Here is a 55,074-nt window from a genome sequence, read left to right as displayed (position 1 = left end):
AGCCGCCGCACCGCCACGCGGTCGTGGTGGGAGAAACTGGCGGCGATGCAGACCATGCGAGGGCGGCGCCAGTCGATGGTCTGGGCGGCCTCGGCCCCGAGCACCTTCCGGACGAGCGCCTCGACCTCGTGATGTGCGGACTCCAGCCAGGCCAGGTAGGAGACGGCCTGTGACAGGACTCCGTTGTCGGAGCCCTTCTTGTACTCGATCACGACCGGGCTGCCGTTCTCGTCCAGCCCAAGGGTGTCGATGCGTCCGCGGTGCCACGGTCCCGTCGGGTACTCCGAGGCCAGGAACCGAATGCCGAGCATCGCCTCCAGGCCGGCCTCGACCCGCCTCTGCAACTCCCGCTCCAGCGCCACCGTCGAACCGGGCACCTTGGCGTCCCGCCCGTCGGTGTCCCGCCGAAACAGCATCAGCTCGGCCATCGTCCCCCCCTCTTTCCGGCAAGTGAGCTAATCCTCGACGGGTCCGACGTATTCCGCGCCCGCCGGGCCGAAACAGCCGTTTCACCCGCCCCAAGCGCTGGCGCACCGTTCTGCTTCGCCTACGAGAGGCTGCGGGCGCCGCGAGCGCCAGAGCGGCGCCCGTTCTGTGAGCCCGGTGTGAGCCCGGAGGCGCCGCCTCCCCCGATCGGCCGAGCGCGCGGCGCGAGCCGCTCAGCGGGTGAAGGTGCGCCGGTAGGCGGTGGGAGTGGTGTTCAGGGTGCGCCGGAAGTGCAGACGCAGGTTCGCCGCCGTGCCGAGGCCGCAGTCCCGGGCCACCTGGTCCACCGAGTGGTCCGTCGTCTCCAGCAGTTCGCGTGCCCTGCCCAGGCGGGCGCTGAGCAGCCACTGAAGTGGCGTGGTCCCCGTCTCCGCGGCGAACCGGCGCATGAAGGTGCGTGGTGAGACGCCCCCGTGCCGGGCGAGCGCGCGGAGCGTGAGCGGCTCGTCGAGGTGGCGCAGGGCCCAGCCCCGGGTCTCGGAGAGCGAGGTGTCGCCGGCCACGGTGAGGGGAGCCGGGATGTACTGGGCCTGCCCGCCGTCGCGGTGCGGCGCCGCCACCAGTCCGCGGGCGATCCGGTTGGCCACGACCGCCCCCAGGTCGCGGCGTACGAGGTGCAGGCACAGATCGATGCCGCAGCACACTCCGGCCGACGTGAGGACATCGCCCTGGTCGACGTAGAGCACGTCGCGGTCGACCGTGACGGACGGGAAGTTCCGCTCGAGTTCGCCGGTGTGCATCCAGTGGGTCGTGGCATGCAGCCCGTCCAGGACGCCCGCCTCGGCCAGCGCGAAGGCGCCCGTGCAGATCGACACCACCCGCCGGCCCCGGTCCCGCGCCTGGGCCAGCGCGTCGAGCACCTCCTCCGGCGGCCTGGCCGGCGTTGCGCTCCCCGGCTCGTATCCCGGCACGATCACGGTGTCGGCGGCGCGTACGTGGTCCAGGCCCCCTTCGGTCTCGAGGGAGAAGCCCGCGGTGGTCGCCACCTTGGAGCCGAGCCCGCACACGGTCACCTCGTAGGGGGTCTCCGGGCGGGCGGTGAAGATCTGCGCCGGGATCGCCAGGTCGAGCGGGGTGACCCCGTCCAACGCCAGGACAGCGACTCGGTGGGTGGTCGTGGCAGCCATGGCAATATTCTATTGACAGCAGGCAATATTGCCACTCACCTGGTCAGGGGCGCGCCTGCCAGCCTGGTGGACATGACCGGATCGATTCGCAGCCAGGTGGCCCCCGAGGCGGCCGCCGACCTGATCGCGCTGCCCGACACACCGCTCGCCGGCGCTGTCCTGCGGCTGATCAAGCCGGTGGAATCGCCCTCGGTGTTCAACCACAGCGTGCGCACCTACCTGTTCGCCCGGCTCGTTGCCGCGCGTCTCGAACTGACCGCCGGCCAGGACTACGACGACGACCTGCTGTTCGCGGCGTCCACGATGCACGACCTCGGCGTGGCGCCGGACGGCCCGCACACCCAGCGGTTCGAGGTCGAGGGGGCCGACCGGGCCGCCGCGTTCCTCCTCGACCACGGGCGGTCCGAGGCGGACGCCGACGAGGTCTGGCAGGCCATCGCCCTGCACACCTCGTCGGGCATCGCGGACCGCCGCGGCACGCTGTGCCTGCTCGTACGCGAAGGCGTCGCGCTCGACTTCGGCGGCCCGATGGGCGACACCTACGCCGACGTCCTCAGCGACGAGCAGGCCGACCTCGTCCACACCGCCTACCCGCGACTGGAGATGATCCGCTCACTCACCGACGCGATCGTCGCGCAGGCCGCCAAGAACCCGAAGAACGGCCCGCGTTACGCGATACCCGGTGAGTTCCTGCGCGAACGCGAGACCTTCGGCCGGACCCGGATGGAGCGCGCCTGCGACTCCTCCCGATGGGGCAACTGACCCGCCCTGCCCGGCCGGGCGCAAAGCAAGACCGACCCGGAAGTCGGCCCGGACACCAGAGAAACGGACACACCGCAATGCCCATCCACCCCGTAGAGGTTCCCGACAACTCGCCGGTCTTCGGAGGGACCACCAGCGCCTTCGCGCGCTTCGGCCACGCCCCCGCGGTCCGTTCGCACGGGCACCTGTTCATCTCCGGCCAGATCGGCCGCCGCCCCGACGGCGTCCCCGGGGAGAGCGCCGAGGAGCAGACCGAGCTCGCCATCCGGCGCCTTGAGGAGATTCTCCGGCTGGAGAACCTCGACCTCGGCGACCTGGTGGACGTGACCAGCTACCACGTCGACATCCGCGAGAACATGTCCGGCTTCCTCGCGGCCAAGCAGCGCCTTGTCAAGGCTCCCTACCCCGCCTGGACGATCATCGGGGTCAGCGGCCTCGCCAGCCCGGAACTCCTCGTCGAGATCCAGGCGACCGCCGCCTATCCGGACGGCGCGGCCCGGTAGAGCGCGGCTCAGGGCCCCGGAGCCCCGGCTCCGGGGCCGGCGCCCCCGCCTCGCGAAAGCGCGGGCTGGACGAAGCGGCCGCCGGCCACCCGGGTGGCAGCCTGCTTGAGCCTGCTGAGCAGCGGCACCGCCTCGACGTGGATCACCCCGGGGAGACCGCCCAGCTGCTCGGTGACATAGCTGAAGAGCTCGACGCTGTCGCGGCAGGTCACCGCGGCCACGACGTTCGCGGAGCCGGTGACCGCGGCGACCCAACTGGTCTGCCGATGCGCGGAGAGCGCCTCGCAGACCGGGACGATGCGGTCCGGCGAGACGCGGAGGAGCAGTGTGGCGGAAACCCGGTAGCCGAACGCTTCCAGCATCACGTCCACGTCCACGGTGACCGCACCGCTGTCCAGGAGCGCCTGGAGGCGACCTCTGACCCGGGACAGCGGCCAGTCGAGGGCACGGGACAGTGCGGACGCGGTGGCTCTGCCGTCCCGGCGCAGTTCCTCCAGAAGCGGGCGGTCTTCGGGGAGCACCGGACCGTATGTCTCCTCCCGTCGGTGCGGATCGCGCCCGTCCAGGAGATGCCGTTCCGCGTCCTGGCCCAGCGGCTCCTCGAAACCGGACCACTCGGCAGGGCCGCCGGAGTACGAGTGCAGCACCAGGTGAGTGGTGAACGAGAGCACTTCCGCGGTGTGCGAGATCCGGGGCAGCACTCCCGTGCCGCAGGCCGCGTCGGCGGGCAGGGTCGTGGTGCACATCAGCTCCGCGCCGCCGGAGTACAGCGCGACCCAGGAGACATCCTCGCGCGCGGCAAGCACATCGCCCAGGTGGGCAGCGGCAGCCGGACGGCACTGCAGCCGCAGCAGCCAGAGCCCACGCCTGGCGGAGGCGGCTGCCTCACTGACCAGGACGCGGAGCACACCTGCCTCGCGCATGGCGCGGTAGCGGCGGGTCGCCGTCTGCTCTGAGACCCCCACCACCTCCGCGATCCGCCGCATCGGGGCCCGCCCGTCGAGCATCAGGCACTGGAGGATCTGTTGATCCACGACGTCCATGAGCGCAGTTTAGTTCGACCAAGCGGATTTTATGGAAGTAGCTGTCAAGTAACGGCCGACTCCTGGAGCTTCCGGGGACGCGCGACGAACACTCGACTCATGAGCGTTTTGAACCACCAGATCGTCTGGTCCCGCGATGCCGGGACCTCGGCCCGCTTCCTGGCCGACATGCTGGGCTTCGAGCCCCCGGTGAAACTGGGCCACTTCGTGATGGTGCAGGTCAGCCCTGACATCACCTTCGACTTCATGACCACCGACCGCGACATCACGGCCCAGCACTACGCCTTCCTGGTCAGCGAGGAGGAGTTCGACGTGATCATCGGCCGGGTACGGGGGCGCGCCCTGGAGCACTGGGCGGACCCCGCGCATCGGGACGCGGGCACCATCAACCGCCTCGATGACGGCCGCGGCGTCTACTTCAACGACCCCAGCGGTCATGAGCTGGAGATCATCACCCGCCCCTACGGCAGTGGCGGGCTCGATGCCGAGCACGTCAACCCGCTGCTCGCCGAGGAACTCGCGGCGAGCGGGAGGCTTCCGGACCTCCCCTGACCGAGCCGTTGACCGGCAGCCCCGGACCGCCCCCTCTCCGAAAGGGAACCACCATGCCGGAATTCACCGAGCTGGACCTCCACACCACGCTCGCCGACCAGCTTGACGAAGGGGGCGGACCGGTCATCCTCGTCAACCTCCTGCGCGTCGCCCCCGAGGACGTCGACCAGTTGCTGCTGGCTTGGTCGACCGACGCGGCTGCCCTGAGGAGACAACCGGGCTTCATCTCCACCCAGCTGTACCGCGGTATCGCCGGCAGCAGTGCGTTCCTCAACCACGCCGTCTGGGAGTCGACGGACCACTACCGGGCGGCCCGACTCGACGACAGCGCTCGCGCAGCCGCTCGCGGGCTCTATCCGGCCAGCCTCGTCGCCACCCCGCATCTGTTCCGCAAGCAGGCGGTGCCGGGAATCTGCGTGGCATGACGCGTGGTGGCGGGGCAAGGCGCCTGGCCTGTCAGGCGACTTGGAAGGACCGCTTGGACAGGCCGAACCGGTAGCCCTCGACCGTCATCCGGACGGGGGTCTCGGGGTCGGTCGCGGCTCCGAGGGTGACGAACATCGGCGTGTAGTGCTCGACGGTGGGGTGCGCGAAGTGCACCGCCGGGGCCAGGCCGCGGTAGCCGGCCAGGGTGTCCACGTCGCCGCGGGCGAGGGCGTCGGCCGCCCAGGCGTCGAAGTCGGCGGACCAGGACGGCACGACGTTGTGCACGAACTGCTCCCGGGTGAGGAAGGGGACCCCGTGCGTCATGTAGCCCGACCCGACCACGAGCACGCCTTCCTCCCGTAGCCCCCGCATCCGGCGGCCGATGTCCATCAGCCGGGCGGGGTCGTGGGTGGGGAGGGACATCTGGAGGACCGGCACGTCGCCGTAGGGGTACATGGTCTTCAACGGGACCCACGCGCCGTGGTCCAGGCCGCGGCGGGCCTGCTGGTGGACCGGTTCGGTGTCCGGCAGCGAGGCCCTGACGCGGGCAGCCAGCGCGCCGGCGTCCGGTGTCGCGTAGGTCATCCGGAAGTAGCGCTGGGCGAAGCCTCCGAAGTCGTAGACCAGCGGCGTGTTCGGGCCCGTCGCCGACAGGCTGAGCGGCGCGGACTCCCAGTGCGCGCTGACGATCAGGATCGCGGTCGGCTTGGGCAGCGCCTGCGCCCAGCCGAACAGTTCGCTCATCCATGGCGCGTCCTCGAACAGCGCCGGAGAGCCATGGCTGAGGTAGAGCGCGGGCATCGGGCCGTCGGCCGGCGTCCAGGGGCGCTGACCGCGGCTGGCGGGAGCCTGCTCGGTCATGAAGCGGTCGTAGGCGGCCGCGGGGTCGGCAGCAGCATTCATACGTGCCCTCGCTGGGTACTTGGGGGAGACGGACGTGGGCGCCCGGCCGGCGGGTCGGCGTCGTTCACGGAGCCGTGGGGCGCAGGACGAAGTCGTAGGTGAGGGTGCGGTACGGCCGGTCGAGGCCGCGTGCGCGGTAATCGTCGTGGCGGGTGGTCGCCTTGACCGCGTCGGCGGGGACGTCGCCTTCGATGGTCCCGGCGACCAGGGGGTCGCCGTCGAAGTAGATCTGGGTGGTCAGCGGCAGGCATCCGTCGGCGGAGACGATGGCGTGGATGTGCAGCGGTCGCAGGCCCTGGAGCCGCAACGCCCGGGTCAGCGCGGCGAGCGGGCTGTCCGTGGCCAGGCCGAAGGTCTCGGTGCCGGGCATCACCGTGCGGAACTCGTAGCGGCCCTCCGCGTCGGCGATGATCCGGGCGCGGAGGTTGTCGACGGGGACGCCGGTGGCGTCGTTGGGGATGTTCAGCGGCGCGAAGTCGCTGCTGTCCATGCCGGAGTAGACGTTGTCGGCGTCGATCTGCCAGATCTCGAGGGCCGCTGCGGGCAGCGGGGCGCCGGTGGTGGTGCGTACGGTCCCGGAGACGACGAGGGGTTCGCCGGGTTCGTCGGGGCGCATGGGCAGTACGGCCGGGCTGTGCAGGACGGGAGCGCCGGGGCGGTGGGCGGGGCCTTCCATCTCCCAGTGGCTCGCGCCGTCCTTCTCGGGGTGGGCGTAGGTCGCGCCCACGGTTCCTTTGAGGACGGTCTTGTAGAAGAAGATGCTCGCGGACGGCAGTTCGCCGGCGTCGGCGACCTGCTGGAGCCACTCGATGGTGGCGAGCAACTCCTCGAGGGTGACCTGGTGTTTGAGGATGACGTCGTCGACGGCGCGGCGCAGGTCGGCGAACACGACCTGTAGCCGGCTTTGGGACTCGCTCACGTGCGGTGCTCCCTTCAGGATCGGTCAGCGACGGATACCGGCGATGAGCTCTTCCCAGTTCCGGTGGGCGATGCGCTCGCGGTCGGCCTGGGCGATCGGCGCGGTTTCCAGGAAGCGCCGCGCGGACCCGGCGCGCTCCCGGTTGAACGGGTAGTCGGAGGCGTACATGATCCGTTCGACGCCGACCGTCTCCAGGCTCCACCGCAGGTACCTGTGGCTGGAGATGCCGCCGGGGGTGATGAAGATGTTCGAGCGGAAGTACTCGGCGATCGGGCGCCGCAGCTCGGTGAGCTTGTCCATGGCCGCGATGCGGTCGAGGTAGAACAGCACGACCTCGCCCCAGTGCCCGAGGACGAGTTGCAGCCCGGGGAACCGGTCGAAGACGCCGGCGATGATCATCCGGAGGACGGTCAGCCCGGCGTCGTAGTGCCACCCGAACGCGCCGGTGGCCAGCATGTCGTCCACCGGTGCGCCGAAACCGCGGTAGTAGGCCCCGGTGACCGCCGGGAACGGGACGCTGGGGTGCAGATAGACGGGTACGCGCAGATCCTCGGCGGCCTCGTAGATGTCCCAGAACTCGGGCGCGTCCAGCGCCCGGCCCCGGGAGTTCGCGTTGACCAGCGTGCCGTTGAGCCCCAACTCGGTGACCGCGCGCCGCAGTTCGGTGGCTGCGGCGCGCGGGGCGGAGGTGGCGAGCGCCGCGAACCCCTGGAAGCGCCCGGGGTGGCGGCGTACGGCGGCGGCGATCGCGTCGTTCGTGGGCGCCTGGAGGGCGACCGCCTCGGCCGGGTCGAGGTCCTGCAGCCCCGGCGTCGTGAGGGACAGCACCGACACGTCGATCCCGGCGTCGTCCATCGCGGCGACGCGCTCGCTGCCGAGGTCCAGCAGCGCCGGCGTGATGTCGCTGGCGACCGCCCACTTCATCATCGGTGCGGCGAGCCGGGGGTCGTGCCGCTGCCACGCCTCGACCACGTCGGCGGTGACGAAGTGCTCCTCAAGACCGTAGAGCCGCACCGGGGTTCAGCTCCGCACGGACGTGAGTGCGCGGGCCCAGGACTCGAGCTGGTCGAACAGGACGGCGGCGGCGTCGTCGTGTACCGGGGAGGGCTTGAACGCCGAGAAGTTCTCGAAGTCGGTGAACAGCGAGAACGACAACTGCTGGCGCACGTGGGCCAGTTGGAGTTCGCTCGCGATCGCCCGCAGGTGCTCGATCGCCCGCGTTCCGCCGAGCGAGCCGTAGGAGACGAAGGCAGCGGCCTTGTTGTTCCATTCGGCGTAGAGGTAGTCGATGGCGTTCTTCAGCACCCCCGAGGTGGAGTGGTTGTACTCCGGGGTGACGAAGATGTAGCCGTCGAACTCCCTGATCTTGGCGGACCAGGCCTTCGTGTGGTCGCTGGTGTACGCGCCCCGGCTCGCGGGCACGGCCTCGTCCAGGTGCGGCAGCGGGTAGTCGAGCAGGTCGATCAGTTCGTAGTCGGCGTCGGCGCGCTCCTTGGCCTTGGTCAGCACCCAGTTCGCCACCGCTTCGCCGTTGCGGCCGGGGCGGGTGCTGCCGAGGATGACGGCGATCTTGAGGTTGGTCATGGGATGTCCCTACGAAGGTGAGGCGGGCCGGGCGGTCCGAGCGCGGCACGCTTGAATGTTCAAGTCACACGCTAGTCCGGTTCACGTGAAGATTCAAGTCAGCCTCTCCGGTGGCGCCAGTAGACTGCGCGCATGTCTGTCCCAGGGGCGTCCGAGGCGTCCGAGCCGCGCTGGCTCACCGGCGACCAGCTGGCGGCGTGGCGCGGGTTCGTGAAGCTCCTCCAGCGGCTGCCGGCGGCGCTGGAGTCGCAGCTCCAGCAGGACGCCAGGCTCAGCTTCATCGAGTACCACGTGCTGGCGCACCTGTCCGACCAGCCCGAGCGCCGTATGAGGATGAGCGAGCTCGCGGTCATGGCCAACACGGAACTGTCCCGCCTGTCCCACATGGTCGGCCGGCTCGAGAACCGCGGGTTCGTGCGCCGCGAGCCCGATCCGCGCAACGGGCGCTACACCCAGGCGATCCTGACCGACGCCGGCCACGCCTACCTGGCGGAGGCGGCGCCCGGACACGTGGCCCGCGTGCTGGACCTGTTCGTCGACGTCCTGGACCCGGACGAACTGTCGACGCTGCACCGGATCTCCGACAAGGTGCTCGCCCGCATCGAGAGCGCGGGCTGAAACGACGGCGTACGGACGTACGCGCGCCGGCCCCCGTACCGAATCGTGATCGCGCGTCCGCGCCGCCGGCCCTTGACAGATGATTGGCCTAGACCAAATATGGGCGCAGTCGCGCGCGATCGGGTCGACTCCCCTCGCTCCGTTGGCCGTTGAGGCCCGACGAAACCGCCTGGACGTCCCTCGGCGTCCGGGCCCCGTGCTGTTCCGCTGGTGTGTCCTGGCTCTACTTCCTGTGGTGGGAGCGTTGATGAGACGAACTGGACCTGTTCGCGCGTTGCTGGCCGCCGCGGCGGCTGCCGCCGTGTCCGCCGGACTGGTGGTGACGGGAGGAGGCACCGCCCAGGCCGCCGCCCCGGCCCCCCGAACGACCCTGCCGGCCCACGTGGTCGCGCCGTACTACGAGACGTACTCCGGTGGCAGCCCGGCTGCCCTCGCGGCCGCGTCCCACAACGCGTACCTGACGCTGGCGTTCCTCCAGACGCCCGAGGCCGGTTCCTGCACGGCGACCTGGAACGGCGACCCCACGACACCGGTGTCCAGGTCCGTCTACGGCAAGGACATCTCGGCCCTCCAGGCGCGCGGCGGCGACGCCATCCCGTCGTTCGGCGGTTACGCGGCGGACAGCACCGGCACCGACATCGCCGACAGCTGCACCGACGTCAAGTCGATCGCGGCGGTCTACGAGAGCCTGGTCACCACGTACGGCGTGAGCCGGATCGACCTCGACGTCGAAGTCGACGCCCTGTCCGACACCGCGGGCATCGACCGCCGCAACAAGGCGATCGCCCTGGTCGACAGCTGGGCCCGACGCACCCACCGCAGCGTCCAGTTCTCCTACACGCTGCCGACGACGACGACCGGCCTCGGCGCCACCGGTCTGGCCGTGCTCCAGAACGCCGTCAAGAACCACGCCCGGGTGGACGTCGTCAACATCATGGCGTTCGACTACTACGACGGCGCGGCGCACGAGATGGCGACCGACGCCGAGACCGCGGCGGCCGGCCTGCACGACCAACTCGCCGCGCTCTACCCGGCGGAGCCGTCGTCCCGGCTGTGGAGCCGGATCGGCGTCACCCTGATGCCCGGGATCGACGACTTCGGCGCCGCGGAGACGTTCACCACGGCGGACGCGGCCACGGTCGAGCACTGGGCCGCCGCCAAGCGGATCAACACCCTCTCCTTCTGGGCCCTCCAGAGGGACAACGGCACCTGCCCCGGCACGGCGGGCGCGGGCGCGTGCTCCGGAGTGGCGCAGACCGACTGGTACTTCAGCCACACCTTCGAGCGGTTCGCCCCCGCCGACCACGGCTGGACGCAAGGCCGTTCCTCCTTCGCGGGCCTCCCCGCCACCCCGCGCACACCGCAGCACGCCACCCGTATGTGACCGGGTCCGGGCTCCGGCCGCGCGCCGACCGCCGCCGCCGGAGCCCGGCCACCCCTGCGACCGGTTCAGGCGGCCGGGCGGCAGCGGGCGATGACGGAGCCGACGTGGCGGAAGTCCTGGCTGCTGTCGATGTCGGGTGCGGCGCCGTCCTGGAAGAGGACGACGATGTCGGAGCCGCCGAACTGGAAGTAGCCGAACTCCTCGCCTTTGGTGACGCGGGTGCCCTCGACGGTGGTGAGGTTCACGGAGGCGACATGGGCCATGCCCACCGCGACGACGGCGACGAGGCCCAGGTTCCCGTGCTCCGACTCCGCGGTGTCGAGGACGAGCACGCCCCTGGTCTGGGAGAACTCGTAGCCGCTCTTCGCGCTGTCCTTGGAGGCGAGCTGCCCGTCCTCCAGGTCGACCTGCATGAAGACCTTGCCGCTGACCACGAAGGACTCCTTGACCAGGCCGGAGACGGGCACGTGGTAGCGGTGGTAGGCCGAGGGCGGCAGCATGTAGTGGGTGAAGGAGCCGCCCGCGAACGCGTCGGCGTACCGGCTGCCTTCGATCAGCTGCCGGATGTTCCCGTAGTGGTGCGTGCCCTTGACCGTGGTGCGGGGGATGTTCGACGCCTCGTCGATGCCGTAGGAGTGCTGGAACTGGCAGTCGGCCGGTGAGGTCACGACGAGGTTGTCCGCGGGGTCGCGGATGGGCCGCAGCCCGGGGTTGAGCTCGCGGGCGAAGAACTGGTTGAACGTCAGCCATCCGCTGGGCATGTTCGGCCTGCCGCCGGCCAACGACTCCTCGACGTGGTACTCCGGGGCGTCCCGGAGGAACGACTCCAGGACCTCCTGGCTGAAGGACTCAGGGGTGTCCAGGAAGCCGCCCCACTGGCGGGCGAAGGCGGTGAGCCAGTCGCGGAAGGGCTCGCTGTTCTCGGCGATGGCGGCGCCGCCCCCGTCCGCTTCCTGGTTCTTTTCCTGGTCCGCCTTCTCGTCGACTTTCTGGTCGACCAGCCAGAAGAAGTGCGCCAGTCGGTCGCTGACCTCCTGGGCGTAGCGCTCGTGCGGAGCCGACTTCCGCCACGCCGCAGCGTCGGACTGGCGGGGCACCCAGCGGATGAAGCCCCGGAGGTAGTCGTAGTACTCCGGCAGGGACCGCGGCCAGTCCAGCGCGTCGCGCAGGTCGGGGTCCAGGTCCGCCTGGGCGCGTTCCCCTGCCCGGCGCAGCGATTTCACGAGCAGGTCGCCGAGAGCGGGGTCGCGGTCGAGGGTGGCTTGCAGCTCCTGGACGATCTGGTCGGGCCCGTTCATACCGGTCCATACCTTTCTTCGTGGGACGTCCGTCGGCGTCCGAGGTCCCGCACGGGCCGGCCGTCCCCGTGTCCCGGAATGTCGGTGGACCGGGCGGCGGGGCCCGTGTCCCCGGTGGTCGGGTACCCGGTCGTTCTTACGCCAAAGCTGGCAAAGTCATGGAAGCGTCGCCGCCGGTCCGGGGTGGCGTCCCCGGCGCGAAGGGTCGAAATGCCATGTTTGCGTAGTCGTTCGTGTGCCCGGCACAGTGAAGGAGGCGCAGGATGGAAGACGGCGAGCCGGAGCGTACCGGGTCCACCCGCCAGGGGGCCGAGGGAGCCGGGGCCGGAGCGGGCGGGACGGCGGGCGGGCCGGCCCCCGAGAAGCCGTCGGACCTGCCCAGCGGCTCGTCGCGCGCGATCCTCCGGCGCACGCTGCGGGAGTACAAGGCCGACAACCTGGCCGACTGGGCGGCGGCGCTCACGTACTACGCGATCCTGGCGGTCTTTCCCGCGCTCCTGGCCCTCGTCTCGATCGTGGGGCTGCTGAGCAAGTCGGCCGCCAAGTCGCTGACCGACAACATCACCAGCGTGGCGCCCGGCGCTGTCCGCCCCACCCTGACCGGCATCGTCAGCCAGGTGCAGGCCAGCGGCAACAAGGCCCTGATCCCGCTGATCGCCGGCGTCGTGGTCGCCCTGTGGTCGGCGTCGGGATACGTGGCGGCCTTCATGCGGGCGGGGAACGCCGTCTACGACATCGGTGAGGGGCGCCCCGCGTGGAAGACCCTGCCCGTCCGGTTCGCGATCACCGTCTTCCTCGTCATCGTCCTGGCCGCGATCTCGGTGGGCATCGTGTTCACCGGCAGCCTGGCCCGTAAGACGGGCAGCATCCTGGGCCTGGGCGACACGGCGGTGACGGTGTGGAACTACGCCAAGTGGCCGGTCATGGTGATCCTCTTCGCGCTGGTGGTCGCGGTGCTGCACTGGGCCGCACCGAACGTCCGGCGCCCCTTCGCCTGGGTCACCCGCGGCAGCCTGCTCAGTATCGTCATCTGGATCGTCGCCTCGGTCCTGTTCGCGCTCTACGTCGCGAACTTCGGCAGCTACAACAAGACCTACGGCACCTTCGCCGGGATCATCGTCTTCCTCATCTGGCTGTGGATCTCCAACATCGCCCTGCTCCTGGGCCTGGAGTACAGCGCGGAGTCCGAACGCGCCCGGGCCCACGAAGCCGGCCACCCGCCCGGCGAGGAGCCCTACGTCGAGCCGCGCGACCGCCGCAAGCTCTGAGGCGCCGCCGCCGGGTGTGCGGGGTGCGGGCACCGTCTTACGGTGAGTGATTCCGGAGAGCGTATACGCGAACCAAGTTTCGTGTATGGTCTTGCAGGGATCTCTGTGATCGCCGTCTGATGCCGTATGCACAGGCCCATGGACGTTCGGGCGCCCCGCTCCGGGCGGCCGTGGGTGCTCTTCTTGACCAGCGAAGACCGTAGAGGACGCGGGCCCATGGCAGGAACAGGGCGCGATCTGCGTGAGGGCGCGCGGTTCGCCGAACCCGGTGGCGACTTCGGCGCCGCGCCGTATGAGACGGGGCAGCTTCAGCGGTGCGCCCTGCGGCTGTACGCCGAGGACGCGCTCGCCCGCCGTCTCGGCGTGCCGGTGGGGATGCCGGGGGGCTTGTCGGCGGGCGCCGAATGGCGGGCGGCAGCGTGGCCGCCCCAGGTCCCGACTCTTCCTATTGTGTGAGGTATTGACCATGACGCAGATAGAGACCAGTACGCCGCGCGAGGCCCTCGACCTGCTGATGGCCGGCAACCAGCGGTTCGTCGACGGCGCCCCGGAGCACCCCAACCAGGACGCCGCCCGGCGCGCGGAGACCGAGGCGTCGCAGCACCCCTTCGCCGTGCTCTTCGGCTGCTCCGACTCCCGGCTGGCCGCGGAGATCATCTTCGACCGGGGCGTTGGCGACCTGTTCGTGGTGCGCAACGCCGGCCACGTCGTCGGCCCCGAGGTGCTCGGCAGTATCGAGTACGGCGTGGACCTGCTGGGCTGCCCGCTGGTCGTGGTGCTCGGGCACGAGTCGTGCGGCGCGGTGGGCGCGGCCTGCTCCGTGCTCGACAACGGCGCGGCCCCGGGCGGCTACGTCCGCGACCTCGTCGAGCGGGTGGCCCCCAGCGTGCTGGCGGCCAGGGCCGCCGGGCGGGTGCGGCCCGACGAGATCCTTGCCGAGCACGTCCGCATGACCACGGACCTGCTGATCGACCGGTCCCGCGTGCTCGCGGAGAACGTCGCGGCCGGGCGCACGGCCGTGGTCGGCCTGCGCTACCGCCTCGCCGACGGCACGGCGCACCTCGTCGCGTCCCACGGCCTCGACGTCCAGGTCCCCGCCGCGTCCTGACGCGCCCCGGGCCGCGCGTCCCGCTGCATCCCTGGCTCCAGCCAGGCGACGCCTGCGGTGCGGGCGCCTCAGGGGATCTGTTCGTGGAGCGCGGTGACCTGGTCGGGGTCGCGGGTGTAGTTCCAGGTCTGGAGGTCGCTGACGGCGCCGGTGGCAGCGGCGGTCCAGGGCGGGGCGGGAACTGGACTGCTGTTCTGCCACGGTGGAATCCGCTCATTGCATGGCGCCGGGGCGATCATGGTTCAGGTGTCTCGGGCTTTTCGGTCTGAGCGACCAGCGTCCGGAGTGCGCGTGCTGCGGCGGTGGCGTGGGTTTCGGGCATGGCGAGGAAGATCTTCCACAGCAGGTCCGAGTCGGCGATCGGGATGTGGACGAGTTCGGACGCGGTACGGCCGGAGGACTCCGGGAGCAGTGCGACGCCGAGGCCGTTGCGTACGTAGGTGGCGCCGTCCTCGACGTCGGTGATCTCGATGGCTACCTGCCGGTCGAGTCCGACCGTCTTGAACGCCTCGTCGGCGACGGCGCGGTTGCCGTAGCCGGCGGGGAAGTCGACGAACGCCTCGCGGGCGAGGTCGCGGATCGAGACGCTTGTGCGCTGCGCGAGCCGATGACTCCGGGGTGCGGCGAGCAAGAGCCTTGTCGAGGCGACCAGTTCCAACCGCAGGCCCCGCGGCGGGGGGCCGATCAGGGAGACGAAGGCGGCATCGAGGTGCCCCTGATCGAGTGCCTGGACCAGACCGGGCGACCCGTCGGCGGACGTGGCCAGTCTGATTTCGACGCCGGGGTGGCGGCGGTGGAAGGTCCCGAGGAGCCGCGGTAGGTCCAGACCGGCCAGTGAACTCATCGTGCCCAGACGCAGAGTGCCGCCGATCGTGCCGGTGGCGGTGCCGACAGCGTCGCGGGCTGTCCGGGCCGCGACGAGTGCCGCGCGGGCCGGCTCGAGGAACGCGCGGCCGGCTTCGGTGAGCCGCACCCGGCGGGAGGTCCGCTCCAACAGCGTCGCGCCCAACTCACGCTCCAGTGAGGCGATGGTCGCCGAGACCGCGGACTGGACCACATGCACCCGCGCGGCGGCGCGGGTGAACGAACCCTCCTCGGCCACGGCGACGAAGCATTCCAGTTGCCTGAGTTCCATGCAGTCAGCATGACAGATCAATCTCGACGAGAGATCGATGCTAGCGGAATCATTCGTTCGCGCTGATGGAGGTCAGCTGTCACCGTAGAGGCATCCCTCCCTACAACCGCGGAGTCCCGTCGTGCCTTCACGCGCGCCCAGCAGCGCCACCCCCTCAGCCACCACCCCAGTCACCGCCCCGAACCGTTCCGCCGGTACCCGTATCGGATCGGCATCCCACGGAGCGAGCTTCTGGCTGGTGGCCGCGGCGTTCATGATCGCGATGGCGTTCAACGCCGTACCGTCTCCGCTGTACCCCCTGTACCAGCAACGCGACGGATTCGCGACGCTGATGGTCACCGTGGTCTTCGCGGTGTTCGCCTTCGGCGTGGCCACCAGCCTGATCATGGCCGGGCACGTCTCGGACTGGATCGGACGCAAGCGCATTCTGCTGCCGGCGCTGGGGCTCGAACTGGTCACCGACATACTGTTCCTGGCCAGCCCATCGCTTTCCGTGCTGATCGTGGCCCGGCTCCTCGGCGGCGTGGGCATCGGCATGATCACCGCGACCGCGACCGCCCATCTCCACGACCTCCACCGTGCGCACCGGCCACACGCCGGACCGGATCGGTTCGAGATCGTCTCCACCGGCGCCAACCTCGGCGGTCTCGCCGTCGGGCCCCTGGTCGCCGGTGCGTTGGCGCAGTACGTCGACCACCCGCTGCGGGTTCCCTACCTCGTCTTCGGCGTCCTTCTCCTGCTCGCGATCCTCGCGGTCGCGGTCGCCCCCGAGACCGTCGAGCTGCTGACCTCCCGGCCGGCCTACCGTCCTCAGCGGGTCAGCGCCGACCACGGCGACCGCCCCGCCTACATCGCGGCTGCCGCCGCCGGGTTCGCCGCATTCGCGATCAACGGCGTCTACACCGCGCTGTCGGCGGGGTTCCTCCTCGGCGTACTGCACAAGCCCGGTCACCTGCTCGCCGGTGCGGCCGCCTGCGTCCTGATGGCCGCCGCCGTGATCGCCCAGACCGCGGCCAACCCGCTCAGCGCGAGCGTGCGTCGAGGACTGGGCCTGGGGCTCGGCGTGGCCGGGCTGGTGCTGCTCGCGGTCGGCGTCCAGTCCGCCGACCTGACGATCTTCCTCGTCGCCGGAATCGTCGCCGGCGCAGGATCGGGCATCTTGACCAAGAGCGTCATCGGCGCCGTCGCGGCAATGGCCGAGCCCGGCAAACGCGGCGAAGCCATCTCGGGGCTCTTCCTGTTCTGCTACGCGGGCATGAGCCTGCCCGCCGTCGGCGTCGGCATCCTGAGCCATTACCTCGCGCTCACCACCGCGGTCTACATCTTCAGCGTCGTCCTGGTCGCGGTGCTCGCGGGTGCCGCGCTGCTGTCCTTCCGGTCCTCGCGCAGTTGACAGCGCCGTCGGCCCCGGAGCTCCATCAGAACGGCAAGGCCGTCAGGGGGCGGGGTGGAGTCTGGCGAGCCAGTGGAGGAGGAGGGCGGTCTCGGTGGGGTGGAGCGCGGCGGGGGGCTGCTGCTTGAGCTGGGCCGCCAGGGCGAGAGCGGCCCGGGACGGGTCGTCGGCGGCGGGGAAGGAGCGGGGCGCCGCGGACTCGTCGAGGCAGGAGGCGAAGACGGCGTCGCGGACCCGGGTGGACAGCAGCGGGTCGGCGAAGCGCTCGGGCTGGGAAAGGATGCTGAGGGCGACCCCGACGTTGGCCGACAGGATGGCCTGCGCGGCCTCCTCGGTGGGGATCTTCACCGCGCCCACCGCCGCGCACCGCTCGAGGGTCTGCTTGAGCAACTCGAAGATGCGGTTCGCGGGTTCGGGCACCTCGGGCAGGACCGGCGAGAACATCAGCCGGTACAGCGCCCGGTTGGTCAGCGCGAAGTCGGTGTGGTCGTTCCAGCCCGCGCGCAGGTCGGCGACCGGGTCGTCGGTCGCCTCGAGCGCCTGCTTGCGGCTGATGTAGCGCTCGAAGCCGTGCGTCACGAGGGCCATGAGCAGGCCGTTCTTGTCGCCGAAGAGGCGGTACAGGATGGGCTGGGTGACCCCGACCGCCTCGCAGACCGCGCGGGTGGAGACGTCGTTGCCGGGCGAGGCGTTCAGCAGTGCCTCGGCCGCCTCGAGCATCCGGGCCCGCAGGTCGCCGGTCTTCGGCTCGCCCGTCCGCGGGGGGCCGGCCTTCGCCGCCTTCGCGGTCCTCGCGGTGGTGTCGGGTGTCATGGCGGTTCTCCGTCTCCTTTCCGTCGCGGTCCGGGGTGGGGCCCGGGTGCGGGTGCGCGCCGCCCGGGGCGGAAGGGCCAGCGTAATGGCCCGACGGGTGCCCTTCCGCCCCGCGGTGGCGCTACTTGCGGTCGGCGGGAGCGCCGGCGCCGTCCCCGGCTTCGGCGCCGTCCCCGTCTTCGTTTCCGTTGATCATCGCCGAGGTCAGGACGGTGCCGCCGATGCCCCAGCCCCCGTCGGGGACCTCCTCCACCAGCACCATCGTGTTCTGGCGGGCGCGGTCGCCGTAGATCTCGCTGTACAGGTCGGTGACGCGGTCGACGATCAGCTGCTTCTGGGCCGGCTCGAGGGTGCCGGCGGGAACCTTGAAGTTGGCGAAGGGCATGGCGTACTCCGTGTTTTCGTTGATCTCAGGTTGGCGAGATCAACGATAACACAGCTTGTGATCGTTGATTCGGTTATCGCGTTATCGGTGAAAACTCTGGTGTTCGGATCAGTCGGTACGGCCGCCGGCGTCGCGGTCCGCCTCGGGTGTGTCGAGGGCCGCCGCGACGCGGTCGAGCAGCGGCAGCGCCCGGGCCAGCGTGCGCCGCTCCTCGCGGTCGAGGCTCCCGGCGAGGGCCTGCGCGAGCGCACCGACCCGCTGGTGCCGGTCGGCTTCGAGCGCGCGGGTGCCCGCGGCGGTGAGGGTGAGAACCTTCTTCCGGGCGTCGGCCGGGTGCGGGCCGCCGCTCACATAGCCCGCCTCGGCCAGTTCCTTGACGGTGGCGGCCATGGTCTGGTGGCGCACCCCGCGGCGGGTCGCGAGGTCGGCGGTGGTCATCGGCCCCTGCCGGTCGAGCAGGCCCAGGACGGTCGCCGGGATCGGCGCGAGCCGGTCGACCGCCCGAGTGGCGCGGACCAGCGCGCCGACGGTGCTCCGCAGGGTGGCCGCGAGCTGCTCCGCGGCGGGGTCGGGTGCCGGGTCGGGTGCCGGGTCGGGCGTGCGGTCGGCCGGTCGGTCCGCCGGGGAGCCGGCTGCGGGGCCTCGGGAATAGCGGGGCATGGAGCAACGCTAGCATCAATGTAGGCGACCCTGTACAGTTTCCCCTGTACGTATATGCGAGAGGACCCCCTGATGCAGCTGACCAAGCACACCCATGCCTGCGTGACCCTGGCCAAGGACGGGGCGCGGCTCGTCCTCGACCCCGGCGCGTTCAGCCCCGAGGCGGCGCAGGAGGTCGCGGCCGCCGACGCCGTCCTGATCACCCACGACCACTTCGACCACTTCGACGAGGAGCTGATCGGCAAGGCCCTGGAGTCCCGGCCCGAGCTGCGGGTCTACGGTCCCGCGTCGGTGGTGGACCGGTGGTCGGCCCGCGCCGGCCAGGTCACGGCCGTCGCGGCGGGCGACGTGCTCGAAGTCGCGGGTTTCGACGTCCGCGTCTTCGGCGAACTGCACGCCGTCGTCCACCGCGACATCCCGCGCGTTGCCAACGTCGGCTACCTGGTGGACGAGGACATCTACCACCCCGGCGACGCGTACCACGTCCCGGACGCCCCGGTCGGCACCCTGCTGCTGCCCACCAGCGGGCCGTGGACCAGCCTGGCCGAATCGGTGGACTACGTCAGGGAGGTCGCCCCGCGGCGCCTGATCCAGATCCACGAGATCATGCTCAGCGAGGTCGGCCAGCAGTCGACCGCCCGGTTCATCAACCCGGAGGGGCTCACCCAGGTCGCCCTGGAGATCGTGCCGGTGGGCGACTCGGTCACGATCTGACGCCCGGCGCCCCGCGCCTCAGCGGTTCCTGGCCGTCTCGGCGCTCCTGGCCGTCTCAGCGGTTCCTGGCGTAGAGCCGCAGCGTGAGCGGGGCGCAGACGAGCACCAGCACGGCGGTGGCGGCGAGCGACCAGGTGACCGGCCCGGCGGCGGAGCCGGTGCCGTTCATCAGGTCGCGGGCCGCGTCGGCCAGGTGGCTGAGCGGGTTGACCCGCACGAACGCGCGCAGCCAACCCGGCATGCCCGTGGGCCGGACGAAGATGTTGCTGGCGAACGACAGCGGCATCAGCGCCGCGTTGGCGATGCTGACCACCACCGCCGGGTCTCTGGCCAGCAGGGCGACCGCCGCCCACAGCAGCGACAGTGCGAGCCCGAAGGCGATGACGAGCACCACCGCGGCGAGCACCCCCGGCGCACCGCCGCCGGGTCGGTAGCCCATGGCCAGGCCCAGCCCGATGACGACGGCCGAGGCGAACACATAGCGGGCGGCGTCGCTGAACAGGCCGCCCAGGACGAACGCGCCGCGCCAGACCGGCAGTCCGCGGAACCGGTCGAAGGCACCGCTGCGTACGTCCTGCGCGAGCCGCGCGCCGCCGTACATCGTCACGATGGCGATGCTCATGCTGAGCACCCCGGGCAGCAGGACCTTGAGGTAGGTGCCGGTGGAGCCGCTGATCGCGCCGCCGAAGAGATAGGTGAAGAGCACCGTGAACAGCACCGGGATGGCCGCCGCGTCCACGAGCTGCTTCGGGTCGTGCGCCAACTTGAGCACCGCGCGCCGGCCGAAGGCGGCCGAGGCGGTCAGCGCGGACGCGCGCCGGTAGGTCCGCCCCGCCGCGAGCAGGGCGTCGATCGGATCGGTGGCCGAGGCGGTCGCGGTGGCGGGAGCCGGGAGCGACGGGTTCATACGGCCACCTCCTGCTGCCCCACGGTGTCCTGGCCCTCGGTGTCCTGCCCCACGGTGGGCTGGCCGGCGGCGCTCCGACCGGCACGGCGGCCGGTCAGCGCGAGGAACGCCTCGTCGAGGCTGGGCTGCCCGAACGCGAGGTCGGAGACGCCCACCCCGGCGTCGGCGAGGCGGATCATCGTGTGCCCGATCAGCCGACTGACCTCGGCGGCCGAGGGCGCGCCGCCGGCACCGTCCTGGTACTGGCCCTCCCGGAACCCCGCCGGGGCGGCCGGTGTCACGGACAAGGTGAGCGGATCGCCGCCGGACCGTACCGCCGCCCCGGCGAAGACGGCGGTCAGGATCGCCTGGGCCCGGGAGCGCTGCGCCCCGTCGAGCAGCCGCACGCGCAGCGTGCCCGCGCCGACCCGCGCCCTGAGCTGCGCGCTGGTGCCCTCCGCCACGATCCGGCCAGCGTCGATCACCGCGATCCGCTCGGCGAGCCGGTCGGCCTCTTCGAGGTACTGGGTGGTGAGCAGCACTGTGGTGCCCGCGGCGGCGATCCGGCGGACCAACTCCCAGACCTGGGTGCGGCTGCGCGGGTCGAGACCGGTGGTGGGCTCGTCGAGGAAGAGCAGTTCGGGGGTGACGAGCAGCCCGGCGGCGATGTCGAGCCGGCGGCGCATCCCGCCGGAGTAGCCGCCGACCGGCCGACCGGCCGCTTCGGTCAGTTCGAACGCGGCGAGCAGGTCGTCCGCCCGGCGCCGCCCGGCCGCGCGGGACAGGCCGTGCAGCCGGCCGAGCACCCGCAGGTTCTCGGCTCCGGTCAGGTCCTCGTCGAGCGAGGCGAACTGGCCGGTCACGGCCACCCGGGCGCGGATCGCGTCGGCGCCGGCCACCACGTCGTGGCCGAGCACGCGGGCGGTGCCGCCGGAGGGGCGGGCCAGGGTGGCGAGGATGCGGATCGTGGTGGTCTTGCCGGCTCCGTTGGGGCCGAGGAAACCGAATACCTGGCCGCGCCGGATCGTGAGGTCGATGCCGTCCAACGCCCGGTGGCCGCCGTAGGACTTGACCAGGCCGCGCGCTTCGACCGCTGGGCGGCCGCTGTCCCCGTTATTCTTTGACATGCCGTAAGAGTTCGACAACTCTTACGGTCTGTCAAGGTTTCGGTGGGGTGGAACCGGCCGTATATCGTCGTCGGCATGGCCGACCCGCACGCCCCGCACGACACCGCGACGCCGCCCCGCAGGCGCCGGTCCGACGCCCGGCGCAGCATCGACGCCATCCTGGACGCGACCCGGGTGGTGCTCGGCGAGCGGCCGGACGCGAGCATGGAGGACATCGCGGCCCGGGCCGGGGTCACCCGTCAGACCGTCTACGCGCACTTCCCGTCGCGGGACGTCCTGACCGCCGCGCTCGTCGAGGTCGCCGCCGCGGAGTACAACTCCCTGCTCGACGCGGCCGATCTGGACACCGCACCGCCCGTTACGGCGCTGACCCGCTTCTTGGACGCCGGGTGGCGGTTCCTGGAGCGCTACCCCCTGCTGACGCACGCCGCCGCGGCCCGGGTGCCGCGCCCCGCCCCGGACCCGCACGACTACGTGCCGCCGCGCCTGGCCAAGCTGATCCGGCGCGGCCAGTACGCCGGGGACTTCGACGCCGGGCTGCCCGCGGCCTGGCTGGCCGCCGCGATCCTCGGCCTCCAGCACACCGCGATGGAGGAGGCGGCGGCGGGCCGGCTCACCGGCGCCGAGGCGGAGGAGCTGTGCACGGCCACCGCGCTTCGGATGTGCGGCGCCTGACCCGGCCCGTCCGACCCGGCCCGTCCGACCCGGCCCGTCCGACCCGGCCCGTCCGACCGGGCCGCAGGGCGGAGGTCCGGTCCGGCGGGCGAAGGTCGGACCCGGCGGGTGAAGGTCCGCTCCGACGGGCGGACATGATGGGCCGTCAGGCGTAGAGTGCCGGGTATGGAAGCCGAAGGGGGAGTCGGCGGCCGGGGCTCCGAGGAGGCGCCGCCGTGGGCGGTGCGCGTCCGGAGGAGCGACGGGACGATCGCGGGGTCCGGGGTGCTGGTCGCCCCCGAGTGGGTGCTGACACATGCCGGAGCCGTCGTCGAAGGGGAGTACGTCACCGCGGAGTTCGCCGCGCCGCGCGTCGCGTCCCGGCGGGCGGTGGCCGAACACGTCTGTGCCGCCGGTGCGGGCGGGGTAGCACTGCTGCGGCTGCACCGACCGGGCCCGGCGGGCGCCGCGAGCGCGCCGCACCGGCTGTCCGTGCCGCGCCGCCGGGTGCGGATTTACGGCTTTCCGGCCGCGGACGGCGCCGGGCAGTGGCTGGCCGCGGAGACCGGCGCGGTGGCGGTGGGCGCCGACGGGCGGGTCCGGCTGGCGCCGGCGGAGCGGTTCGACGCGGGCTTCGGCGGCGCGGGGGCCGTGGACGCCGTCACCGGTCAGATCGTCGGAGTGGTGCTGCCCGGGGACACCGGGGCCGACCGCGCGGGACCGTGTCTGAGCCCGGCGGAGACCGTCGCCGGCCACCTGCCGCGCGCGGCCGACTGGACCAGGGGCTGGCCGGCGGTCGACGAACGCTTACGGGTCGGCGGACCGGCACCGGGTGGGCATGTCGCGGACGGCGACGACCCGGGCGGGCCCGAACCGGCCGCGTACGAGCCGCAGTTCGCGGTCCGCCTGGCGCAGTGGTTCGTCGGTGACCCGCGGGGCGAGCGGCACCCCGACCACCACGCCGACCGGGCCGGGCCCGGGGCGCGTACGCCCGCCGGTCCGCCGGCAGCGCAGCACCACCGGGTCCGCACCGCCCGCCGCCCCGGCGACGGCCGCCAGGTCAAGATCAGCCGGGTCCGTGCCGAGGACCTGCTCCGCGCGGCCACCCTCCGCCGCGCACTCCTGCTCGCCGACCGCGAACGGTCCGGCCCGGCCGGCGCGTCCGCCCCCGGTCCGGTCAAAGGCGCCTGGGCCAACGGCAGTCCGGCCGCTCAGGTCGCCGCTCCGGTCGCCACTCCGGTCACCGCCCCCGCCCCCGCCCGAGGACCCGTCCGCGGACCCGCCACCGAACCCGCCACCGCCCCCGGCTTCCTCGACCTCGCCCTGGACGCGACCGGCCGCGGCACCCGCTGGGTCGCCGAGCGTGTCGCCGACCGGCTCGGCGTACTCCCGGAGGGCCTGGAGGAGTTCGGCGGGACAGGCTACGACGCCACCGTCGAGCGCATCCTCGCCGCGCCCGCCACCCTCACCCTCGTGGTGGTCGGGGTGGACGAGGCGGCCGACCCCGACACGCTGCTCGGCCTGCTCGACCGGCTGCGCCTGCACGGCGTCCGCATGCTGCTGGTCTTCCGCCACGACGGTGCCTGCATCGCCCGCGCGCAGAGCCAGTTGGTGATCGAGCCGGCGCAGGAGCGGCAGGCGCGGCTGGTGGAGGCGCTGACCGAGATCACCGGCACGCTCGCCGACGCCCTGCACGAGCGGATGGCGGTGGTGCGCGCCGACTGCGACCGCGCACTGGACGCCCTGGTCAGGGCCTACGCGGTGCGGGCCGCGATGGCCGGCGCGCTCGGCGTGGCCACGGGCCGCGGCGAACACCCGGACCTGGGCCGGTTCGAGCGGGTCGCGGCGCGGGCCGAACGGCACCTGCGGGAAGCCGTCGAACGCCTCGACCCGCTCATCGAGCGGCGCGCGGAGCTGATCGGCCGCCTCGACTCCTACCAGGTGCTCCATCAACAGGCGGTGGACAGCGAGGACCTGGCCGCCGAGGACCGCTACGGGGCGGCGCGCGACCTGCTGCACGCCAGGCCCTGCGACCTGGTGGCCGCGGAGGCCGCGGTCCGCGAGTACACGGACTTCATCGACCGGCTGGGCGGGCACCACCCGCCCCCGGACGACGCCCCGTCCTCGGATGACGCCCCGCCGACGGACAGACCGCCGACGGACGGACCGGACCAGGAGGGAGGCGAGCCGCGCCCGTGACCGAACGGCCCGTACGCTGCCCGCGTCCCGGATGCGACGGCACCTTGATGTCCACCGGCTACTGCGACGTCTGCTCCCGCAAGCCGCACAGCGCCGGCCACTCCTCCTCCGTGCCCTTCGGCGCGTCCGTCTCCACGTCCGTGCCGCCCCCCACACCAGTGCCCGCGGCTGCCGTTGAGCGCGCGGGCGACGTTCCCGACGCCGAGTCGGGCCGGACCGACAGCATCCGCAGCCGGGTCCGCCGCCAGCTCGCCCAGCGGCGCGGCACCGAGCACCGGCAGGAACCGCAGCAGGAGCGGGACCGCGAGCGCGACCGCAGCCGTGGCCGCGCAGCCGCCGGGGGGAGCGCCGGGCAGCCCGCAGAGGAAGCTGCCGGGGAGGCCGTCCGCCCGCACCTGGCGCCCGCGCCCGCCGTCCCCAACCCCGACACCCTCGACAGCGACGGCCTCGTCCCGCTGCCGGACATCCCCGCGCCGCCGCTCGCCAGCATCGCCCGCGAGCCCAGCCCGCCGCCGGTCGGCGGCCGGCCGTGCGGCGTACCGGAGTGCCCGGGCACCATCGGCCTGGCCTACGACGGCGGGCCGCCGCCCGACCACGGCTACTGCCCCGAGTGCGGCACCCCGTACTCCTTCCGCCCGCAGCTGCGGGTCGGCGACGAGATCGGCGAGGCGAGCCGGCAGACGTACCGCGTGCTCGGCTACCTGACCCCGGGCGGCACCAGCTGGGTGTACCTCGCCGAGGACACCGAGCTGGCCGGGCTGCGGGTGGTGCTCAAGGCGCAGATCAACAACAGCGACGCGATCGCCCGCCGCCGCGCGGTCGAGGAGATGCGCTCGCTCGCCTCGCTGCACCACCGGGACGTGGTCGGCGTCATCTCCTCGCGCAAGCACCTCGCGCCCGGCGAGACCGAACCGACCGACTACATCGTGATGGAGTACGTGGCCGGCCGCCCGCTGAACCTGCTGCTGACCTCCCCGCCCGACGAGCTGACCGAGCTGTTCGGCGAACCGTTCGCGCTGGACCACGTGGTCACGTACGGCTGCAAGATCCTCGGCGCCCTGGAGTACCTGCACGACCAGGGGCTGCTGTACTGCGACATGAAGCCCGCGAACGTCATCCACTACGGCCGGCAGATCAAGTTGATCGACCTCGGTGCGGTGCGCCGCAAGGACGACCGCAGGACCCGGCTGTCGTACACCCGCAAGTACGCGCCGCGGGCACGGGAGTTGAGCAGCCGCGGCTTCCACGTCGACAGCGACCTGTTCACCGTCGGGCGCACCCTGCGCGAGCTGTACGAGAAGGCGGTGCCGGCCGCGGGGCTGGCCGAGCGCTCCTTCGACCGGCTGATCGCCCGCGCCACCCACGACGACCCGGCCGCCCGCTTCACCTCGGCGGCGCAGATGTCCCGGCAGCTGTGGGAGGTGCTGCGGGAGCACCGCGCGCTCAACCGGCACGAGCGGCACCCCGAGCGCTCCACCCGCTTCGAGCCGGCCGCGGTGCCCTTCGGCGCGGCGCTCGGCGAGGCCCCCGGCACCGGATACTGGACCGGCCGGGCCGAGCACCAGGTGGGCGCCGCACCGCAGTTGGAGTTCGGCGCGCCCGAACCTCAGGATGTGGCCCGGGCGTTGCCCGCGCCGATCCCGGACCCGGATGACGGCGCCGTGGTCTTCCTCGGCCGGCTGGGCAAGGCGGTGCCGGAGCGCGTCGCCGAACGGGTGCTGAACGACCCGCCGTTGCGGACCGTCGAGGTCGCGCTGTGGCTGTGCCGCGGCTTCCTGTGGCGCGGCGGCGAACCGGCGCTCGGCGAGGCGGCGGTGTGGCTCGGCGAGGCGGAACGGCTGCTGGGCCCGGACGTCGGGGCGTACGACTGGCGGCTGGCCTGGCACCGCGGACTGGGCGAGCTGATGGCCGGCCGGGTGCGTTCCGCCCAGGGCTATTTCGAGGCGGTCTACGACATCGTGCCCGGCGAGTGGGCACCCAAGCTCGCGCTCGGCTACTGCGCGGAGCGGCTGGGCAACGCCGAGGAGGACGTCCGCCAGTACTACGAAGCGGTCTGGGAGCGGGACCGCGCGCAGGTCAGCGCGGCCTTCGGGCTGGCCCGCGGCCACTTGCGGGCCGGCCGGCGCAATGCCGCGGTCCAGGTGCTGGGCCAGGTGCCGTCCACCTCGCGGCACTACGACTCCGCGCGGGTGGCGATGATCCGGGTGCTCGCCGGGCGGCTGCCGGGTGCCGACCCCACCGCGGCCGACCTGCGCGACGCCGCCGAGCGGACGGCTGAGCAGCCCCCGGGCGCGGCCCGGGACCGGCTCGTCGCGGAGGTGCGGGAGCAGGAGTACGCGCGGCGGCGCGGGGCGGCCGGCGGGCGGGCCCCCGAACCGCCGCGCGCCGCCGCCCCGGACCCGGACGACGGCCCCGCCACGGCCGCGGGCTTCCTGCGGTGGCTGCGCGGGCTGCCGGGCCGCATGCCCGTTCCCGGCCGGCGGGCGGCGGCCCCGGTGCCCGACGAGACCTGGCTCGACCGGACCTTCCCCGCGCTGCCGCCCGGCCCGCTCTTCGCGGGCGCGGCCAGCGGACGCGACCTTGCCGTGCTGCTCCACGCGTCGCTGCACGGTCTGGCCGAGCAGGCGCGCGACGCGACCGAGCACGGCGCCCTCCTCGACCGCGCGTACGCCGTCCGGCCGGAGAGCAGGTTCTGACGCCCGCCGGCGAGCGGGCGTACGCACCCGGCTCGACGTCCCCCGACCCCGAGCGACCGAACGACCTGAACGACCTGAACGACCTGAACGACCCGACGTACGGACCGATGCAAACGGTGAGGAGCGGCAGGCAGCAGTGGACACGCACGGGAGCACGAGCGGGCGCGCGGGCCGGGACGGCGACGGCGGCGCCGACCAGGCCGGTCCGCGCCGTACGGAACGAGTCCCCGGCCGGCAAGGGGACCCGCCGCAGGACCAGGTCCCGGGGGCAGGGGCGGGGGCGGGTGCGGGTGCGGCCAACCCCAGCGTCGAACTCACCGTCAGCCAGCGCACGTACCTCGCCGCCGAGGCCGGCCCGCAGGACCTGCACGCCATCCTGACCGTAGCGGTCCGCGGCCTCCCCGACACCGCCGCCGGCCCCGCCGGCGCGCACCCCGGCCCGCACCCCGGCGCGCACCCCGGCCCGCACAGCGGCCCCCGCTCCGGGCCCGGCTCCGGTCTCGCCGAAGTCCTCGTCGTGGACTGCTCGGCCTCGATGAACCACCCGGAGCGGAAGATGCACGCCGCCCGGCAGGCCGCGGTCGCCGCGCTGCGGGCACTGCCGGACGGCACGCCCTTCGCGGTGGTCCGCGGCACCCAGTTCGCGGCGACCGTCTACCCGCCGTCCGGCCCGATGCGCCCGGCGTCGGCGCGGACGAGGGCGGAGGCGACGCGGGCGGTCTACGCGATGCAGCCCACCGGCGGCACCTGCGTCGGCAACTGGCTCGACCTGGCCGGCACCCTGCTCGCCGAGCAGGCCGCCCCGATCCCACACGTACTGATGCTCACCGACGGCAAGAACGAGCACGACGACCACAACCCGCTCGCCGGGGTGCTCGACACCTGGGAGGGCCGCTTCCTGTGCGACGCCTGGGGCATCGGCAGGGACTGGGACGCGCGGGTGCTGATCGACGTCACCCGGCGGCTGCACGGCAGCGCCGACGCGGTGCACGAGGAGTCCGAACTGCCCGCGGCCTACACCGCCTTGGTCGCCGACCTGCTGGCCAGGCCGCTGCCGGAGCTGGAGATCAGGGTGACGCCGTCCCCCGGCGCGACGCTGCGCTGGCTGCGCCAGACCTTCCCCCATGAACTCGCCCTGCCGCAGCGGCAGATGGGGTCCGCCGTCGCCTTCACCACCCGGGCCTGGGGCAACCAGGTGCGCAGGTTCCAGCTCTGCCTGACCGTGGACCCGGCCGGGCGCGCGCTGGACGAGGACCTCCAGGCGGCGGCCGTGGCGGTGGCGCTGCCCGCCGGCCCCGAACGGTACGGCAGGGCCGCGCAGGTGGCGCTGCCGCCGGCCGTCGCCTGCGAGGTGCGCTGGACCGCCGATCCGGTGCTGGCCGCCGCCGAGAACGAGGAGGACGAGCACTTCGAGAAGTACCGGCGGCTCGGCGAGACCGCCGCGCAGGCCGCGGAGGCGTTCCGGCTGGACCGGGACGACGAGGTACTCCGGCTGCTCGGCGTCGCGGTGGCCCTCGCCCACGAGCTGGGCGCCCAGCGCCAACTGGCCGAACTCCAGCGGATCGTGGAGATCCGCGACCCGGCCGCCGGGCATGTGGTGCTGCGCAAGGGCGTCACCGCGGACGCGTTCGAGCACCTGGTCACCGCCAGCACCCACACCACCCACGGCCCGACCACGGACGGCCTGCCGCCGGGAGCGGTGCCGGTGGTGCCGGTGGCGGGTCTGGTGGACTGCGCGCAGTGCCGGGCCCCGATGCCGTCCAATGCCAGGTTCTGCCCGAAGTGCCGGCATCCGCACGTGCCCGGGGCCGGCGCGCGATGAGCGCCACGTCCCGCGAACTGTGGTACCGGCTCTGGCTGCTGGCGGGGCTGACGGCCCTGACCACCCTGGCGCTGCTGGGCTCCTACACCGGGGTGCACGACGGCGCGGTGCCGCTCGCGTCCTCGACCGCGCCGGGTGTGCTCGACGTGGACACCGCGAAGGACGCGCTGCTGCGTGCCGCGTCCGACGCCAAGCTGGACGCCGCCTCGGACGCGGCGGGCACGAGCAGCTTCTCCACGCAGATCGCCGTCGCCAACCAGATCCTCACCTCCGCCGCCGCCGAGGACGTCACCGGGGCGACCGGGCGGCTGGCGCTGAAGACGGCGACCGGCCTGATCTCGGCGTACTCGTACTGGATCGGGCTGGCCGGGCAGGTCCCGGCGGGCTCGGCGCTGCACGCCGGCTACATGCAGGACGCGGCCGAGGTGCTGGGCGCGTCCGGGGACCCGGTGGACGGCCCGTCGCTGATGAGCCGGCTCAACAAGCTGCAGGCGGAGCAGGTGAAGGTGGTGCGCCACCAGGCGTCGTTCGGCCGGCTGCTGGCGGCGGGCTGGCTGCTGTCGGGGCTGCTGGTCGCGGCGCTGGCGGTCGCGCTGGTGGAAGCGCACCACTACCACCGGACCCGGTTCCGGCGCCGGTGGAACCGTCAACTGGCCGCGGCGGGCGTGCTGCTGGCCGGCGGGGCGGCGGTCCTGGGGGTCTTCACCTGGCAGACCCACAGCGGTCTGTACCACGCCCGGCGGCTGCTGGAACGGCAGCACTCGGGCGCGAACATCAGCACCGCCGGGGCGGACGTCGCCCGGCGGATGGCGGACACCGGCTTCCGCGCCGCGGCGGCCGGCTGGATAGTGGCCGGGGGAGTGGTGCTGATGGTGCTGGTCGTGTGGGCGCTGGTGCCGCGGATCAGCGAGTACCGGGGCAAGGTGTCCCGGTGAGGCGGCCGCGCGGGCGCACGCTGGGCGCCGTCGCCCTGTGCCTGGCGGTGGTGGCGGCGCTCGGTGTGGTGGTCGCCCGGGCCGTCGCCGACGGCGGCTCGGTGACGCTGCTGGCGAACTGGAGCGGCGCGGACGAGACGCTCTTCCGGACCGCCGTGATCCAGCCGTTCGAGAAGGAGGAGCACATCCATGTGCTCTACCAGGGCAGTTCGGCCGAGAGCCAGGTGCTCGACGGCGACGCCGAGGCCGGGGCGCCGCCCGACGTCGCGGTGCTGCCCGGCCCCGGTGAACTCGCCGCCTACGCCCACGACGGCCAGATCCAGCCGCTGGACGGCCTGTTCGACGCCAAGGACTTCAACGCCCCCTGGACGGCGAAGGTCGACGGCCCCGCGGGCGCCGGCGCGCACTACTACTGGCTGCCGATCAAGACCGACCTGAAGAGCGCCGTGTGGTACCCGAAGGGCACCTCCGACGCGCAGCTCGCCGCCGCCGCGGCCGACCCCGGCTCCTGGTGCCTGGGGATGGTCTCGGGCGCCACCTCCGGCTGGCCGGCCACCGACTGGATCGAGGACATCCTGCTCCAGCAGGCCGGTCCCGGCGCCTACCAGCAGTGGGCCACCGGCACGCTGCCGTGGACCGACCCCCGGGTCGAGCGCGCCTGGCGGACCTGGGGCGCCATGGTCGGCGCCGGGAAGGACACCTATGTCCGGCCCGCGCTGACCCGTGCCTACGGCGCGGTCTCCCGCACCGCGGTGAACGGCCGCGCCGCGTGCACCCTGGAACACCAGGCGTCGTTCATCCGGGCCGACCAGGGATGGCGGACCAGTGCCCAACACACCGGTTCCGACGCGCAGTTCAAGCACTCCACGGACTTCGTCCCCGGTCCGCACACCACGCAGGACGCCTGGGAGGTCTCGGGCGACCTCGCCGCGATGTTCCACGACACCCCGCAGGCCGAGAAGCTGATCCGCTACCTGGCCCGCGACGACGTGCAGGCGAGGTGGAGCCTGGCGCAGTCCGCGTTCTCCGCCGACCACCAGGTGAAGCAGTCCGTCTACGCCACCGACGCCGTCACCCTCGCCGCAGCCAGGGCCCTGGACGCGACCGGCACCGTACGCTGCTACGACGCCTCCGACTCGATGCCCGCGGCGATGCGCGACGCCTTCCAACTGGCCGCGCTGCGCTACCTGGCCGATCCGTCCACGCTGGCACACCAGTTGACGACTCTGGACGCGGTCCGGCAGCGCAAACACGCGGTGTGGCTGCCGGACGTGTGCAGCAAGGACGGTGGTTGACGCGGCGTCACAGCAGGGTGCCGCCCGACGCCTCGACGCGCTGGCCGTTGATCCAGCCGGTGTGCTCGGCGAGCAGCGACGCCACGACCCCGCCGATGTCCTCCGCCACGCCCACCCGGCCCAGCGCGGTCTCCGCGCCGAGGTGCGCGCGCAGCGCCTCGTCGTCGCGCACGTGGCCGCCGCCGAAGTCGGTCGCGATCGGCCCGGGGGCCACGGTGTTCGCGGTGATCCCGCGGCGGCCCAGCTCCAGGGCCAGGTAGCGGGTGAAGACCTCCACCGCGCCCTTCGTCATGGCGTAGGCGGCCATGCCCGGGCGGCTGAAGCGGGCCAGGCCCGAGGAGGTGTTGATGATCCGGCCGCCGTCGGCGATCAGCGGCAGCAGCGCCTGGGTCAGGAAGAACACCCCGCGCACGTGCACCGCGAACAGCGCGTCGAAGTCCTCGGCCGTGGTGTCCTCGATGGTGGCCGCGGTGCCCTGCCCGGCGTTGTTGACGAGGTAGTCGAAGGTGTCCCGGCCCCAGGTGTCCTTCAGGGCGTGCCGCACCTCCGCGACGAACGCCGGGAAGTCCTCGGTGCGGCCGGTGTCCAGTCGCAGGGCGTGCGCGGTGCGGCCGAGCGCGGCGATCTCGTCGACGACGGCCTGCGCCTCCTCCGCGTGCGAGCGGTAGGTGATGATCGAGTCGACGCCCTCCGCGGCGAGCCGCAGCGCGGTGCTGCGGCCCAGCCCGCGGTTGGCGCCGGTGATCAGCGCGACACGGTCGCGGGACGGGGTCTGCTGGGTCATGGTGGTCAGCTCCTGGGTGACGGCGGCGGCCGTACCGTTCGTACGGCCCGTGGTGCCCGCCTGCACCGACCAGCCTGCTCGGGTGCGCCGAGCGGATGAAGGCCCGGCCGAACCAGGGATTCCCGATCCCTGGCTGCGGCCGGGCCCGTGGAGCGCCTGGCGGGGGCCTTACGTCAGCGGCCCGGTCACCGGCAGCACGACCTCGCACGGCACGGCCCGCGGGTGCGCCGGGTCGAGCGCGTTGAGCACGTCGGTCAGCGCGATCGGGTCGTACGCGATCTCCAGGTGGTCGCTGGCGTCCAACCCGCACTGGTCCTGCACCGTGATGTTCCTGACGTTCGACGCGGCGGGCAGCAGCGCGTTGGTGTACGGCGTGACCACCTCGTCGCCGGTGGTGGTGATCACCGTGTACGTCACGCCCGGCACGGTCTCGCCGCCGCTGTTGAGCGCGGTCAGGAAGTCCGAGCCCACCTCCTGCTCGACGCAGGCCGCGCACGCCGGGCCGACCACGAACTGGTTGGCCGGGTCCAGCAGCCCGAGCTGCCTGCCGAGTTCGGTGATGCCGTCCAGGGTGGTGCCGTTGTTGCTGGGGGACAGCGCGATCAGCTTGTCGGTCTTCGCGGCTCCGCCCAGGTACTTCAGGTAGTAGCGCGGCATCATGCCGCCCTGGGAGTGCCCGACCAGGTCCACCTTGCCCGCGCCGGTCGCCGCCAGCACCTGGTCGACGAACGCGGAGAGCTTGGCGGCGCCGTCCTCGGCCGGCCCGGTGCCCTGGATGTCGTCGGTCGCCTGCGAGCCGCCGTAGTTGAAGGCGAAGACGCAGTAGCCGTTGTTCGCCAGCAGCGGCGAGGCGCCGCCCCAGTTGTCGTTCATGTTCTCGAGCGTGCCGTGCACCAGCACCACCGGGTACGGGTGCGCCGAACTCGGCTTGCACGACCAGTTGTTGGCACCGGCGGGCGCCACCGTCGGACTGCCGAAGCCGCTGAGGAAGCCGGTGCTGAAGTGGTAGTTGACCGGCAACTGGCCCGAGGCGGCGGGCGCGGCGGCCGAGGAGGCGGCGGCGCTGGAAGCGGCGGAGGTGTCGGCCGGCGCGGCGGACGCGACGCCGGCCTGGGTGGCCGCCAGCGCCAGACCGAGCGCGGCCGCGGCCGTCGCACAGCCGCGCAGGAGGGTGCGTTTCATGTGGGGGTACCGTTCCCTTGTTCGAGAATAGGAATTCCGATGGTGCGGCGTGCGGTGATGCTAGGAAGTGCGCTCGGGCCCGGTCAACGGGGCCGGCGGAACGTCCGGAAAAGCACGTGCCGAGGTGCCAGGAAAGCCCCCGGCGGTAATCCGGAACTGTCATCGCCGGCAGAAGAACGACCTTCCCTGTCACACCTGTTGACTCACCGGTAACATCGCCGCATACTCCCGAGTGGGCCACCGGCGCCGGGACCCGGCCGTCGCCGCGCCGCGAACCCGCCTGGTCGCGGCGGGACCAGCGCGGGAACCGGTGGCGGGACCGGGCGGCGGAACCGGTGGCGGGACCAGCAGCGCGACCGGCCGCGCCGCCCGGCCGCACGGCGGACGGAGGCCACCGGTGGACGGACAACGGACGCGTTTCCCACCGCAGTTCGCCGCGGCGGCCGCAAAAGAGCGGACCTCGCTCGCCGCCGAGATCATCGGCGAGATACGGCGCCAGGTACCCGAATTCGCCCGTCCGCTCGCCGGGAATTTCGGCGCCGGAATCCAGCAGGGCGTGGAGAGCGCCCTGCTGGAATTCGCCGGGCAGCTCGCCGCGGGCCGGGCCGGCGGCGCCTTCAGCGAGGACCGGCTGCGGGTGCACCGGGCCCTGGGCCGCGGCGAGTTGGCCGAGGGCCGCAGCCTCGACGCGCTCCAGGCCGCCTACCGGCTCGGCGGGCGCGTCGCCTGGCGGCGCTACGCCCGGGTGGGCCGCCGCTCCGGCCTCGGCACCGACCAGCTGGTGGTCCTCGCCGAGGCGATCTTCGCCTGCCTCGACGAACTCGCCTCCGCGGCCGTACGCGGCTACACCGAGGCCAAGGCCGACGAGGCGGGCACCCTCGGCCGCCGCCGCCACCGGCTGCTCGACCTGCTGGCCACCGGCGCGCCGCCCGACGCCGTACGGGAGGCGGCCGCCACCGCGGACTGGCCGGTGCCGGCCGCGGTGGCCTGCGTGGCGCTGGGAGCGGCCGCACCGGACCCGGCCCGCGGCCGCGCCCGGCTGCCGGACCTGGTGCTCGCCGACACCGACGGCCGCCGGCCGTACCTGCTCGTGCCCGAACCCGCGCTCTACCTGCGCGACGGGCAGGTGCAGCGGGTGCTGCACGCCCGGCCCGCGGTGATCGGGCCGACCGTGCCGACCTCGCTGGCCGCCGACTCCCTGCGCTGGGCCCGGGCGATCCTGGAGTGCTTACCGGAGGGGCCGCTCGGCGGCCCGGTGGACTGCGACCGCTGCCTGCCGGAGCTGATGCTGCTCGGCGACCCGGCGCTGGTCCGGCTGATCGCCGACCGGCGGCTGCGCCCGCTGGACGCGCTGACCCCCAAGCGCGGTGAGCGGCTCGCCGAGACACTGCTCGCCTGGCTCCAGACCAACCGCGGCAGCGCCCCCGACGTCGCCGCGCGGCTGGGCATCCACCCGCAGACCGCCCGCCGCCGGCTGCACCAGGTGCAGCACCTGTTCGGGCCCGCGCTCGCCGACGCCGACGCCCGCTTCGAACTCGAAGTCGCCCTGCGCGGGCGGGTGCTGGCCCACCGCCCGCCGACCAGCCGCTGACCGCACGGCTGTTGGGCCGCCCCGGCCGGACCGCCCCCCCGGGCCGCCCCGCTGGACCGGCACGCCGGACCGGCGCGCCTTCAGCCGAAGAGCTGCCCGCCCCAGTCCTGCCCGGCCGCCAGCCCCGGCGGCGCCATGAACACCCCGCTGCCGACGTGCTGGATGTACTCGTTGAGCGCGTCGTGCACCCCGAGGATGCGCTGGAGCGTGATGAACTGCTCCGGGCTCTTCATGAACGCCACGAAGAACAGCCCGCCCATCAGGTCGCCGGTCTCCGGGTCGATCCCGTCGGTGTAGGAGTAGCCGCGGCGCAGGATGCGCAGCCCGTTGTTGTTCTCGTGGGCGGCCAGCCGGATGTGCGCGTCGGCCGGAATGACGTACTGGCCACCGGACTTGGCGTGGAAGTCGGGGGTGTCGAACTCGGTCTTCCCGGTCAGCGGCGCCCCGCTGGACTTGAAGCGGCCGAACACGTCCTGCTGGTCGCCCAGCCGGTCCCGGTCCCACTGCTCCATCCGCATCCGGATCTTCCGGCTGACCAGGTACGACCCGCCGCGCGCCCAGCGCTGCGGCTCCTCGTCGCCGATCCACACGTGCTGGGCCATCATCGACGCGTCGGTGCCGTCGATGTTGCGGGTGCCGTCCTTGAAGCCCAGCAGGTTGCGCGGGGTGGCCTGCTGGGGCGAGGTGGAAGAGGTGCGGCCGAAGCCGAGTTCCATCCAGCGCGGCGCGAGCGTGCCGAACGCGAGGCGGCGCAGGTTGCGTACTGCGTGGAAGGCGACCTGCGGGTCGTCCGCGCACGCCTGCACGCACAGGTCGCCGCCGGAGCCCGCCGGGTCGAGGTTGTCCTTGGGCAGCTGCGGCAGCGCCTTGAGCGCCGAGGGGCGGCGCGCGGCGAGCCCGAAGCGGCCGTCGAAGAGCGAGGGGCCGTAGCCGATGGTGATGGTGAGGTTGCCCGGGGCCAGGCCCGTCGCCTCACCGGTGTCGTCCGGCGGGGTGTTGAGGTCCCCGGCGTCCCCGGGCACCGGCTTGCCGAGCGTCATCGCCTCGGCGGCGGCCGTCCACGTGCTGAGCAGGTCGGCCAGGTCGGCGCGGGTCGCGCCGGACACCGCGTCGAAGGTGGCGAAGCAGAGCCGGTCCTGCGCCGGGGTGGAGATGCCGGCCTGGTGGCTGTCGCGGAAGGCGACGACCTGGCGGCCCGCGGCGCCGCCGGAGCCGTCGTCGGCCGAGCCGGAGGAGCCGCCGCGGGCCAGTACCGTGCCGCCCACGCCGACGGCGGCACCGGCCACCGCCGCCCCGGCGCCGACCGCGCCCAGCAGGCGGCGCCGGCTCACGGCGGCCGGCTCGGGCCGCCGCTCGTCGGGTCCGGGGGTGATGTCCGGGGTGCTGTCGGTCACGGGTCAGGCGATCTTTCCGGCGATCTTGGAGACGGACTCCGCGTAGGCGTCCACGGTCTGGGACAGCGTACGCCGCTGGGCGGCGGTGACCTTCTGGTAGTCCACGTAGCCGCTGTCCTCGTAGCCGGGCGTGGCGGCGTACTTCTTCAGGGCGGCCGCGGTGGCCTGGTACCGCTGGGTGAGCTCGGTGGCCAGCGCCGGGTCCTTCTGCTTCAGCGTCGGCATCAGCACGTCGACCGCCTCGTTGGCGCCGGCGAGGTTGCCGTCGAAGTCGAGCAGGTCGATGTGCGAGTAGCGCTCCTCCTCGCCGGTGATCTTCGAGGACTGGATCTCGTTGACCAGGTCGGTGGCGCCGTTGGCGATCACCGCGGGCTGGTACTCGACCGTCGGCACCTGGGCGTTGAGCTGCTTGACGTCGGTGTTGAGCTGGTCGGCGAGCTTGCCCATGCCGGACAGCGACTTCTGCTGCCAGATCGCCTGCTCCAGGCGGTGGAAGCCGGTGAAGTCCGCGGGCGTGGCGGCGTCGTCGGCGCGGCCGTCGATCCGGCCGTCGAGGTCGCCCCAGATCTCCGCGGTCGGCTCGATCCGCTCGTAGTGGATGCGGGCCTTGCCGTAGAGGGTCTTCGCCTCGTCGAGCTTGCCGGCCTTGACGGCGGCGGTGAACGCGGCGGTGGTGGTGACGAGCTGCTTGACCTCGCCGTCGATCCAGGTGCCGTACTGCTGGGTGGCGGCGACCAGCTGCGGGTCGTCCTTCCAGGTCTTCTTGACCGCGCCGGTGACGGTGAAGGCCGAGCGGTTGGTGTCGGCGCCGGGGCAGTACATGGAGTACGTGCCCTTGTCGAGGTTGAGGGTGAAGTCGCCGGACAGGCCCGGGGTCAGGTTCTCCTTCTCGCCGAGCATCTTGCCGCCGTCCTGGAGCTCGGCCTCGGTGACCTTCGCGGAGTTCTTGTTGGTGATGGTGAACTTCACGGTGCCGGCCGGGGCCTTGGCGGGGCTGGGCGCGCAGCCCTTGTCGGTGACGGTGACGGTGACCTTGGTCGTCTTCGCGCCCGCTGCCTTCGCGTCGGTGCCGGCGGCGCCCTTGTCCTTGTCGCCGCCGCAGGCGGTCAGCAGCAGGCCCGCGGCGATCACGGTCGCGGCGCAGGCCAGGACTCGGCGGTGGGTGGCAGCGGGGTTCACGGTGGCTCCTTGGTGAGGCCGGGCAGGGCGCGGCGGAAGACGGGTCGGGCGGTGCGGGGCGGGTGCGGGCGCGCCGAAGGGCGCCAGGCGCGTGTACGGGCGGGCCGGTGGCGGCCCGAACGGGTCCCCGGCCTGCGGCGGTTGCGGCCTCAGCGGGCCTGTACGGGCTCGGTCTTCGGCTGGTGCGGGGCGGCGGCCTTCTTGCGGCGGGCCGGCCACAGTACGACCGCGAGCATCGGGACGGTGTAGACCAGCCAGCCGATCACCATCGCCCAGCTCGGGAACGGCTGGATGCCGAGCACCCCGGTGACCACGGACGAGGTCGGCGTGCCGGGCCGGACCAGCCAGGACAGGTCGAACGCCTGGTCGTTGCGGGCGATCCAGCCGCCCTCGTACGCGGTCATGATCGCGGTGGAGACCAGCCCGGCGGCGACCAGGATCAGCACGATGCCGGTGACCCGGAAGAAGCGGGAGAGGTTGATCCGGACCCCGCCGCGGTAGATGCCGTAGCCGACCGCCGCCGCGACGACGATGCCGAGGATGGCGCCGGTGCCGCCGTACCAGGGGTTGTTGCTCTCGTTGAACGTCGCGAGCAGGAACACCGACGTCTCGAACCCCTCGCGCAGCACCGCGAGGAAGGCCATCAGCACCAGCGCGGACGCCGAGCCCTCCGACAGCGCGCGGCCGGCCGCGCCCTCCAGGTCCTTGCGCAGGTCGCGCGAGTGGCGGCGCATCCACAGCACCATGTAGCTGACCATGACCACGGCGATCGCGCCGACCACGGTCTCCAACTGCTCCTGCTGGCGGGTCGGCAGGTCGCTGGAGAAGATCTGGAGCGCGACGGCGACCGCGACGCAGATCGCCACCGCGATGCCGACGCCCAGCCACACCTTGCGCAGCGCGTCGCGCCGGCCCTGCTGGCCGAGGAAGGACGCGATGATGCCCACGATGAGGGCCGCTTCGAGACCTTCGCGAAGTCCGATCACGAACGTGGGGAGCATAGAGGTCCTTCTCGGTGCCGGCGCGGGGCCGGGCTCGGGCGGAAACGAAGCTGCGGACGGGTGGGACGAAAGCTGGGAGGACGCTGGGAAGACGCTGGGAGCGCTCCGGTCCAGCTTAGGTAAGCCTAATTAGAAGGAGTCGGCGGGGTGCCCGTCAAGCCGTAGGTGCCCGCAATCCCCGGCAAAACGGGCCTGGCGCGGTGTGACTTGCCCGTGCCTTGACGCTTTCTTTACGCGCCCGCCGCGGGACTCGCCGCCGGGCCCGTCCCGGGTTGCGCCGGCGCCCTGTTCCGAGCGGAGTTTCCGGGCAAAGCCGTGGCAAGCGGATGGCGAGGGTTCCCTCTCGCCTCAGCCGTCCCCTAGTGTCCCTTCCGCCATGGACTACTGCTATGCGTGCCGGCGGCATCTCAACGGCGCCTACTCGTGCCCGGGATGCGGGGCCCCGGCCGACGGGCTCGTGCCGCCCGCGGTGGGGGAGACCGCCCAGCTGCCCGCGCTCGGCGCCGAGGACGACGGCCCCGCCGGCGACGGCCCGCGCACCGGCGGGCGCGCCGCGCGCCGGCTCGCCGAACGCGGCCGGGCGGCGCGCCGCGCCCGGCGCGGACGCCAGCGCGCCACGGTCTACGGCATCGGCGCGATCGCCGTGGTGGGCGCCGCGGCGATGCTCTCGGTGGCCGCGCTGTCCGGCGGCTCCGGCAGCGACGGCACGCCCGCGGGTCCGGTCGACCAGAACCCGCCCGCCCCCACCTCCGGCGACGCCTCGCCCGAGGCCACCGGCCCGGAGCAGCCCGCGCCGAGCGGCACCCCGCACGCCTCCTCCTCCGCCTCGGCCGGCGGCTCGCCCACGGCGTCCGGTACGGCGTCGCCCACCGCCACGCCCGGCCGCACCTCGACCAGCCAGGCGCCGCCGGTGACCGGCACGATCAGCGCCAAGCCCACCAGCCACAGCCCGACGGCCACGACCACGAGCCCGCCGGCCACCTCGGCCACCCCGTCCCCGTCGCAGACGACCTGCAACCAGGTCCTGTGGTGGTGCAACTGACCGGCCGGGCGCGGCGACCCGCGCCCGCCCGGCCTCAACCGAGCATCCGGGCGAGCAGGTCCCGCAGGGTGCCGCGCTCCGCGGCCGACAGCGCCGCCAGCCGCTCGCGGCCGAACTCCAGGGAGTCCGCCAGCTCTTCGGCCACCGCGTGCCCCCGGTCGGTGGCCGCGGCGAGCTTCACCCGGCGGTCGGCCGGGTCGGGGCGCCGCTCGGCCAGGCCGTGCGCCTCCAACCGGTCCACGATGCCGGTGACGTTGGACGGCTCGCACCCCAACCGGTCGGCGATGCCGCGCATCGGCAGCGGCCCGGCGGACAGCAGCGCCAGCACGCGGGCCTGCGTGCCGGTCAGGCGGTGCCCGGCCGCGGCCGCGCTGTACTCCTGGTGGTACTGCGAGACGACCGTGCCGATCAGCTCGACGACTTCGGCGGTCAGCGGGTCCGTGCGGCGGCGGGTCATGCAGGGAGGGTAGCGGTTTCCTTGACAAGCTGAAATATCAAGGACATCGTTCATCAGGCAGCAGAACCTCACTGGCGCCCCCGTGCGCACGCCCGTCCCACGCGTGCGCACACCACCGTTCCGCAGGAGGAACCGTTCATGACCATCAAGTCCGTCAATGTCCTGTACACGGCGGTCGCCACCGCGGAGAACGGCCGGGACGGCCGGGTCGCGAGTGACGACGGCAAGCTCGACGTGGTGGTCAACCCGCCCAAGGAGCTGGGCGGCAGCGGCGCGGGCACCAACCCCGAGCAGCTCTTCGCGGCCGGCTACAGCGCCTGCTTCCAGGGCGCGCTGGGCGTGGTGGCCCGCCAGGCGAAGGCGGACATCTCCGGTTCGCGCGTCACCGCGAAGGTCGGCTTCGGCACCGTCGAGGGCGGCGGCTACGGCCTGACCGTCGAGATCGCCGCGTCGATCCCGGCCGTGGACGAGGCCACCGCCAAGGACCTGCTGGAGAAGGCGCACCAGGTGTGCCCGTACTCCAACGCCACCCGCGGCAACGTGGCAGTGACGCTCACCGTCGTCTGACCCGCCCCGCACCGCACGTCCGCTCGCCCCCCGGCCGCCCGCCGGGGGGCGAGCGCCGTTCCGCGCCGGGCGCGCCGCGGGTCTCCTCCTGGGCGGGGTGCCGCGGTGATACTGGGGCGCGGGTCACGGGTCGACGGCGTCGGCGAAGGGATGCGGCATGGCGGAGCGGGGCACGGGCGAGGACACGGCCGAACAGGCGGTGGCACGGGCGCTGGCACGGCTGGACCTGGCGGCGAAGGCCGACCTGCTGGCCGGCCGCGACATGTGGGCGCTGCGCCCGCTGCCGGAGATCGGGCTCGGCGAACTGGTGATGTCCGACGGTCCGATCGGCGTACGGGGCCGGCGCTGGACCGCGGTGGACCCGTCCGTCGCGCTGCCCAGCCCCACCGCCCTCGCGGCCGCCTGGGACCCCGCTCTGGCCCGCCGGGCGGGCCGGCTGCTGGCCCAGGAGGCGCGCCGCAAGGGCGTCCACGTGCTGCTGGCGCCCACGGTGAACCTCCACCGCAGCCCGCTCGGCGGGCGGCACTTCGAGGCGTACAGCGAGGACCCCTACCTGACCGGCGCGATCGGCACCGCCTACGTGCGGGGCGTGCAGGACGGCGGCATCGGCGTCACCGTCAAGCACTTCGTGGCCAACGACGCCGAGACCGAGCGCTTCACCGTGAACAACACCGTCGGCGCGCGGGCCCTGCGCGAGCTGTACCTCGCGCCCTTCGAGGCGATCGTGCGGGACGCCCGGCCCTGGGGCGTGATGGCGGCGTACAACGCGGTGAACGGCGTGCCGATGACCGAGCACGCGCAGCTGCTGCGCGGGGTGCTGCGCGAGGAGTGGGGCTTCGACGGGGTGGTGGTCGCCGACTGGTTCGGCGCGCGGTCCACGGTGGGCGCGATCCGCGGCGGCCTGGACCTGGCGATGCCCGGCCCGGTGACGGTCTACGGCGAGGCGCTGGCCGCCGCGGTCCGCTCCGGCGAGGTGGACGAGCAACTGGTCGACGAGGCGGCCGCGCGCGTGCTGCGGCTGGCCGCGCGGGCCGGGCTGCTGGCCGGGGCACCCGCCGAGGCCGCGGCGCCCCCGCCCGCGGTCGACGGGGCGGCCCTGGCCCGCGAGATCGCGGTACGCGGCTGCGTGCTGCTGAGCAACGCGCCGCGGCCCGGACGCCCGGCGCTGCCGATCGACCCGTACGGCGGCGGGATCGCGCTGATCGGCGCCGCCGCCCGGCACGCCCGCGTCCTCGGCGGCGGCTCCGCGCAGGTCTTCCCCGACCACGTGGTCTCGCCGCTGGACGGGCTGCGGGCCGCGCTGCCGCGCCAGGTGCCGCTGGTGTACGCCACGGGCGCCGACCCGAGCGACGAACTGGCGCCCGCCGGCGAGGGCTTCACACTGCGCGCGGTCGCGCTGGACGCGGGCGGCCGGGAGCTGGGCAGCGAGCCGCTGCCCAGCGGCCAGGTGCAGTGGATGGGCGACCTGCCCGAGGGCGTGGCCTACGAGGAGCTGAGCGCGGTCGAGGTGCGCGGCGTGTTCGTCCCGGCCGTGGCGGGCGCGCACCGCTTCGGCACCCGCGGCAACGGCGGCTTCCGGCTGGAGGTCGCCGGCCAGGTGCTCTTCGACGGGGTGCAGTCCGACCCGCACGAGGACCCGTTCGAGGCGTTCTTCGGCCGCCCGGCCGAGCGCGGCGGCGTCGAACTGCCCGCGGGCGAACCGGTCGAGGTGGCGCTGCGCTACACGCTGCCGCCGGAACTGGCCGAACTGCCGATCCAGGCAGTCGGGTTCAGCCTGCTGCACGGCGAACCGGAGCGGGACCCGGAGGAGTTGCTGGCGGAGGCGGTCGCGGTGGCGGCCGCGGCCGAGACGGCGGTGGTGGTCGTGGCGACCACCGAGCGGGTGGAGTCCGAGGGCTTCGACCGGACCTGCCTGCGGCTGCCGGGGCGGCAGGACGAGCTGGTGGCGCGGGTGGCCGCGGTCAACCCCCGCACGGTGGTGGTGGTCAACGCCGGTGCGCCGGTGGAGCTGCCGTGGCGCGAGGAGGTCGCGGCGGTGCTGCTGGCGTGGTTCCCCGGGCAGGAGGCGGGCGCGGCGCTCGCCGACGTGCTGCTGGGCGCCGAGGAGCCGGGCGGCCGGCTGCCCACCACCTGGCCGGCGAGCCTCACCGACGCCCCGGTCTCCCAGGTCACCCCGGTAGAGGGCGAACTCGCCTACGACGAGGGCCTGTTCATCGGCTACCGCGCCTGGGCCGCCCGCGGCGGCCCCGACCCGGCCTACCCCTTCGGGCACGGACTGGGCTACACCTCCTGGGAGTACACCGCGATCGAGGCGCAACCGTCCACGGACGAGGGCGTGTTGGCCACGGTCCGGGTCGCGGTGCGCAACAGCGGCGGCCGGGCCGGGCGGGAGGTCGTGCAGCTCTACCTCACGCCGCCCGGCGGCACCCGGCGGCTGGCCGCCTTCGCCGCGGTGGCGGCGGCGCCGGGCGAGAGCGCCGAAGCGGTGCTGCACGTGCCGTCGCGGGCCGCGGAGTTCTGGGACGAGGCGGCGGGCGCCTGGCGGCCGGAGCCGGGCCCGTACGTCCTCGACGCGGGCCGCTCCAGCGCCGACCCACGTCTGACCGCGCCCCTGCCGCAACCGGCGGAAGCCCCGCCCGCGACCCCGCCCGAAAAGCCGTAGCAGCCCCGTCCGAAAGGCCCTAGCTCGGCGGGCGGGACGCCACCGCCGCCATGATGCGGGCCAGTTGGGACTGCCCCTGCTGGTTCGGGTGGAACCAGTCCCAGGTGCTGAGGTCGCCGGTGCCGAAGCGGTAGGCGAAGACGGCGCCGCCGTCGTAGCGGCAGCGCCGGTAGGTCGCGCAGACCTGCCCGAGCACCGTGTTGTACGCCTGCACCCGGGTGCGCACCGCGGTGCGGCGCTGGGTGGCGGCGGCGCTGTCGGAGGTCGGGTCGTCGAGCATCGTGGGGCACAGGCCGAGCTTCCACACCTCGCGGCCCAGCAGGTTGGAGCGGCCGACCGACCACAGCCGCTCCAGGTCGGGGATGCTCGCCACCAGCACCTGCGTGGCCGGCAGCGCACGGTGCAGGTACGCCAGGGTGGCGGCGACGGAGGCGCGGAAGGCGGCGACGGACGTCATCGTGCCGGTGTCGGCCGCGCACGCGTCGTTCGCGCCGATGAGGACCGTCACCATCGCCGGGTGGTGGGCCGCCGCGGCCCGCGCCTGGGCGGGCAGGTCGGCGGCGTGCGCCCCGGACTGCGCCAGGTTCCAGCTGCGGGCCGCGCCCAGCCGAGCGCTGACGCTGTCCACCTGCTGCCGGCCGCCGGTCGCCCAGGAGACGTCCGGGCAGTCCGACAGCGGGTGGCAGGCGTCGAAGCCGCGGGTGATGGAGTCGCCGATCGCGGCGACGCTGCCCGGGCGGGTGTTCCACGGCCGGGCGGGCGGGCGCGCGGCGGTGGACGGCGCGGCGGACGCCGAGGGCGGTGCCGAAGAGGAGCCCGAGCGCGGCGCGGTGGCGGTCGCGGAATGCGACGTGTGTGCGGCAGCCGTCCGTCGGCCACCGTCCGGCGCGCCGCCGCCGGCACCGCATCCGCCCAGCAGAGCAGCGGTCACGGTGAGTGCCAGAGCAAGTCCCGACAGCTTGCGCATGCGCTTTCTCCTCCCGGTTCCCTCCGACGAGTGGGTGACATCTGCCGTCGGCCCGACCGTACGCCACCCCCGGGAAGACGTCGCAGGGTAGCTTTTCCCCTGACAGGTGTACCGATCTGACGGGAGGTCGACGTCCGGCGGGCGACGGGACGGAAGTTGTCCTGATTCAGCTGAATAGTGCAGAATGTGGCATGTTGCCCCGGGTTCAACCAGTACGAGGGTGAGGCCGCTGGGGAAGGCGAACCTCGTCCCACACTGGAGGAACCGGTGACGACACGTGGAGTTCTGTACGTGCACGCCGCACCGCGCGCGCTGTGCCCACATGTGGAGTGGGCCGTCGCGGGCGTCCTCGGCGTGCGTGTCAACCTCGACTGGGTCCGGCAGCCCGCGGCCCCGGGCACCTGGCGCGCCGAGTTCTCCTGGCAGGGTGAGCCCGGCACCGCCTCGAAACTCGCGTCCGCGCTGCGCGGTTGGCAGCTCGTACGCTTCGAGGTGACCGCGGAGCCGTGTGCGACCGCCGAGGGCGAGCGCTACAGCGCGACCCCCGAACTCGGCATCTTCCACGCGGTCATCGGCATGCACGGCGACATCCTCATCCCCGAGGACCGGCTGCGCGCGGCCATGCAGCGCGCCCGCAAGGGCGAGGCCGACCTCGAGGCCGAGCTGTCCCGTCTGCTCGGCAAGCCCTGGGACGATGAACTGGAGCCCTTCCGCTACGCCGGCGAGGGCGCCCCGGTCCGCTGGCTGCACCAGGTGGTCTGAGGTACGACCAGCCGGACGACCGCGCCCGCCCCCGCCGTACGCCCTCCCGCGTTCGCCGCGCCGGGGCAATAGCCTGCTGGCATGTCATCGCAGAAGCTCACCGTCGCAGTCCTGGGCACCGGCATCATGGGCGCCGGTATGGCCCGCAACCTCGCCGCCGCCGGACACGACGTCCGCGCCTGGAACCGTACGATTGCCCGCGCGCAGCCGCTCGCCGACGCCGGGGTCCAGGTCACCGCGGACCCCGCGGCGGCGGTCACCGGCGCGGACGTGGTGCTCACGATGCTGCTCGACGGCCCCGCCGTGCTCGACGTGATGCGCACCGCCGGGCCCGCGCTGACCCGGGGCGCGGTGTGGGTGCAGAGCAGCACGGTCGGGCCGGACGCGCAGAGCGAACTCGCCGCCGTCGCCGCGGCGGGCGGGCTGCTCTTCCTCGACGCACCCGTCCTCGGCACCAAAGCGCCCGCCGAGAGCGGTCAGTTGACGGTGCTCGTGGCCGGGCCCGCCGCTGCCAGGGCGCTGGCCGGGCCGGTCTTCGAAGCGATCGGCAGCAAGGTGATCCATGTCGACGACGACGGGGACGGCGGCGCCGCCAGCGCGCTCAAACTGGTGCTCAACAGCTGGGTGCTGGCCATCACGAACGCCGCCGGCGAGGTGATGGCGCTCGCGAAGGGGCTCGGGGTCGACCCCGACCGCTTCTTCGAGGCCATCGAGGGCGGCCCGATGGACACGCCCTACCTCCGCCTCAAGGCGTCCACGATCCGCGCCGGCGACTACTCCCCGTCCTTCACGGTCGAGGGTGCGCTCAAGGACCTCACGCTCATCGTCGACGCGGCGGAACGGCGCGGGGTCCGGCTCGACGTCGCCGCCGCGGGCGCGGAACGCTTCCGCCGTGCCCTCGACCAAGGACACGGCGGAGACGACATGGCCGCGGCGTACTTCGCCAGCTTCCCGGGGTAACGGGACCCCCCGGGCTGCCAGTCCGCGGAGTTGCGGGACCTTGCGGTCCGCGGTGGCTGGTCGCGCCGTTCCCCGCGCCCCTCGATTTGCCCGGGTACTCCCGGGGCAAGCACGCGGCGAGCCGCACATACCAAGGGGCGCGGGGAACGGCGCGACCAGCCACCCACGGACCGCAAGGTCCTGGGACTACGGGTCCGGGCAACCCGGAAGGTGCCGTTACTGCGGCAACGTGCGGAGCGCGAGGACGACGTTGTGCCCGCCGAACCCGAAGGAGTCGTTCAACGCGGCGATGGTGCCGGTAGGCAGCTCACGGGGCTGGTCGCGGACGACGTCCGCGACCATCTCGGGGTCCGGGTTCACCAGGTTGATCGTGGGCGGCGCGATCCGGTGGTGGAGCGCGAGCACCGTCGTGACCGTCTCGATCCCGCCGGCCCCGCCGAGCAGGTGCCCGGTCATGGACTTGGTCGCGGAGATCGCGATGTGGTCGACGTCGTCGCCGAACACCTTGCGCAGCGCCTTGAGTTCGGCGATGTCCCCCTGCGGGGTGGACGTCGCGTGCGCGTTGGCGTGCACGATCTCCGCCGGCTTGATGTCCGTGTTCTCCAGCAGGTGCTGGAGCGCGGACGCGATCCCGCGGCCGGACGGCTCCGGCTGCGTGATGTGGTGCGCGTCGGCCGAGATGCCCTGGCCGACCGCTTCGCAGTAGGCCCGCGCGCCGCGCGCCGCCGCATGCTCCGCGGACTCCAGGACCACCACGCCGGCGCCCTCGCCGAGCACGAAGCCGTTGCGGGCCGCGTCGTAGGGACGGGACGCGCCCTGCGGGTCCTCGTTGTTCTTGGACATCGCCATCATGTTGCCGAACGCCACGATCGGCAGCGGGTGGATCGCCGCCTCGGTGCCGCCGGCCACCACCACGTCGGCCCGGCCGGTGCGGATCATCTCGATCGCGTAGCCGATCGCCTCCGCGCCGGACGCGCAGGCGCTGACGGGGGTGTGGACGCCCGCGCGGGCGTTGACGTCGATACCGACGTTCGCGGCCGGGCTGTTGGGCATCAGCATCGGCACGGTGTGCGGGGAGACCTTGCGGACCCCCTGGTTCTTCAGCACGTCGTACTGGTCGAGCAGGGTGGTGACGCCGCCGATGCCGGAGGCGATCACCGTGCCGAGCCGGTCCGGGTCGACCGAGGGGTCCTCCCCGGCCTTCGCGGTGAACCCGGCGTCGGCCCACGCCTCGCGGGCGGCGATCAGCGCGAACTGCGCGCTGCGGTCGAGCTTGCGGGCGACCGGGCGGGGCAGGACCTCGCCCGGCTCCACCGCGATGCCGGCCGCGATCCGCACCGGCAGTTCGGCGGCCCAGTCCTGCGTAAGCGTCCGGACACCGGAACGGCCGGCCAGCATGGCGTCCCAGGTCGACGCGCTGTCGCCACCCAGCGGTGTGGTTGCTCCGATACCGGTGACGACCACGGTGCGATTGGTCGGGCTCACAGGAATTGTCTCTCCACGTCTAGAAGGGCGGGCGACAGGCGCGTCGTCCGGGTGTTCACAGGTCCGCCGGGGACCCGCGGCGGGGGATGAGGCCGCGGTGGGGTCCGCTCAGCCCTGGGCCTTGAGGATGTAGTCGACCGCGTCGCCGACCGTCTTGAGGTTCTTGACGTCGTCGTCCGGGATCTTCACGTTGAACTGCTCCTCGGCCGCCACGACGACCTCGACCATGGACAGCGAGTCGACGTCCAGGTCGTCGGTGAAGGACTTGTCGAGCTGCACGTCCTCGGTGGGGATGCCGGCGATCTCGTTCACGATGTCGGCGAGACCCGCGACGATCTCTTCCTTGGTGGCCATCTTTACGGCGCTCCTTGATGTGTTGCTGTGCGATGCGGCGTGCGGGACTGCGGCGCCGCGAGGTGTGTCTAGGGGAGAGTAACGACCGTGGCCGCGTAGACCAGCCCCGCCCCGAAACCGATGATCAGTGCGGTGTCGCCACTCTTGGCCGCACCGGAGGCGAGCAGCCGCTCCATCGCCAGCGGGATGGAGGCCGCCGAGGTGTTGCCGGTGGTCTCGATGTCCCGGGCGACCGCGACGTGTTCGGGCAGCTTGAGGGCCTTGATCATGGAGTCGATGATCCGCATGTTGGCCTGGTGCGGGATGAAGGCGTCGAGATCCTCGGCGGCCACGCCGGCGGCGTCCAGCGCCTCCTGGGCGACCCGGGCCATCTCGTACACCGCCCAGCGGAAGACCGCCTGGCCCTCCTGCGTGATCGCGGGGAACTTGACCTCGCCGCGGGTGTCGACCGGCAGCTGCGAGGAGTCGCCGGAGCGGAACGCGTCCCACGCCACCGTCTGGGTGATGGTGCCGGCCTTGTCGCCCTCCGAGCCCCAGACGGTCGGCCCTATGGCGGGCTCCTTGGCCGGGCCGAGCACGACCGCGCCCGCGCCGTCGCCGAAGAGGAACGCGGTCGCCCGGTCCTCCTTGTCGGTGAGGTCGCTGAGCCGCTCCACGCCGATCACCAGGACGTGCCGGGCGGACCCGTCGGTGATCATGCCCTTGCCGAGGGTCAGGCCGTAGGTGAAGCCCGCGCAGCCGGCCGAGATGTCGAACGCGGCCGGCTTGCCCGCGCCGATCCGGTGGGCGATCTCGGTGGCGATCGCCGGGGTCTGCTTGAAGTGCGAGACGGTCGCGACGACGACCGCGTCGATGTCGGCGGCGTCGAGCCCGGCGTCGGCGATCGCCTTGCCGGCGGCCTCGATCGACATCTCGGCGACCGTCTCGTCCGGCCCGGCCCAGTGCCGGGAGGCGATCCCGGAGCGGGACCTGATCCACTCGTCGCTGGAGTCGATGTGCTCGAGGATCACCTCGTTGGGCACCACCCGGACCGGGCGGTAGCCGCCCACGCCGACGATGCGGGCGTACGGAGCACCTTTGCTGGGGCTGATCTTCGCTGTCATCGCTGCGGGTGCTCCTTCGTCGCGTCCTGGGAGGGGGCGTCTTCCGGTCGGTCCTGCGGCGGAACGCCCGCCGCCTCCGCGGCCAGCTCGCGCGCGGCGTCGAGCTGGTCCGGTGTCTTCAGCGCCAGGGTGCGGACGCCGGGCAGGGCGCGCTTGGCGATACCCACCAGCGTGCCGCCGGGGGAGACCTCGATGATCGCGGTGACCCCGAGCTGCTTGAACGTTTCCATGCACAGGTCCCAGCGCACCGGGTGCGAGACCTGGTTGACCAGCCGGCCCACGACGTCCGCGCCCTTGTCCACCTTCTGCCCGTCCGCGTTCGAGACATACGGCAGCGACGGGTCGGAAACGGTCAGCGTCGGCGCGAGGGCCTCCAGCGCGGCCACCGCCGGCGCCATGTGGTCGGTGTGGAACGCGCCGGCCACCGCCAGCGGCCGGACCCGGGCGCCCTCGGGCTTCTGTTCGGCGAGTGCCGCCAGCTGCTCCAGGGTGCCGGCCGCCACGATCTGCCCGGCGCCGTTGATGTTCGCCGGGGTCAGCCCCAGCCCGGCCAGGTGGGCGACGACCGTGTCCTGGTCGCCGCCGAGCACCGCGGACATGCCGGTCTCGGTGACCGCGGCCGCCTCGGCCATCGCCCGGCCGCGGGCGGCCACGAACGCCAGCGCGTCCTGCTCGGTCAGCACGCCGGCGAGCACCGCCGCGGTGATCTCGCCGACGCTGTGCCCGGCGACCGCGTCGGGCCGCCCGGCGGCGCCGTCGCGGAACACGCCGAGCTCACCGGCGGACAGCAACCCGGCCGCCACCAGCAGCGGTTGGGCCACCTTGGTGTCGCGGATCTCGTCCGCGTCGGCCTTCGTGCCGTAGTGGACGAGGTCGAGGCCGACCGCGTCGGACCAGCCCGCGAGCCGGCCGGCAGCGCCGGGCAGGTCGAGCCAGGGAGACAGGAAGCCGGGCGTCTGGGCGCCTTGGCCGGGAGCGACGAGTACGAGCACGTTCACACTCTCTCTCGCGGGCGGGTGTCACCGCCCGTGGGGACAAGGACGAAGAAGTGTCAGCCGATTTGTGGGTGTCCAACAAACGTGTCAGCGCCGCGGGTCCTTGTCGGAGAGTCGGCCCAGGATCAGGGCGATGCGCAGGGTGAACGCCGAACGTACGTCGGAGGGTGACCAGCCGGTGACGTCGGTCACACGTCGTAGCCGGTAGCGCACCGTATTGGGGTGCACGAACAGCATGCGCGCGGCCCCTTCCAGCGAGGACGCCTGCTCCAGGTAGACACTCAGAGTCTCCAGTAGCGCCGAGCCCGCCTCTTCCAGCGGCCTGTAGATCTCCTCCACCAGCTGACTGCGAGCATAGCGGTCGCCCGCCATCGCACGCTCCGGCAGCAGATCGTCGGTGAGTACCGGGCGTGGCGCGTCCGGCCAGGCCCGGCACGCCTTGAGCCCGGCGGCCGCGGCCTGCGCGGACCGGGTCGCCGACAGCAGGTCGCCGACCACCGGGCCGGCCACCACCGGACCCGGCGCGAACGGCCCGATCAGCGCCTTCGCCACCCGGATCGGGTCGTCGTCGCCCCCGGCGATCACCACCAGCCGCTCGCCGAGCACCCCGGTCAGCACCTGGAGCTTCGCGTGCCGGGAGGCCCGGCGGATCGCCTCCACGGTCAGCTCGCTGTCGCCGTTGGGCGCGGTGCCGAGCACCACCACGATCTTGTCCGGCGAGTTCCAGCCGAGCGCGGCGGCCCGCGACAGCACGCCCTCGTCGGCCTCCCCGGAGAGCACCGCGTTGACCACCAGCGACTCCAGCCGGGCGTCCCACGCGCCGCGCGCCTCGGCGGCCTGCGCGTAGACCTGCGCGGTGGCGAAGGCGATCTCCCGGGCGTAGACGAGCAGCGCCTCGCGCAGCACGCCCTCGTCGCCGGGCGCGGCCACCTCGTCGATCGCGGACTCCATGACCTCGATGGTGGTGCGCACCATCTCCACGGTCTGGCGCAGCGAGATCGCCCGGGTCAGCTCGCGCGGGGCGGTGCCGAAGACGTCGGTGCTGATCGCCTGCGGTGCCTCGGGGTGGCGGAACCACTCGGTGAACGCGGCGATACCGGCCTGCGCGACGAGCCCGATCCAGCTGCGGTTCTCCGGGGGCATCGCCCGGTACCAGGGCAGTTGCTCGTCCATCCGCGCGATGGCGTGTGCGGCCAGCCGCCCGGCGGACTTCTCCAGCCGGCGCAGGGTCGCGGTGTGGTCGCCGCGGGGCGGCTCGGATCGGGCGGGCCGGGACGGCCGCTGCGGCGGGTTCTGCGCGGAAGGAGGCACGGTCCAAGCCTGCCTTATGGCCGCGGTCACTCGGGGGGCGGGTTGTCCGTTTCGGTCATCCGTAGGTGGGCTCGGCGGTCATCCGCCAGACCAGGTACTCCGCGTCCGGGGCCGCGTCGGCCCGCCGGGCGGGGGCGCCGGTGGCGCGCAGGGCGTCGCCCGGGCCGAGCCGCGCGGCGCCGATCCGGACCCGGCCGCGCAGCACATGCACGTACTGGAACGGGGCGGCCGGCAGGTCCTGCGCGCCGCGGGCCAGGTGCAGCGCGGCGTGCGGCTGGCGCAGCGGCAGCGCGGCGCCCGGGGCGGCGGAGGCGAGCGGGAACAGCCCGGGCCCGGCCGGTACGGCGCCGGCGGCGACGGTGTGCCGGGGCGGGCCGCCGGCCGGGTCCGGGTGCAGCCACATCTGGAGGAAGCGCAGCGGCGCGGGGCCGGGGTTGCGTTCCACGTGGCGCACGCCGGCGCCCGCGCTGAGCAGTTGGGCGTCGCCCGCGCGCAGCCTGGTCGCGGTGCCGTCGGCGTCGCGGTGCTCCAGCTCGCCCTCGATCACCCAGGTGACGATCTCGGTGTCGCGGTGCGTGTGCTCGGCGAAGCCCGCGCCGGGGGTGAGGCGCTCCTCGTTGCAGGCCAGCAGCATCCCGAACCGCAGGTTCGCCGGGTCGTAGAAGTCCGCGAAGGAGAACGCGTGCAGTGTCTCGATTCCGGCCGACGGCTCCCCGCCGGGATAGCGGCGCCCGGCGGGCCAGACCTCCTCCTGCGGCTGCCCGGTCATCCGGCGGCGGGCAGTTCGGCGAGGACCGCGTCGGTCAGCGGCGGCCACGCCTGCGTCGCCCACTCGCCGAAGGGGCGGTCGGTCAGCACCGCGCAGGCCGCGCCGGCCCGCGGGTCCACCCACAGGAAGGTGCCGGACTGGCCGAAGTGGCCGAAGGTCGCGGGGGAGGAGTGGGCGCCGGTCCAGTGCGGGCGCTTGGCGGCGCGGATCTCGAAGCCCAGGCCCCAGTCGTTCGGGTCCTGCGCGCCGTAGCCGGGCAGGACGCCCTTCAGGCCCGGGAACGCCACGGAGGTCGCGGTCACGACGGTCGAGGGGTGCAGCAGCCGCGGGTCCTGGAGTTCCGCGGCGAACCTCAGCAGGTCCGCGACCGTGGAGACGCCGTCCGCGGCGGGCGAGCCCTCCAGCGCGGTGTCCGCCATGCCGAGCGGCTCCAGCACCGCCTGGCGGGCGTACTCCGCGAACGGGATGCCCGCGGCCTTCGTCAGCGCTTCGCCCAGCGCCTCGAAGCCGGTGTTGGAGTAGATGCGGCGTGTTCCGGGCAGGGCGAGGACCTTCTCGGCGTCGAAGGCGAGCCCCGAGGTGTGGGCGAGCAGGTGCCGTACCGTCGAGCCCTGCGGGCCCGCCGGGTCGTCCAGCTCGAAGACGCCCTCCTCCCACGCGACCAGCACCGCGTACGCCGCGAGCGGCTTCGTCACCGACGCCAGGGGGTACCTCCGGTGGAGGTCGCCGTACGTCCCCGCCACGGTTCCGTCCGCCCGGACCACGCCCGCGGCGGCGTTCGCCACCGGCCACTGCCCGATCATCGCCAAGCTCTCCATGGACCTGACCCTACGGGGTGCCCGCTCCGCGGAGTTGCGGGACCTTGCAGTCCGCGGTGGCTGGTCGCGCCGTTCCCCGCGCCCCTTTGGGGCGCGAGCTTCTTCCGCGGGAGTACCCGGGCGAATCCAGGGGCGCGTGGGGGTACCTCCCAGGCGAAGCTCTGGGGGAGAACGGCGCGACCAGCCCACCACCGGGGGGTGGTCCCTCAGCCGGCAGGCACCACCCGCCCCGGGGGGTCGGGGGCACCCCGAACCCCCTTGCCTGGAGTGCGCTCGAAGGTCTTAGCGTGGGGGGTATGACAGTGGTGCGGGTGGGTCAGAGGCAGACGGATACCGAGGCGCACTGCGCAGCACCTGAGCCGCATATGCGCCCGGACGGCCAGGACCAGTACACGATCGGCGAGGTCGCGGCGTTCACCGGGTTGAGCGCCCACACGTTGCGGTGGTACGAGCGGATCGGGCTGATGCCGCACGTGGACCGCTCCCACACCGGCCAGCGCCGTTTCACCAACCGCGACCTGGACTGGCTGGCGTTCGTGGGGAACCTGCGGCTGACGGGGATGCCGGTCGCGGACATGGTGGCGTACGCGGAACTGGTGCGCGCCGGGGAGCACACGTTCGGCGAGCGGCACGCCCTGCTGGAGTCGACCCGGGCGGACGTGGTGCGGCGCATCGCCGAACTCCAGGGCACCCTGACGGTGCTGGACCGCAAGATCGACACGTACGCGGCCGCGCACTCCCCGAATCGCACGGCCTGAGCCCGGCAGCCGCTACGGGCGGACCCGGGCGGTGCGGATCGCGGCGAGCACGGCCGCGGCGAACGGCAGCGACTCGTGCACGGAGCCGTACCCGAGCCCGAAGACGACGCTGGCGGGGTCGCGGTCGGCGGCGGGCGGCGGCTCCGTCCGCTCCCGCGGCACCAGCCGCAGATGCCCGTGGACCTGCTCGGGCGAGCGCCACTCGACGCCGCTCAGCTCCTCGACCGGAAACGTCTGGTCCCCGGAGTTCCACTTGGCGGTGGACGCGCCGGTGCGGAACCAGTGGAAGCCGACCGTCCGGCCGTCGAACGTGGCCTTCGCGTCGTACGCCTTGAAGGAGCGCGGCGCGGAGGGGGCCGGGACGAGGAAGCGCGGGCCGGCCGGGTCGGTGCCGGCCGCGGCGGCGCGGACGGCGGCCAGCAGCACGTCCCGGGCGGTCTCGGCGAGCGACGCGCTCTGCTCGGGCAGCACCAGCCGGTAGGGGTCGGCGCTCTCCCGCAGTTGGCCGCCGGCGACCTCCATGAGTGGGTCGGCGCCCGGCCGCGGGGTCGCCCGCAGGACCAGGGTGCCGCGGCGGCCGGGCACCAGCTCCACGTCCGCCAGGGCCTCGTGCGGCACCCTCCGCTCACCGAGCGCCTGGAGCAGCCGCGACCCGCGCACCCCTCTGCTGTACCGGATCACCACGGCGTCGGGCTCGAACTCCCACACGGCGTTGCTCCCGGTCAGCGCTTCACCCATAAGGCTCAGCTTATGGCCGCCCCGGCCGCCTGTGTCCCTTATGCGCTACGCGCGTCACCAAAACAGGGGTGGGTTTTTCCGGGCGCCCATGACCCGGACAAGACCGCTGGTACGGGTGTTCCGGGTGGGGCGGATGATCTTCGAGTAGTCGCCCAGGGCGATCGCCGCGAAGTTGGCGAGGCTGGTCGTCCCGGGCACGAAGTAGCCGCCGTGCCCGTCGGCGCCCGCGGTGCTGATCACCTGGGCGCCGAAACCCGCGGAGACCGGGTCGGTGCCGTGGCCGAGCCCGGCGAACTCCACGTGCGGCACCCCGCCGATCCAGTCCCCGGCGTCCCGGGCCGCCCACACCCGCGCGCTGGTGTGGAGGGCGGTGACGTCCCGGGCGCGCATGCCCGGGCTGCCCATGACGGCGATGTCGCGGACCCGCCCGGGCGGCAGGTGCGGCGCGGCCAGCCCGCACAGCACCGAGCCGTAGGAGTGGCAGAACAGCGCCACGTCGCGGCGGCGCGGGAGCCCGGCGAGCAGCGACTCCAGCCGGCCCGCGCCGCGCGCCGCGAGGGTGCCGGTGAAGGCGTCCAGGCCGATGCCGCGCGGGGCGGTGTACCCGGCCCACGCGATCACCGCGACGCGCGCGCCGGGCCGGGCGCGGCGCTCGGCCCCGTACAGCGCGCGGGCCATCCCGGCAGTGGCGGAGTACCGCTTGGCGTCGGCGCGTTCGAAGTCGGCCAGATCGGTGTCCACGCCGGGGACGACCACCGCGATCCGGTCCGCGGTGCGCAGGTCGCCCAGCACCTCCGCGACGCGCCCGCCCCCGGTCGGGTCGAACGCGAGGATCTGCCGCCGGCCCGCCAGGAGCGAGGTGTACCGGTCCGCCAGGTCCGCCATCGCGGTACGGCCCGCCGCGGTGAGTTGGTCGCTGTGCTGGTCCGCCCGCACCGCCGCACGCTGCCGCAGCAGCGCGAGCCGGTTGGCGCCGTAGCGCAGCGCCGGGTCCACGCCGTCCAGGTTGCCGACCACCAGCGGGTAGCGCCGCGCCAGCCCGAGGCGCTGGGCGCCGCTGAGCGAGGCGAAGAAACGGGCGACCGTACCGGGTGCCGCGTCCACGCCCGGCAGCCGCCTGGCCCCGACCGTGCCGTGCGCCCACGCCGCCAGCGCCGCCGCCATCGCGTCCCGCGCCGCCCGGGGAGACAGCGCCGACGTCCACCCCGTCGTCGTCAGCAGTACCACGACGACCACCAGCGCGAGCAGCGGCCGCACCACCCCGCGCCCCGGCCCGCCCCCCACGGCCCCCGGCGCCCCTGCCCCCGCCCCCGCCTGCGCCGGCACCCGGCTCCCCGCAACCACCACCGCCGCGCCGGCCCGCACCGTCACCCGCCCGATCCCCGTAAAATCACCTTCGCCCCTTTCGTCCCCGGATGCTACGACACCCCACCCCCCGCCCCCTCACATCCACCCCCACCCCGGCGGGTCCCCGTGTCGGCCAATGTCCGTGGGCGCGCG

Annotated in this window: 54 protein-coding genes (1 of these 54 only partly in view); 23 read left to right on the top strand and 31 right to left on the bottom strand. The window is 73.4% G+C overall.

The features are described from left to right. Together WA788_RS31670 and WA788_RS31665 are read right to left on the bottom strand one after the other, a co-directional pair. Positions 1-428, bottom strand: the beginning of a protein-coding gene (locus tag WA788_RS31670) for a DUF5655 domain-containing protein (RefSeq protein WP_335983310.1). The gene continues 499 nt to the left of window position 1, outside the view; 428 of the gene's 927 nt are visible here — the first part of the coding sequence; the start codon lies at positions 426-428; its stop codon lies off the left edge, out of view. A 231-nt stretch (positions 429-659) separates the two neighbouring features. Then, complete coding sequence (locus WA788_RS31665; RefSeq protein ID WP_335983308.1) at positions 660-1,613, bottom strand: GlxA family transcriptional regulator; 954 nt, start codon at positions 1,611-1,613, stop codon at positions 660-662. A gap of 72 nt (positions 1,614-1,685) precedes the next feature. On the opposite strand from WA788_RS31665, the gene WA788_RS31660 reads away from it, so the two are divergent. Next, entirely contained in the window at positions 1,686-2,375 is a 690-nt protein-coding gene (locus WA788_RS31660; protein ID WP_335983304.1) for an HD domain-containing protein, read from the top strand. A gap of 77 nt (positions 2,376-2,452) precedes the next feature. Then, complete coding sequence (locus tag WA788_RS31655; protein ID WP_335983302.1) at positions 2,453-2,878, top strand: RidA family protein; 426 nt, start codon at positions 2,453-2,455, stop codon at positions 2,876-2,878. A gap of 8 nt (positions 2,879-2,886) precedes the next feature. Here WA788_RS31655 and WA788_RS31650 read toward each other — a convergent pair whose 3' ends face one another. After that, positions 2,887-3,921 carry an Lrp/AsnC family transcriptional regulator gene (locus WA788_RS31650; protein ID WP_335983300.1) on the bottom strand — a complete coding sequence of 345 codons (1,035 nt, stop codon included), beginning with the start codon at positions 3,919-3,921 and terminating at the stop codon, positions 2,887-2,889. A 99-nt stretch (positions 3,922-4,020) separates the two neighbouring features. Between WA788_RS31650 and WA788_RS31645 the strand changes: the two genes are divergently transcribed. Together WA788_RS31645 and WA788_RS31640 are read left to right on the top strand one after the other, a co-directional pair. Beyond that, a complete protein-coding gene (locus WA788_RS31645; RefSeq protein WP_335983297.1) occupies positions 4,021-4,473 on the top strand; it encodes a VOC family protein in 453 nt (150 codons plus the stop codon). A gap of 53 nt (positions 4,474-4,526) precedes the next feature. Further along, on the top strand, positions 4,527-4,898 hold the full coding sequence (locus WA788_RS31640) for an antibiotic biosynthesis monooxygenase family protein (protein WP_335983295.1): 372 nt from the start codon (positions 4,527-4,529) through the stop codon (positions 4,896-4,898). Positions 4,899-4,929: 31 nt separating this feature from the next. Here the strand turns inward: WA788_RS31640 and WA788_RS31635 are convergent, their stop codons facing one another. The 4 genes from WA788_RS31635 to WA788_RS31620 all read right to left on the bottom strand — a co-directional run bounded on the left by WA788_RS31635 (position 4,930) and on the right by WA788_RS31620 (position 8,305). After that, positions 4,930-5,760, bottom strand: coding sequence for a dioxygenase family protein (locus WA788_RS31635; RefSeq protein ID WP_335983324.1), 831 nt, complete (start codon positions 5,758-5,760; stop codon positions 4,930-4,932). 106 nt (positions 5,761-5,866) lie between these two features. Further along, positions 5,867-6,721: a dioxygenase family protein gene (locus tag WA788_RS31630; protein WP_335983293.1), complete on the bottom strand. Its 855-nt coding sequence runs from the start codon at positions 6,719-6,721 to the stop codon at positions 5,867-5,869. A 24-nt stretch (positions 6,722-6,745) separates the two neighbouring features. Continuing rightward, the gene (locus tag WA788_RS31625) at positions 6,746-7,735 is read right to left on the bottom strand and encodes an amidohydrolase family protein (RefSeq protein ID WP_335983291.1); all 990 of its coding nucleotides are present in this window, start codon (positions 7,733-7,735) and stop codon (positions 6,746-6,748) included. A 6-nt stretch (positions 7,736-7,741) separates the two neighbouring features. After that, the gene (locus tag WA788_RS31620) at positions 7,742-8,305 is read right to left on the bottom strand and encodes an NADPH-dependent FMN reductase (protein WP_335983288.1); all 564 of its coding nucleotides are present in this window, start codon (positions 8,303-8,305) and stop codon (positions 7,742-7,744) included. Positions 8,306-8,437: 132 nt separating this feature from the next. Here WA788_RS31620 and WA788_RS31615 point away from each other — a divergent pair, with 132 nt between their 5' ends. Then, positions 8,438-8,923 carry a MarR family winged helix-turn-helix transcriptional regulator gene (locus tag WA788_RS31615; protein ID WP_335983286.1) on the top strand — a complete coding sequence of 162 codons (486 nt, stop codon included), beginning with the start codon at positions 8,438-8,440 and terminating at the stop codon, positions 8,921-8,923. A 247-nt stretch (positions 8,924-9,170) separates the two neighbouring features. Further along, positions 9,171-10,307 (top strand): glycosyl hydrolase family 18 protein, encoded by a 1,137-nt coding sequence (locus tag WA788_RS31610; protein ID WP_335983284.1) that lies wholly within the window; start codon positions 9,171-9,173, stop codon positions 10,305-10,307. 65 nt (positions 10,308-10,372) lie between these two features. Here WA788_RS31610 and WA788_RS31605 read toward each other — a convergent pair whose 3' ends face one another. Continuing rightward, the gene (locus tag WA788_RS31605; protein ID WP_335983282.1) at positions 10,373-11,605 is read right to left on the bottom strand and encodes a phosphatidylserine decarboxylase; all 1,233 of its coding nucleotides are present in this window, start codon (positions 11,603-11,605) and stop codon (positions 10,373-10,375) included. A gap of 263 nt (positions 11,606-11,868) precedes the next feature. On the opposite strand from WA788_RS31605, the gene WA788_RS31600 reads away from it, so the two are divergent. Together WA788_RS31600 and WA788_RS31595 are read left to right on the top strand one after the other, a co-directional pair. Next, positions 11,869-12,873, top strand: coding sequence for a YihY/virulence factor BrkB family protein (locus tag WA788_RS31600; protein ID WP_335983280.1), 1,005 nt, complete (start codon positions 11,869-11,871; stop codon positions 12,871-12,873). Between the two features lie 466 nt (positions 12,874-13,339). Continuing rightward, positions 13,340-13,981, top strand: coding sequence for a carbonic anhydrase (locus WA788_RS31595; protein WP_335983278.1), 642 nt, complete (start codon positions 13,340-13,342; stop codon positions 13,979-13,981). A 68-nt stretch (positions 13,982-14,049) separates the two neighbouring features. Here WA788_RS31595 and WA788_RS31590 read toward each other — a convergent pair whose 3' ends face one another. Beyond that, a complete protein-coding gene (locus WA788_RS31590; protein ID WP_335983276.1) occupies positions 14,050-14,220 on the bottom strand; it encodes a hypothetical protein in 171 nt (56 codons plus the stop codon). Then, positions 14,217-15,116 (bottom strand): LysR family transcriptional regulator, encoded by a 900-nt coding sequence (locus WA788_RS31585; RefSeq protein WP_335983275.1) that lies wholly within the window; start codon positions 15,114-15,116, stop codon positions 14,217-14,219. Before WA788_RS31585 ends, WA788_RS31590 begins: the two co-directional genes overlap by 4 nt. 121 nt (positions 15,117-15,237) lie before the next feature. Here WA788_RS31585 and WA788_RS31580 point away from each other — a divergent pair, with 121 nt between their 5' ends. After that, complete coding sequence (locus WA788_RS31580; RefSeq protein WP_335983274.1) at positions 15,238-16,509, top strand: MFS transporter; 1,272 nt, start codon at positions 15,238-15,240, stop codon at positions 16,507-16,509. Between the two features lie 42 nt (positions 16,510-16,551). Here WA788_RS31580 and WA788_RS31575 read toward each other — a convergent pair whose 3' ends face one another. From WA788_RS31575 to WA788_RS31565, 3 genes are all read right to left on the bottom strand, one after another. Next, on the bottom strand, positions 16,552-17,322 hold the full coding sequence (locus WA788_RS31575; protein WP_335983272.1) for a TetR/AcrR family transcriptional regulator: 771 nt from the start codon (positions 17,320-17,322) through the stop codon (positions 16,552-16,554). A 121-nt stretch (positions 17,323-17,443) separates the two neighbouring features. After that, a complete protein-coding gene (locus WA788_RS31570) occupies positions 17,444-17,707 on the bottom strand; it encodes a 4-oxalocrotonate tautomerase family protein (RefSeq protein WP_335983270.1) in 264 nt (87 codons plus the stop codon). Between the two features lie 108 nt (positions 17,708-17,815). Next, complete coding sequence (locus tag WA788_RS31565) at positions 17,816-18,367, bottom strand: MarR family winged helix-turn-helix transcriptional regulator (RefSeq protein ID WP_335983268.1); 552 nt, start codon at positions 18,365-18,367, stop codon at positions 17,816-17,818. A 72-nt stretch (positions 18,368-18,439) separates the two neighbouring features. Between WA788_RS31565 and WA788_RS31560 the strand changes: the two genes are divergently transcribed. Next, positions 18,440-19,081, top strand: a complete 642-nt coding sequence (locus tag WA788_RS31560; RefSeq protein ID WP_335983266.1) for an MBL fold metallo-hydrolase — start codon at positions 18,440-18,442, stop codon at positions 19,079-19,081. A 55-nt stretch (positions 19,082-19,136) separates the two neighbouring features. On the opposite strand, the gene WA788_RS31555 is transcribed toward WA788_RS31560, so the two are convergent. Beyond that, complete coding sequence (locus WA788_RS31555) at positions 19,137-19,988, bottom strand: ABC transporter permease (protein ID WP_335983264.1); 852 nt, start codon at positions 19,986-19,988, stop codon at positions 19,137-19,139. Then, positions 19,985-21,094 carry an ATP-binding cassette domain-containing protein gene (locus WA788_RS31550; RefSeq protein ID WP_335983262.1) on the bottom strand — a complete coding sequence of 370 codons (1,110 nt, stop codon included), beginning with the start codon at positions 21,092-21,094 and terminating at the stop codon, positions 19,985-19,987. The genes WA788_RS31555 and WA788_RS31550 overlap by 4 nt, the downstream gene beginning before the upstream one ends. 75 nt (positions 21,095-21,169) lie before the next feature. On the opposite strand from WA788_RS31550, the gene WA788_RS31545 reads away from it, so the two are divergent. The 6 genes from WA788_RS31545 (at position 21,170) to WA788_RS31520 (ending at position 30,695) form a co-directional block, all read left to right on the top strand. Next, positions 21,170-21,769: a TetR/AcrR family transcriptional regulator gene (locus WA788_RS31545; protein WP_335983260.1), complete on the top strand. Its 600-nt coding sequence runs from the start codon at positions 21,170-21,172 to the stop codon at positions 21,767-21,769. A gap of 165 nt (positions 21,770-21,934) precedes the next feature. Further along, on the top strand, positions 21,935-23,947 hold the full coding sequence (locus WA788_RS31540; protein WP_335983257.1) for a serine protease: 2,013 nt from the start codon (positions 21,935-21,937) through the stop codon (positions 23,945-23,947). Then, positions 23,944-26,643 (top strand): tetratricopeptide repeat protein, encoded by a 2,700-nt coding sequence (locus tag WA788_RS31535; RefSeq protein WP_335983255.1) that lies wholly within the window; start codon positions 23,944-23,946, stop codon positions 26,641-26,643. Before WA788_RS31540 ends, WA788_RS31535 begins: the two co-directional genes overlap by 4 nt. A gap of 136 nt (positions 26,644-26,779) precedes the next feature. Next, positions 26,780-28,465 carry a VWA domain-containing protein gene (locus WA788_RS31530; protein ID WP_335983253.1) on the top strand — a complete coding sequence of 562 codons (1,686 nt, stop codon included), beginning with the start codon at positions 26,780-26,782 and terminating at the stop codon, positions 28,463-28,465. Further along, the gene (locus WA788_RS31525) at positions 28,462-29,400 is read left to right on the top strand and encodes a hypothetical protein (protein ID WP_335983251.1); all 939 of its coding nucleotides are present in this window, start codon (positions 28,462-28,464) and stop codon (positions 29,398-29,400) included. Before WA788_RS31530 ends, WA788_RS31525 begins: the two co-directional genes overlap by 4 nt. Beyond that, a complete protein-coding gene (locus WA788_RS31520; RefSeq protein WP_335983249.1) occupies positions 29,397-30,695 on the top strand; it encodes an extracellular solute-binding protein in 1,299 nt (432 codons plus the stop codon). Before WA788_RS31525 ends, WA788_RS31520 begins: the two co-directional genes overlap by 4 nt. Positions 30,696-30,702: 7 nt before the next feature. Here WA788_RS31520 and WA788_RS31515 read toward each other — a convergent pair whose 3' ends face one another. Both WA788_RS31515 and WA788_RS31510 read right to left on the bottom strand, forming a co-directional pair. Then, positions 30,703-31,479, bottom strand: a complete 777-nt coding sequence (locus WA788_RS31515; protein WP_335983322.1) for an SDR family NAD(P)-dependent oxidoreductase — start codon at positions 31,477-31,479, stop codon at positions 30,703-30,705. A 168-nt stretch (positions 31,480-31,647) separates the two neighbouring features. Continuing rightward, a complete protein-coding gene (locus tag WA788_RS31510) occupies positions 31,648-32,661 on the bottom strand; it encodes an esterase/lipase family protein (protein ID WP_335983246.1) in 1,014 nt (337 codons plus the stop codon). A 397-nt stretch (positions 32,662-33,058) separates the two neighbouring features. Here WA788_RS31510 and WA788_RS31505 point away from each other — a divergent pair, with 397 nt between their 5' ends. Beyond that, positions 33,059-34,252, top strand: a complete 1,194-nt coding sequence (locus tag WA788_RS31505) for a helix-turn-helix domain-containing protein (RefSeq protein ID WP_335983244.1) — start codon at positions 33,059-33,061, stop codon at positions 34,250-34,252. Positions 34,253-34,332: 80 nt separating this feature from the next. On the opposite strand, the gene efeB is transcribed toward WA788_RS31505, so the two are convergent. From efeB to efeU, 3 genes are all read right to left on the bottom strand, one after another. Further along, complete coding sequence (efeB, locus tag WA788_RS31500) at positions 34,333-35,646, bottom strand: iron uptake transporter deferrochelatase/peroxidase subunit (RefSeq protein WP_335983240.1); 1,314 nt, start codon at positions 35,644-35,646, stop codon at positions 34,333-34,335. A gap of 3 nt (positions 35,647-35,649) precedes the next feature. Beyond that, complete coding sequence (efeO, locus tag WA788_RS31495; protein ID WP_335983238.1) at positions 35,650-36,825, bottom strand: iron uptake system protein EfeO; 1,176 nt, start codon at positions 36,823-36,825, stop codon at positions 35,650-35,652. Between the two features lie 149 nt (positions 36,826-36,974). Next, positions 36,975-37,826, bottom strand: a complete 852-nt coding sequence (efeU, locus tag WA788_RS31490) for an iron uptake transporter permease EfeU (protein WP_335983235.1) — start codon at positions 37,824-37,826, stop codon at positions 36,975-36,977. A gap of 376 nt (positions 37,827-38,202) precedes the next feature. Between efeU and WA788_RS31485 the strand changes: the two genes are divergently transcribed. Beyond that, positions 38,203-38,868 carry an SCO2400 family protein gene (locus WA788_RS31485; protein ID WP_335983232.1) on the top strand — a complete coding sequence of 222 codons (666 nt, stop codon included), beginning with the start codon at positions 38,203-38,205 and terminating at the stop codon, positions 38,866-38,868. 34 nt (positions 38,869-38,902) lie between these two features. Here the strand turns inward: WA788_RS31485 and WA788_RS31480 are convergent, their stop codons facing one another. Beyond that, positions 38,903-39,325 carry a MarR family winged helix-turn-helix transcriptional regulator gene (locus tag WA788_RS31480; RefSeq protein WP_335983228.1) on the bottom strand — a complete coding sequence of 141 codons (423 nt, stop codon included), beginning with the start codon at positions 39,323-39,325 and terminating at the stop codon, positions 38,903-38,905. Positions 39,326-39,463: 138 nt separating this feature from the next. On the opposite strand from WA788_RS31480, the gene WA788_RS31475 reads away from it, so the two are divergent. After that, positions 39,464-39,892: an organic hydroperoxide resistance protein gene (locus tag WA788_RS31475; RefSeq protein WP_335983226.1), complete on the top strand. Its 429-nt coding sequence runs from the start codon at positions 39,464-39,466 to the stop codon at positions 39,890-39,892. 157 nt (positions 39,893-40,049) lie between these two features. Next, positions 40,050-42,554 carry a beta-glucosidase family protein gene (locus WA788_RS31470; protein WP_335983224.1) on the top strand — a complete coding sequence of 835 codons (2,505 nt, stop codon included), beginning with the start codon at positions 40,050-40,052 and terminating at the stop codon, positions 42,552-42,554. 19 nt (positions 42,555-42,573) lie between these two features. Here WA788_RS31470 and WA788_RS31465 read toward each other — a convergent pair whose 3' ends face one another. Continuing rightward, complete coding sequence (locus tag WA788_RS31465; RefSeq protein ID WP_335983222.1) at positions 42,574-43,521, bottom strand: SGNH/GDSL hydrolase family protein; 948 nt, start codon at positions 43,519-43,521, stop codon at positions 42,574-42,576. A gap of 267 nt (positions 43,522-43,788) precedes the next feature. On the opposite strand from WA788_RS31465, the gene WA788_RS31460 reads away from it, so the two are divergent. Both WA788_RS31460 and WA788_RS31455 read left to right on the top strand, forming a co-directional pair. Then, positions 43,789-44,283 carry a DUF3145 domain-containing protein gene (locus tag WA788_RS31460; RefSeq protein WP_335983220.1) on the top strand — a complete coding sequence of 165 codons (495 nt, stop codon included), beginning with the start codon at positions 43,789-43,791 and terminating at the stop codon, positions 44,281-44,283. A gap of 81 nt (positions 44,284-44,364) precedes the next feature. After that, positions 44,365-45,243, top strand: coding sequence for an NAD(P)-dependent oxidoreductase (locus WA788_RS31455; RefSeq protein WP_335983218.1), 879 nt, complete (start codon positions 44,365-44,367; stop codon positions 45,241-45,243). 216 nt (positions 45,244-45,459) lie between these two features. Here the strand turns inward: WA788_RS31455 and WA788_RS31450 are convergent, their stop codons facing one another. From WA788_RS31450 to WA788_RS31420, 7 genes are all read right to left on the bottom strand, one after another. Further along, on the bottom strand, positions 45,460-46,728 hold the full coding sequence (locus WA788_RS31450; protein ID WP_335983216.1) for a beta-ketoacyl-[acyl-carrier-protein] synthase family protein: 1,269 nt from the start codon (positions 46,726-46,728) through the stop codon (positions 45,460-45,462). 108 nt (positions 46,729-46,836) lie between these two features. Then, a complete protein-coding gene (locus WA788_RS31445; RefSeq protein WP_335983214.1) occupies positions 46,837-47,082 on the bottom strand; it encodes an acyl carrier protein in 246 nt (81 codons plus the stop codon). Between the two features lie 68 nt (positions 47,083-47,150). Then, on the bottom strand, positions 47,151-48,185 hold the full coding sequence (locus tag WA788_RS31440; RefSeq protein WP_335983212.1) for a ketoacyl-ACP synthase III: 1,035 nt from the start codon (positions 48,183-48,185) through the stop codon (positions 47,151-47,153). Beyond that, complete coding sequence (locus WA788_RS31435; protein WP_335983210.1) at positions 48,182-49,177, bottom strand: ACP S-malonyltransferase; 996 nt, start codon at positions 49,175-49,177, stop codon at positions 48,182-48,184. Before WA788_RS31435 ends, WA788_RS31440 begins: the two co-directional genes overlap by 4 nt. A 90-nt stretch (positions 49,178-49,267) precedes the next feature. Next, the gene (locus WA788_RS31430; RefSeq protein ID WP_335983320.1) at positions 49,268-50,407 is read right to left on the bottom strand and encodes a PucR family transcriptional regulator; all 1,140 of its coding nucleotides are present in this window, start codon (positions 50,405-50,407) and stop codon (positions 49,268-49,270) included. A gap of 139 nt (positions 50,408-50,546) precedes the next feature. After that, positions 50,547-51,260 carry a pirin family protein gene (locus tag WA788_RS31425; protein WP_335983208.1) on the bottom strand — a complete coding sequence of 238 codons (714 nt, stop codon included), beginning with the start codon at positions 51,258-51,260 and terminating at the stop codon, positions 50,547-50,549. After that, entirely contained in the window at positions 51,257-52,078 is an 822-nt protein-coding gene (locus WA788_RS31420; RefSeq protein WP_335983207.1) for a serine hydrolase domain-containing protein, read from the bottom strand. The genes WA788_RS31425 and WA788_RS31420 overlap by 4 nt, the downstream gene beginning before the upstream one ends. Positions 52,079-52,374: 296 nt before the next feature. Here WA788_RS31420 and WA788_RS31415 point away from each other — a divergent pair, with 296 nt between their 5' ends. Next, entirely contained in the window at positions 52,375-52,836 is a 462-nt protein-coding gene (locus tag WA788_RS31415) for a MerR family transcriptional regulator (RefSeq protein WP_335983205.1), read from the top strand. Between the two features lie 12 nt (positions 52,837-52,848). On the opposite strand, the gene WA788_RS31410 is transcribed toward WA788_RS31415, so the two are convergent. Both WA788_RS31410 and WA788_RS31405 read right to left on the bottom strand, forming a co-directional pair. Beyond that, positions 52,849-53,574 carry a DUF4429 domain-containing protein gene (locus WA788_RS31410; protein ID WP_335983203.1) on the bottom strand — a complete coding sequence of 242 codons (726 nt, stop codon included), beginning with the start codon at positions 53,572-53,574 and terminating at the stop codon, positions 52,849-52,851. A 54-nt stretch (positions 53,575-53,628) separates the two neighbouring features. Next, complete coding sequence (locus WA788_RS31405; RefSeq protein ID WP_335983201.1) at positions 53,629-54,858, bottom strand: alpha/beta hydrolase; 1,230 nt, start codon at positions 54,856-54,858, stop codon at positions 53,629-53,631. Between the last annotated feature and the right edge of the window lie 216 nt (positions 54,859-55,074).

Origin of the sequence: Streptomyces sp. CA2R106 (assembly GCF_037034245.1) — a bacterium.
Lineage (GTDB): Bacteria > Actinomycetota > Actinomycetes > Streptomycetales > Streptomycetaceae > Actinacidiphila.
This window is presented reverse-complemented; position numbering and strand designations above follow the sequence as displayed.

Excerpts from the sequence above, each read along its gene's own strand:
- WA788_RS31425 (WP_335983208.1), bottom strand. The coding sequence starts at position 51,260 with ATGACCGGGCAGCCGCAGGAGGAGGTCTGGCCCGCCGGGCGCCGCTAT.
- WA788_RS31525 (WP_335983251.1), top strand. The coding sequence starts at position 28,462 with ATGAGCGCCACGTCCCGCGAACTGTGGTACCGGCTCTGGCTGCTGGCG.
- WA788_RS31585 (WP_335983275.1), bottom strand. The coding sequence starts at position 15,116 with ATGGAACTCAGGCAACTGGAATGCTTCGTCGCCGTGGCCGAGGAGGGT.
- WA788_RS31480 (WP_335983228.1), bottom strand. The coding sequence starts at position 39,325 with ATGACCCGCCGCCGCACGGACCCGCTGACCGCCGAAGTCGTCGAGCTG.
- WA788_RS31660 (WP_335983304.1), top strand. The coding sequence starts at position 1,686 with ATGACCGGATCGATTCGCAGCCAGGTGGCCCCCGAGGCGGCCGCCGAC.
- WA788_RS31570 (WP_335983270.1), bottom strand. The coding sequence starts at position 17,707 with ATGCCCTTCGCCAACTTCAAGGTTCCCGCCGGCACCCTCGAGCCGGCC.
- WA788_RS31415 (WP_335983205.1), top strand. The coding sequence starts at position 52,375 with ATGACAGTGGTGCGGGTGGGTCAGAGGCAGACGGATACCGAGGCGCAC.
- WA788_RS31440 (WP_335983212.1), bottom strand. The coding sequence starts at position 48,185 with ATGACAGCGAAGATCAGCCCCAGCAAAGGTGCTCCGTACGCCCGCATC.
- WA788_RS31540 (WP_335983257.1), top strand. The coding sequence starts at position 21,935 with ATGGAAGCCGAAGGGGGAGTCGGCGGCCGGGGCTCCGAGGAGGCGCCG.
- WA788_RS31610 (WP_335983284.1), top strand. The coding sequence starts at position 9,171 with ATGAGACGAACTGGACCTGTTCGCGCGTTGCTGGCCGCCGCGGCGGCT.
- WA788_RS31560 (WP_335983266.1), top strand. The coding sequence starts at position 18,440 with ATGCAGCTGACCAAGCACACCCATGCCTGCGTGACCCTGGCCAAGGAC.
- WA788_RS31555 (WP_335983264.1), bottom strand. The coding sequence starts at position 19,988 with ATGAACCCGTCGCTCCCGGCTCCCGCCACCGCGACCGCCTCGGCCACC.
- WA788_RS31550 (WP_335983262.1), bottom strand. The coding sequence starts at position 21,094 with ATGTCAAAGAATAACGGGGACAGCGGCCGCCCAGCGGTCGAAGCGCGC.
- WA788_RS31620 (WP_335983288.1), bottom strand. The coding sequence starts at position 8,305 with ATGACCAACCTCAAGATCGCCGTCATCCTCGGCAGCACCCGCCCCGGC.
- WA788_RS31420 (WP_335983207.1), bottom strand. The coding sequence starts at position 52,078 with ATGGAGAGCTTGGCGATGATCGGGCAGTGGCCGGTGGCGAACGCCGCC.
- WA788_RS31545 (WP_335983260.1), top strand. The coding sequence starts at position 21,170 with ATGGCCGACCCGCACGCCCCGCACGACACCGCGACGCCGCCCCGCAGG.
- efeU (WP_335983235.1), bottom strand. The coding sequence starts at position 37,826 with ATGCTCCCCACGTTCGTGATCGGACTTCGCGAAGGTCTCGAAGCGGCC.
- WA788_RS31410 (WP_335983203.1), bottom strand. The coding sequence starts at position 53,574 with ATGGGTGAAGCGCTGACCGGGAGCAACGCCGTGTGGGAGTTCGAGCCC.
- WA788_RS31605 (WP_335983282.1), bottom strand. The coding sequence starts at position 11,605 with ATGAACGGGCCCGACCAGATCGTCCAGGAGCTGCAAGCCACCCTCGAC.
- WA788_RS31455 (WP_335983218.1), top strand. The coding sequence starts at position 44,365 with ATGTCATCGCAGAAGCTCACCGTCGCAGTCCTGGGCACCGGCATCATG.
- WA788_RS31510 (WP_335983246.1), bottom strand. The coding sequence starts at position 32,661 with ATGAAACGCACCCTCCTGCGCGGCTGTGCGACGGCCGCGGCCGCGCTC.
- WA788_RS31640 (WP_335983295.1), top strand. The coding sequence starts at position 4,527 with ATGCCGGAATTCACCGAGCTGGACCTCCACACCACGCTCGCCGACCAG.
- WA788_RS31515 (WP_335983322.1), bottom strand. The coding sequence starts at position 31,479 with ATGACCCAGCAGACCCCGTCCCGCGACCGTGTCGCGCTGATCACCGGC.
- WA788_RS31615 (WP_335983286.1), top strand. The coding sequence starts at position 8,438 with ATGTCTGTCCCAGGGGCGTCCGAGGCGTCCGAGCCGCGCTGGCTCACC.
- WA788_RS31470 (WP_335983224.1), top strand. The coding sequence starts at position 40,050 with ATGGCGGAGCGGGGCACGGGCGAGGACACGGCCGAACAGGCGGTGGCA.
- WA788_RS31655 (WP_335983302.1), top strand. The coding sequence starts at position 2,453 with ATGCCCATCCACCCCGTAGAGGTTCCCGACAACTCGCCGGTCTTCGGA.
- WA788_RS31600 (WP_335983280.1), top strand. The coding sequence starts at position 11,869 with ATGGAAGACGGCGAGCCGGAGCGTACCGGGTCCACCCGCCAGGGGGCC.
- WA788_RS31645 (WP_335983297.1), top strand. The coding sequence starts at position 4,021 with ATGAGCGTTTTGAACCACCAGATCGTCTGGTCCCGCGATGCCGGGACC.
- WA788_RS31465 (WP_335983222.1), bottom strand. The coding sequence starts at position 43,521 with ATGCGCAAGCTGTCGGGACTTGCTCTGGCACTCACCGTGACCGCTGCT.
- WA788_RS31635 (WP_335983324.1), bottom strand. The coding sequence starts at position 5,760 with ATGACCGAGCAGGCTCCCGCCAGCCGCGGTCAGCGCCCCTGGACGCCG.
- WA788_RS31565 (WP_335983268.1), bottom strand. The coding sequence starts at position 18,367 with ATGCCCCGCTATTCCCGAGGCCCCGCAGCCGGCTCCCCGGCGGACCGA.
- WA788_RS31575 (WP_335983272.1), bottom strand. The coding sequence starts at position 17,322 with ATGACACCCGACACCACCGCGAGGACCGCGAAGGCGGCGAAGGCCGGC.
- WA788_RS31485 (WP_335983232.1), top strand. The coding sequence starts at position 38,203 with ATGGACTACTGCTATGCGTGCCGGCGGCATCTCAACGGCGCCTACTCG.
- WA788_RS31475 (WP_335983226.1), top strand. The coding sequence starts at position 39,464 with ATGACCATCAAGTCCGTCAATGTCCTGTACACGGCGGTCGCCACCGCG.
- WA788_RS31595 (WP_335983278.1), top strand. The coding sequence starts at position 13,340 with ATGACGCAGATAGAGACCAGTACGCCGCGCGAGGCCCTCGACCTGCTG.
- WA788_RS31445 (WP_335983214.1), bottom strand. The coding sequence starts at position 47,082 with ATGGCCACCAAGGAAGAGATCGTCGCGGGTCTCGCCGACATCGTGAAC.
- WA788_RS31665 (WP_335983308.1), bottom strand. The coding sequence starts at position 1,613 with ATGGCTGCCACGACCACCCACCGAGTCGCTGTCCTGGCGTTGGACGGG.
- WA788_RS31590 (WP_335983276.1), bottom strand. The coding sequence starts at position 14,220 with ATGATCGCCCCGGCGCCATGCAATGAGCGGATTCCACCGTGGCAGAAC.
- WA788_RS31650 (WP_335983300.1), bottom strand. The coding sequence starts at position 3,921 with ATGGACGTCGTGGATCAACAGATCCTCCAGTGCCTGATGCTCGACGGG.